Source organism: Pseudomonas sp. QL9 (assembly GCF_041409665.1).
Classification (GTDB): Bacteria; Pseudomonadota; Gammaproteobacteria; order Pseudomonadales; family Pseudomonadaceae; genus Pseudomonas; species Pseudomonas knackmussii.
Map to the genome: position 1 here is coordinate 1,405,760 of NZ_CP166971.1, position 56,608 is coordinate 1,462,367.

At 66.8% G+C, this 56,608-nt stretch carries 49 protein-coding genes (2 of these 49 cut by a window edge); 15 read left to right on the plus strand and 34 right to left on the minus strand.

Features of this window, described 5'->3' with window-relative positions; genetic code table 11:
• Positions 1–649: the 3' portion of a crotonase/enoyl-CoA hydratase family protein gene (locus ACA097_RS06675; protein ID WP_371369270.1), read on the plus strand. Its footprint begins 185 nt before the window's first position; only the last 649 of its 834 coding nucleotides appear in the window; the start codon falls outside the window, past its left edge; it ends in the stop codon at positions 647–649.
• 171 nt (positions 650–820) lie between these two features.
• Here the strand turns inward: ACA097_RS06675 and ACA097_RS06680 are convergent, their stop codons facing one another.
• Both ACA097_RS06680 and ACA097_RS06685 read right to left on the minus strand, forming a co-directional pair.
• Complete coding sequence (locus ACA097_RS06680; protein ID WP_371369272.1) at positions 821–3,895, minus strand: efflux RND transporter permease subunit; 3,075 nt, start codon at positions 3,893–3,895, stop codon at positions 821–823.
• 6 nt (positions 3,896–3,901) lie between these two features.
• Positions 3,902–5,005 carry an efflux RND transporter periplasmic adaptor subunit gene (locus ACA097_RS06685; RefSeq protein ID WP_371369274.1) on the minus strand — a complete coding sequence of 368 codons (1,104 nt, stop codon included), beginning with the start codon at positions 5,003–5,005 and terminating at the stop codon, positions 3,902–3,904.
• A gap of 95 nt (positions 5,006–5,100) precedes the next feature.
• Here ACA097_RS06685 and ACA097_RS06690 point away from each other — a divergent pair, with 95 nt between their 5' ends.
• On the plus strand, positions 5,101–5,733 hold the full coding sequence (locus ACA097_RS06690) for a TetR/AcrR family transcriptional regulator (protein ID WP_371369276.1): 633 nt from the start codon (positions 5,101–5,103) through the stop codon (positions 5,731–5,733).
• Between the two features lie 70 nt (positions 5,734–5,803).
• Here ACA097_RS06690 and ACA097_RS06695 read toward each other — a convergent pair whose 3' ends face one another.
• The 7 genes from ACA097_RS06695 to ppc all read right to left on the minus strand — a co-directional run bounded on the left by ACA097_RS06695 (position 5,804) and on the right by ppc (position 13,030).
• Positions 5,804–6,589: a class I SAM-dependent methyltransferase gene (locus tag ACA097_RS06695; protein WP_371369278.1), complete on the minus strand. Its 786-nt coding sequence runs from the start codon at positions 6,587–6,589 to the stop codon at positions 5,804–5,806.
• A 47-nt stretch (positions 6,590–6,636) separates the two neighbouring features.
• Complete coding sequence (locus tag ACA097_RS06700) at positions 6,637–7,464, minus strand: isocitrate lyase/phosphoenolpyruvate mutase family protein (protein ID WP_043249821.1); 828 nt, start codon at positions 7,462–7,464, stop codon at positions 6,637–6,639.
• Positions 7,465–7,524: 60 nt separating this feature from the next.
• Positions 7,525–8,382: a DUF72 domain-containing protein gene (locus ACA097_RS06705; RefSeq protein ID WP_371369280.1), complete on the minus strand. Its 858-nt coding sequence runs from the start codon at positions 8,380–8,382 to the stop codon at positions 7,525–7,527.
• 3 nt (positions 8,383–8,385) lie between these two features.
• Positions 8,386–8,736, minus strand: coding sequence for a hypothetical protein (locus tag ACA097_RS06710; RefSeq protein ID WP_043249816.1), 351 nt, complete (start codon positions 8,734–8,736; stop codon positions 8,386–8,388).
• A gap of 88 nt (positions 8,737–8,824) precedes the next feature.
• Complete coding sequence (gene tsaB, locus ACA097_RS06715) at positions 8,825–9,499, minus strand: tRNA (adenosine(37)-N6)-threonylcarbamoyltransferase complex dimerization subunit type 1 TsaB (protein WP_043249814.1); 675 nt, start codon at positions 9,497–9,499, stop codon at positions 8,825–8,827.
• A gap of 87 nt (positions 9,500–9,586) precedes the next feature.
• Positions 9,587–10,234, minus strand: a complete 648-nt coding sequence (adk, locus tag ACA097_RS06720) for an adenylate kinase (RefSeq protein ID WP_371369283.1) — start codon at positions 10,232–10,234, stop codon at positions 9,587–9,589.
• A 159-nt stretch (positions 10,235–10,393) separates the two neighbouring features.
• Positions 10,394–13,030, minus strand: a complete 2,637-nt coding sequence (ppc, locus tag ACA097_RS06725) for a phosphoenolpyruvate carboxylase (RefSeq protein WP_371369285.1) — start codon at positions 13,028–13,030, stop codon at positions 10,394–10,396.
• A 193-nt stretch (positions 13,031–13,223) separates the two neighbouring features.
• On the opposite strand from ppc, the gene ACA097_RS06730 reads away from it, so the two are divergent.
• The gene (locus tag ACA097_RS06730) at positions 13,224–13,571 is read left to right on the plus strand and encodes a hypothetical protein (protein ID WP_043249808.1); all 348 of its coding nucleotides are present in this window, start codon (positions 13,224–13,226) and stop codon (positions 13,569–13,571) included.
• 65 nt (positions 13,572–13,636) lie between these two features.
• Here ACA097_RS06730 and cadR read toward each other — a convergent pair whose 3' ends face one another.
• Entirely contained in the window at positions 13,637–14,104 is a 468-nt protein-coding gene (cadR, locus tag ACA097_RS06735; RefSeq protein WP_371369287.1) for a Cd(II)/Pb(II)-responsive transcriptional regulator, read from the minus strand.
• 86 nt (positions 14,105–14,190) lie between these two features.
• On the opposite strand from cadR, the gene ACA097_RS06740 reads away from it, so the two are divergent.
• On the plus strand, positions 14,191–16,482 hold the full coding sequence (locus ACA097_RS06740; RefSeq protein WP_371369289.1) for a heavy metal translocating P-type ATPase: 2,292 nt from the start codon (positions 14,191–14,193) through the stop codon (positions 16,480–16,482).
• 133 nt (positions 16,483–16,615) lie between these two features.
• On the opposite strand, the gene ACA097_RS06745 is transcribed toward ACA097_RS06740, so the two are convergent.
• The 7 genes from ACA097_RS06745 to ACA097_RS06775 are packed head-to-tail and all read right to left on the minus strand — an operon-like array spanning position 16,616 to position 21,844.
• Positions 16,616–17,119 (minus strand): O-acetyl-ADP-ribose deacetylase, encoded by a 504-nt coding sequence (locus tag ACA097_RS06745; RefSeq protein WP_160288883.1) that lies wholly within the window; start codon positions 17,117–17,119, stop codon positions 16,616–16,618.
• A gap of 55 nt (positions 17,120–17,174) precedes the next feature.
• Positions 17,175–17,507 (minus strand): hypothetical protein, encoded by a 333-nt coding sequence (locus ACA097_RS06750; RefSeq protein WP_043249802.1) that lies wholly within the window; start codon positions 17,505–17,507, stop codon positions 17,175–17,177.
• Positions 17,504–18,418 carry an alpha/beta hydrolase gene (locus ACA097_RS06755; protein WP_371369291.1) on the minus strand — a complete coding sequence of 305 codons (915 nt, stop codon included), beginning with the start codon at positions 18,416–18,418 and terminating at the stop codon, positions 17,504–17,506. Before ACA097_RS06755 ends, ACA097_RS06750 begins: the two co-directional genes overlap by 4 nt.
• Positions 18,415–19,161, minus strand: a complete 747-nt coding sequence (locus tag ACA097_RS06760; RefSeq protein WP_371369293.1) for a TIGR00266 family protein — start codon at positions 19,159–19,161, stop codon at positions 18,415–18,417. Before ACA097_RS06760 ends, ACA097_RS06755 begins: the two co-directional genes overlap by 4 nt.
• Positions 19,162–19,207: 46 nt before the next feature.
• A complete protein-coding gene (locus tag ACA097_RS06765; protein ID WP_160286006.1) occupies positions 19,208–20,512 on the minus strand; it encodes a flavohemoglobin expression-modulating QEGLA motif protein in 1,305 nt (434 codons plus the stop codon).
• Positions 20,509–21,072 carry a hypothetical protein gene (locus ACA097_RS06770; protein WP_371369295.1) on the minus strand — a complete coding sequence of 188 codons (564 nt, stop codon included), beginning with the start codon at positions 21,070–21,072 and terminating at the stop codon, positions 20,509–20,511. Before ACA097_RS06770 ends, ACA097_RS06765 begins: the two co-directional genes overlap by 4 nt.
• A 58-nt stretch (positions 21,073–21,130) precedes the next feature.
• Positions 21,131–21,844 (minus strand): TetR/AcrR family transcriptional regulator, encoded by a 714-nt coding sequence (locus tag ACA097_RS06775; RefSeq protein WP_043249794.1) that lies wholly within the window; start codon positions 21,842–21,844, stop codon positions 21,131–21,133.
• Between the two features lie 256 nt (positions 21,845–22,100).
• Between ACA097_RS06775 and ACA097_RS06780 the strand changes: the two genes are divergently transcribed.
• Positions 22,101–23,117: an IS110 family transposase gene (locus tag ACA097_RS06780; RefSeq protein WP_371367040.1), complete on the plus strand. Its 1,017-nt coding sequence runs from the start codon at positions 22,101–22,103 to the stop codon at positions 23,115–23,117.
• A 469-nt stretch (positions 23,118–23,586) separates the two neighbouring features.
• Here ACA097_RS06780 and lysS read toward each other — a convergent pair whose 3' ends face one another.
• From lysS to ACA097_RS06825, 9 genes are all read right to left on the minus strand, one after another.
• Positions 23,587–25,107, minus strand: a complete 1,521-nt coding sequence (lysS, locus tag ACA097_RS06785; RefSeq protein WP_043249791.1) for a lysine--tRNA ligase — start codon at positions 25,105–25,107, stop codon at positions 23,587–23,589.
• 117 nt (positions 25,108–25,224) lie between these two features.
• Positions 25,225–26,320 (minus strand): peptide chain release factor 2 gene (gene prfB / locus ACA097_RS06790; RefSeq protein WP_156957993.1). Its coding sequence is split into 2 segments (ribosomal slippage): positions 25,225–26,247 and positions 26,249–26,320, totalling 1,095 coding nucleotides; the frame shifts between segments, so codons are not numbered across the junction.
• A 93-nt stretch (positions 26,321–26,413) separates the two neighbouring features.
• Entirely contained in the window at positions 26,414–27,379 is a 966-nt protein-coding gene (locus ACA097_RS06795; RefSeq protein WP_371370488.1) for a diguanylate cyclase, read from the minus strand.
• A 77-nt stretch (positions 27,380–27,456) separates the two neighbouring features.
• A complete protein-coding gene (locus ACA097_RS06800) occupies positions 27,457–28,464 on the minus strand; it encodes a chemotaxis response regulator protein-glutamate methylesterase (protein ID WP_371369298.1) in 1,008 nt (335 codons plus the stop codon).
• Complete coding sequence (locus ACA097_RS06805) at positions 28,461–30,755, minus strand: hybrid sensor histidine kinase/response regulator (RefSeq protein WP_371369300.1); 2,295 nt, start codon at positions 30,753–30,755, stop codon at positions 28,461–28,463. The genes ACA097_RS06800 and ACA097_RS06805 overlap by 4 nt, the downstream gene beginning before the upstream one ends.
• A complete protein-coding gene (locus ACA097_RS06810; RefSeq protein ID WP_043249780.1) occupies positions 30,752–31,426 on the minus strand; it encodes a chemotaxis protein CheW in 675 nt (224 codons plus the stop codon). The genes ACA097_RS06805 and ACA097_RS06810 overlap by 4 nt, the downstream gene beginning before the upstream one ends.
• Positions 31,419–32,660 carry a CheR family methyltransferase gene (locus ACA097_RS06815; RefSeq protein WP_371369302.1) on the minus strand — a complete coding sequence of 414 codons (1,242 nt, stop codon included), beginning with the start codon at positions 32,658–32,660 and terminating at the stop codon, positions 31,419–31,421. The genes ACA097_RS06810 and ACA097_RS06815 overlap by 8 nt, the downstream gene beginning before the upstream one ends.
• Positions 32,657–33,172, minus strand: coding sequence for a chemotaxis protein CheW (locus ACA097_RS06820; RefSeq protein ID WP_371369304.1), 516 nt, complete (start codon positions 33,170–33,172; stop codon positions 32,657–32,659). The genes ACA097_RS06815 and ACA097_RS06820 overlap by 4 nt, the downstream gene beginning before the upstream one ends.
• Positions 33,147–34,766: a methyl-accepting chemotaxis protein gene (locus tag ACA097_RS06825; RefSeq protein WP_371369306.1), complete on the minus strand. Its 1,620-nt coding sequence runs from the start codon at positions 34,764–34,766 to the stop codon at positions 33,147–33,149. The genes ACA097_RS06820 and ACA097_RS06825 overlap by 26 nt, the downstream gene beginning before the upstream one ends.
• Positions 34,767–35,013: 247 nt before the next feature.
• On the opposite strand from ACA097_RS06825, the gene ACA097_RS06830 reads away from it, so the two are divergent.
• On the plus strand, positions 35,014–35,352 hold the full coding sequence (locus tag ACA097_RS06830; RefSeq protein WP_371369308.1) for an EF-hand domain-containing protein: 339 nt from the start codon (positions 35,014–35,016) through the stop codon (positions 35,350–35,352).
• 51 nt (positions 35,353–35,403) lie between these two features.
• Here ACA097_RS06830 and ACA097_RS06835 read toward each other — a convergent pair whose 3' ends face one another.
• Complete coding sequence (locus ACA097_RS06835) at positions 35,404–36,147, minus strand: YkgJ family cysteine cluster protein (RefSeq protein WP_371369310.1); 744 nt, start codon at positions 36,145–36,147, stop codon at positions 35,404–35,406.
• Between the two features lie 95 nt (positions 36,148–36,242).
• A complete protein-coding gene (locus ACA097_RS06840) occupies positions 36,243–37,184 on the minus strand; it encodes a class I SAM-dependent methyltransferase (RefSeq protein ID WP_371369312.1) in 942 nt (313 codons plus the stop codon).
• Between the two features lie 190 nt (positions 37,185–37,374).
• Between ACA097_RS06840 and ACA097_RS06845 the strand changes: the two genes are divergently transcribed.
• From ACA097_RS06845 to ACA097_RS06860, 4 genes are all read left to right on the plus strand, one after another.
• The gene (locus ACA097_RS06845; protein ID WP_371369315.1) at positions 37,375–38,997 is read left to right on the plus strand and encodes a methyl-accepting chemotaxis protein; all 1,623 of its coding nucleotides are present in this window, start codon (positions 37,375–37,377) and stop codon (positions 38,995–38,997) included.
• A 209-nt stretch (positions 38,998–39,206) separates the two neighbouring features.
• Entirely contained in the window at positions 39,207–41,570 is a 2,364-nt protein-coding gene (locus tag ACA097_RS06850) for a DNA polymerase II (RefSeq protein WP_371369317.1), read from the plus strand.
• 112 nt (positions 41,571–41,682) lie between these two features.
• Positions 41,683–43,134 carry an ArnT family glycosyltransferase gene (locus ACA097_RS06855; protein ID WP_371369319.1) on the plus strand — a complete coding sequence of 484 codons (1,452 nt, stop codon included), beginning with the start codon at positions 41,683–41,685 and terminating at the stop codon, positions 43,132–43,134.
• A gap of 159 nt (positions 43,135–43,293) precedes the next feature.
• Positions 43,294–44,310, plus strand: a complete 1,017-nt coding sequence (locus ACA097_RS06860; protein WP_371367040.1) for an IS110 family transposase — start codon at positions 43,294–43,296, stop codon at positions 44,308–44,310.
• Positions 44,311–44,775: 465 nt separating this feature from the next.
• Here the strand turns inward: ACA097_RS06860 and ACA097_RS06865 are convergent, their stop codons facing one another.
• Together ACA097_RS06865 and ACA097_RS06870 are read right to left on the minus strand one after the other, a co-directional pair.
• The gene (locus tag ACA097_RS06865; RefSeq protein WP_371369321.1) at positions 44,776–46,395 is read right to left on the minus strand and encodes an MFS transporter; all 1,620 of its coding nucleotides are present in this window, start codon (positions 46,393–46,395) and stop codon (positions 44,776–44,778) included.
• A gap of 115 nt (positions 46,396–46,510) precedes the next feature.
• Complete coding sequence (locus tag ACA097_RS06870) at positions 46,511–48,169, minus strand: GMC family oxidoreductase (protein ID WP_160285991.1); 1,659 nt, start codon at positions 48,167–48,169, stop codon at positions 46,511–46,513.
• Positions 48,170–48,279: 110 nt separating this feature from the next.
• Between ACA097_RS06870 and ACA097_RS06875 the strand changes: the two genes are divergently transcribed.
• From ACA097_RS06875 to ACA097_RS06885, 3 genes are all read left to right on the plus strand, one after another.
• Positions 48,280–49,191 carry a LysR family transcriptional regulator gene (locus tag ACA097_RS06875; protein ID WP_371369323.1) on the plus strand — a complete coding sequence of 304 codons (912 nt, stop codon included), beginning with the start codon at positions 48,280–48,282 and terminating at the stop codon, positions 49,189–49,191.
• A gap of 173 nt (positions 49,192–49,364) precedes the next feature.
• The gene (locus ACA097_RS06880) at positions 49,365–50,195 is read left to right on the plus strand and encodes a hypothetical protein (protein WP_371369325.1); all 831 of its coding nucleotides are present in this window, start codon (positions 49,365–49,367) and stop codon (positions 50,193–50,195) included.
• A 298-nt stretch (positions 50,196–50,493) separates the two neighbouring features.
• Complete coding sequence (locus tag ACA097_RS06885) at positions 50,494–50,979, plus strand: Bro-N domain-containing protein (RefSeq protein ID WP_371369327.1); 486 nt, start codon at positions 50,494–50,496, stop codon at positions 50,977–50,979.
• 136 nt (positions 50,980–51,115) lie between these two features.
• On the opposite strand, the gene ACA097_RS06890 is transcribed toward ACA097_RS06885, so the two are convergent.
• Entirely contained in the window at positions 51,116–52,294 is a 1,179-nt protein-coding gene (locus tag ACA097_RS06890; RefSeq protein WP_371369329.1) for a GGDEF domain-containing protein, read from the minus strand.
• A gap of 219 nt (positions 52,295–52,513) precedes the next feature.
• Here ACA097_RS06890 and ACA097_RS06895 point away from each other — a divergent pair, with 219 nt between their 5' ends.
• Positions 52,514–53,086 carry a DUF1003 domain-containing protein gene (locus ACA097_RS06895; protein ID WP_371369331.1) on the plus strand — a complete coding sequence of 191 codons (573 nt, stop codon included), beginning with the start codon at positions 52,514–52,516 and terminating at the stop codon, positions 53,084–53,086.
• 427 nt (positions 53,087–53,513) lie between these two features.
• Here ACA097_RS06895 and ACA097_RS06900 read toward each other — a convergent pair whose 3' ends face one another.
• From ACA097_RS06900 to ACA097_RS06910, 3 genes are all read right to left on the minus strand, one after another.
• Complete coding sequence (locus ACA097_RS06900; protein WP_371369333.1) at positions 53,514–54,119, minus strand: DUF2238 domain-containing protein; 606 nt, start codon at positions 54,117–54,119, stop codon at positions 53,514–53,516.
• 161 nt (positions 54,120–54,280) lie between these two features.
• Entirely contained in the window at positions 54,281–54,763 is a 483-nt protein-coding gene (gene eco / locus ACA097_RS06905) for a serine protease inhibitor ecotin (RefSeq protein WP_371369335.1), read from the minus strand.
• Between the two features lie 261 nt (positions 54,764–55,024).
• Positions 55,025–55,729: a hypothetical protein gene (locus ACA097_RS06910; protein WP_371369337.1), complete on the minus strand. Its 705-nt coding sequence runs from the start codon at positions 55,727–55,729 to the stop codon at positions 55,025–55,027.
• Positions 55,730–56,077: 348 nt separating this feature from the next.
• Here ACA097_RS06910 and ACA097_RS06915 point away from each other — a divergent pair, with 348 nt between their 5' ends.
• Positions 56,078–56,608 carry the 5' portion of a gamma-glutamylcyclotransferase gene (locus ACA097_RS06915; RefSeq protein ID WP_371369339.1) on the plus strand. The gene runs 150 nt beyond the window's last position, so 531 of the gene's 681 nt are visible here — the first part of the coding sequence; its start codon is at positions 56,078–56,080; its stop codon lies off the right edge, out of view.

Sequence of the window (56,608 nt, forward strand, 5' to 3'; positions counted from 1 at the left end):
CAGCGGCTACGACCTCAAGTTCTTCGCCGAGAACCCGCGCGGGGTCTACGGCAGCCAGGAAATGCCCTGGGACCCGATGGTCGATTACGCGCTGATGAAGCGGAACACCGAGCAGTTCATGAGCCTGTTCCGCAGCTACAAGCCGGTGATCGCCAAGATCAACGGCCCGGCGGTGGCCGGCGGCAGCGATATCGCGCTGTGCTGCGACCTGATCGTGATGGCCGAGGAAGCGCAGATTGGCTATCCGCCGGCGCGGGTCTGGGGCTGCCCGACCACCGCCATGTGGGTCTATCGCCTGGGCCCGGAAAAGGCCAAGCGCATGCTGCTCACCGGCGACCTCATCGACGGCCGCGAAGCGCAGCGCCTGGGCCTGGTCTACCAGAGCGTGCCGCTGGCCGACCTGGACGCCACGGTCGATGCGCTGGCCGCACGCATGCAGGGCATCCCTAAGAACCAGTTGATGATGCAGAAACTGATGATCAACCAGGCCTTCCACAACATGGGCCTGGAGAGCACGCAGATGTTCGCCACGCTGTTCGACGGCATCACCCGCCACAGCCCGGAGGGCGTGCGCTTCAAGGCGCGTTGCGAGGCCGTGGGCTTTGCCCAGGCGGTGCGCGAGCGGGATTCGGGGGCGCCGATTCCGTGAAGCCAAAGCTTCCGGTTCGTAGGGCGTATAACCCTCCGGGTTATACGCCGTTTGGCCGTGGTTGCCGGTCGGCTCGGAGCTGAACTGGGCTGCAATGAAAATGCCGAGCATCACAACGGAGTTGCCGTCAAGCGAGGTGTATCGGCACATAACCGCGAACGGTTATACGCCCTACGCCTGGCTCTCCTTCTTCACCCGGAACCAGGCGGCGTAGAGCGCCGGCAGGAACAGCAACGTCAGCGCGGTAGCCACGATCAGGCCGCCCATGATCGCCACCGCCATCGGCCCGAAGAACACGCTGCGCGACAGCGGGATCATCGCCAGCACCGCTGCCAGGGCGGTCAGCACGATCGGGCGGAAGCGCCGCACCGTGGCCTCGATGATCGCGTGCCAGCGGTCCAGGCCATGGGCGATGTCCTGCTCGATCTGGTCCACCAGGATCACCGAGTTGCGCATGATCATCCCCGACAGCGCGATGGTGCCCAGCATGGCGACGAAGCCAAAGGGCTTCTGGAACAGCAGCAGGAACACCGCCACGCCGATCAGCCCCAGGGGCGCGGTGAGGAACACCATGGCGGTGCGCGAGAAACTGCGCAGCTGGACCATCAGCAGGGTCATCACCACGACGATGAACAGCGGGACGCCGGCGTTCACCGAGTTCTGGCCCTTGGCCGAGTCCTCCACCGTGCCGCCGACCTGAAGCAGGTAGCCGTTGGGCAGGTTGGCGCGGATCGTATCGAGGGTCGGCGAGACCTGCTTGACCAGGGTCGCCGGCAGCGAGTCGTCGTAGATGTCGGCGCGCACCGTGACGGTCGGCAGGCGGTTGCGCCGCCAGATGATGCCTTCCTCGAAGCCATACTCCAGGGTCGCCACCTGCGACAGCGCCACGCTGCGGCCGCTGCTGGTCTGCAGCGCCAGGCTCGGCAGCTGCGACAGGTCGCGCCGCTCGCGCTCGTCGCCGCGCAGGAGGATCTCGATCAGCTCGTCATCCTCGCGGTAGTAGCTGACGGTCGCGCCGGTCAGCGAACTCTGCAGGAACTGCGAGATGTCCTGGGTGCTCACGCCCAGCGCGCGGGCGCGATCCTGGTCGACGTTGAGGTAGATCGCCTTGCTCGGTTCTTCCCAATCCAGGTGCACGTTCACCAGGTGCGGGTTCTCGCGCATCTTCGCCGCCACCTGACGGGCCAGCTCGCGGACCACCGGAATGTGCTCGCCGGAAACGCGGAACTGCACGGGGTAGCCCACCGGCGGGCCATTCTCCAGGCGGCTGATGCGGGTACGCACCGTGGGGAAGTCCTCGGCCATGCGCTGGATCAGCCACTGGCGGACTTGCTCGCGGCTCTTCAGGTCCTTGGTCAGCACCACGAACTGGGCGAAGCTGGCCGCCGGCAGTTGCTGGTCCAGCGGCAGGTAGAAGCGCGGCGAGCCGGTGCCGACGTAGGCCACGTAGTTCTCGATGCCCGGATGGCCGGAAAGCATCTTCTCCAGGCGCTTGGCCTGCTCGTCGGTGGCCGTGAGCGAATCGCCCTCGGCCAGCTTGAGGTCGACCAGCAGCTCCAGGCGCGCCGATGGCGGGAAGAACTGCTGCGGCACCAGGCGGAACAGGCCGATGGAGCCGATGAAGGCCAGCAGGGTGAGGACGATCACCGTCTTGCGGTGCACCACGCACCACTCCACCAGGCGCCGGAAGCGCTGGTAGAAGGCGGTCGAATAGGGATCGTGGCCCTTGTCGCTGCCGCCGTGCTTGGCGGCGTGAATCTTGGCCAGGTCCGGCAGCAGCTTGTCACCCAGGTAGGGCACGAACATCACCGCGGCAACCCAGGACACCAGCAAGGCGATGGTCACCACCTGGAACAGCGAGCGGGTGTACTCGCCGGTACCGGACTGCGCAGTGGCGATCGGCAGGAAGCCGGCGGCGGTGACCAGGGTGCCTGTGAGCATCGGGAAGGCCGTGCTGGTCCAGGCGAAACTGGCCGCCTTCAGGCGGTCGTAGCCCTGCTCCATCTTCACCGCCATCATCTCCACCGCGATGATCGCGTCGTCCACCAGCAGGCCGAGGGCAAGCACCAGCGCGCCCAGGGAAATCTTGTGCAGGCCGATGTTGAAGTAGCGCATGCAGACGAACGTCATCGCCAGCACCAGCGGGATCGACAGTGCCACCACCAGGCCGGTACGCAGGCCGAGGGAGAAGAAGCTCACCAGCAGCACGATGACCAGCGCCTCGGCCAGCACGCGGACGAACTCGCCAACGCCCTCGCGGACCGCCGCCGGCTGGTCGGACACCTTGCGCAGCTCCATGCCGGCCGGCAGGTTCTGCTGCAACGTGTGGAACTCGTCCTCCAGTGCCTTGCCCAGCACCAGGATGTCACCGCCGCTTTTCATCGACACGGCGATGCCGATGGCGTCGTCGCCCATGAAGCGCATGCGCGGCGCGGGCGGGTCGTTGAAGCCGCGATGCACGTCGGCCACGTCGCCGATGCGGAAAGTGCGGTCGCCTATGCGAATGGGGAACTGGCGGATGTCCTCCACCGAATCGAAGCGCCCCGACACGCGCAGCTGCACGCGGTCGCTGGCCGTCTCGAAGAAGCCCGTCGCGGTGACCGCGTTCTGTTCTTCCAGTGCCTTCTGCACCGCCGCCAGCGGCAGACCGAGGGTGGCCAGCTTTGTGTTCGACAGGTCGATCCAGATCTTCTCGTCCTGCAGGCCTTCCAGCTCGACCTTGCCGACATCCTTGATGCGCTGCAGCTGCAGCTGGATGCGGTCGGCGTAATCCTTGAGCACCGCGTAGTCGAAGCCCTTGCCGGACAGCGCGTAGATGTTGCCGAAGGTGGTGCCGAACTCATCGTTGAAGAAGGGCCCCTGGATGCCTTGCGGCAGCGTGTAACGGATGTCGCTGACCTTCTTGCGGATCTGGTACCAGAGCTCGGGAATGTCGGCGGAATGGAAGTCCTCGCGGGCGACGAAGGTCACCTGGGACTCGCCCGGCCGCGAGAAGGAGACGATGCGGTCGTAGTCGCCGGTCTCCATCAGCTTCTTCTCGATGCGCTCGGTGACCTGGCGCGAGACTTCCTCGGCCGTCGCACCGGGCCAGTTGGTCTTCACCACCATGGCCTTGAAGGTGAACGGCGGGTCTTCGCTCTGGCCGAGTTGGGTGTAGGAAAGCACCCCGGCGATACCCAGCAGGAGCATGAGATAGAGCACGATCTGGCGGTTCTGCAGAGCCCATGCAGAAAGGTTGAAGCGCATCCTGCGTTACTCCTTCGCCAGCAGCTTGACCGAACGATTGTCCCGGTCCACCGGGCGCACCTGCTGACCTTCGCGCAGCACCTGCACGCCGGCCGCCACCACCCAGTCGTCGGCCTTGAGGCCTTCGAGCACGGGCACGCGGTCCTCGGCGAAGGGTCCTATGCGGATCGGCTGGCGGTGCAGGGTCGAGGTAGCCGGATCGACCACCCAGACGAACGCCTGGCCGCCTTCGGCGCTGACCGCCGCGAGCGGTACGGACAGCGGCACCTGGCCATCGGTCGAGACATAGACACGGGCGCTCTGGCCGATTTCGGCGGACACCTTGGCGTCGTCGAAGGCGACCCGCGCGGCGAAGGTGCGCGACTGCGGGTCGGCGGCCGGCGAAAGCTCGCGGATATGCCCGCTGAAGCGTTTGTCCGGCTGCGACCAGAGCTCGACGCTGACGTTCTCGCCGATGCGGAAGCGCTCGATGGCGTGCTCGGGGAAGCTGATCGCCACTTCGCGGTCGCCATCGGCGGCCAGGGTGAAGACCGTCTGCCCCGCCGCTACAACCTGGCCGACCTCGACGCGACGCGTGGCGATGACGCCGTCCTGCGGGGCGCGCAGCACCGCGTATTCGGCCTGGTTGCGCGCCACGTCGTATTCCGCGCGAATCTGCTTAAGGCGCGCCTCGCCGGCGCGGTAGGTGTTCTCGATGTTGTCGAACTGCGACTGGCTGACCAGCTTGCGCTCCAGCAGCGTCTTGTAGCGCTGGTACTCGGTGCGCACGGTCTGCAGGTTGGCCTCGGCGGCAGCGACCTGGGCGCGGGTGGCCTCCAGTTGCAGGCGTACGTCTTCCGGGTCGAGCTCCGCCAGCGGCTGGTCGCGACGCACCCTTGCACCGCTGTCCACCAGGCGCTTGCTCACCTTGCCGCCGATGCGGAACGCCAGGTCCGGCTCGTAGCGCGCATGCACCTCGCCCGGGTACGCCTCGGTAGCGGCGCGCGCCGGCTGCGGCTGCACGACCATGGCCGGGCGCGCCAGGGGCTTGGGCGGCTCGCTCTGGCTGCAGGCGCTGAGGATGACGGAAAGACTCAGGGGAACGGCGACGGACAGTACATGGCGAAGCATGGTGGTGACCTTTCGCAAAGCAGGTTGGAATTCTTATACTCAGCGGTATAGTAAGAATACAAAACTAACCAGTCCAGTATTTGAATTGTAAAGACATGTCCCAGACCTCTACTCCGAACGGCCCGGGCCGCCCGAAGGACCTGGCCAAGCGCCAGGCGATCCTCGACGCCGCCAAGGAACTGTTCATCAGCAAGGGCTACGACGGCAGCAGCATGGAAGCCATCGCCGCCGAGGCCGGGGTATCCAAGCTCACCGTCTACAACCACTTCACCGACAAGGAGACGCTGTTCTGCGAGGCGGTGCAGGCCAAGTGCGCCGAAACCATGCCCGAGCTGTTCCACGAGCCGCCGGCCAACGCGTCGGTGGGCGTCCTGCTGCTCAGCATCGCTCGTGGTTTCAATCGCCTGATCAACAGCGCCGAAGCCATTGCCCTGTGCCGCCTGATGGTCGCCCAGGGCGGACAGAACCCGCAGTTGTCGCAGCTGTTCTTCGAGGCCGGCCCCTCGCGCGTGCTCGACCAGCTGGAGCGGCTTATCGTCCAGGCGCAGCTCAAGGGCGAAATGCGCGAGGGCGACCCGCGCAACGCCGCCGAGCATTTCCTCATGCTGGCGCAGGGCTGCCTGCACTTCCGCCTGCTGATCGGCTCCGCGGAAAGGCCGGATGCCGAGGAAGCCGAAAAGCACGTGCGCGAGGTGGTGGATATCTTCCTGCGCGCCTATCGGCCCTGAGCGGCCGACGGAGATGGCCATCCCCTGCTGGAGCGAGCTTGCTCGCGAATGACGATGCGCCGGGGCGCGCTCAGGCCTTGAGCGACTTCAGCGGGTAGATGTCGTAGCGGCTCGACTTGCCTTCCAGGCTGTAGCTGGGCTTCGCGCCCTCGATGATCGGCGCCTTGCGCGGGCGCTTGACCACTACGCGGTGGGTAGCGAGCTTGAGGGCCGCCTGGAGCAGCGCCGGGGCATCCATGTCATCGCCCACCAGCGGGCGGAACAGGCGCATTTCCTTCTTCACCAGGGCGCTTTTTTCGCGGTGCGGGAACATCGGGTCGAGGTAGATCACCTGCGGCGCTTCGCCTTCCCAGGCGCTCATCAGCTCGATGGCGTTACCCTGGTGCAATTGCATGCGCGCCGCGATGGGCGCCACTTCCAGATCACGCGCGGCGCGGGCCAAGCCGTCCTCCAGCAGCGCTGCGATCAGCGGCTGGCGCTCGATCAGCTGCATCTCGCAACCCAGCGTGGCGAGCACAAAGGCATCGCGGCCCAAGCCAGCAGTGGCATCGAGGATGTGCGGCCGCACGCCTGGCTGCACGCCTACCGCCTTGGCGATCATCTGCCCGCTGCCGCCGCCGAACTGGCGGCGATGGGCGGCGGCGCCCTCGACGAAATCAACGCGCACCGGCCCGGGCGAATCCGGCCCCAACTGCAGCAGCTGCACCCCGTCGTCACCGACCTGCACGGCGAAGTCCGCGTCGTCCCCTTCGGCGCACGCCAACCCGAGGCGCTGCGCCCACTGTTCGGCAGCTTCGCGCCAGTGCGGCGCGAGGGCCTGGACGATGATGCGGGGGGCGGTGGCGATGTCGCTCATGCGGGTCGATCCGGTGCAAAAGCGCGGATTCTACCGCAGGCCGCCGGCTAGCGCCGGAACAGCTGGTTGATCTGCGCGAAGGGCATGCCCTCCTGCGTGGCCTGCAGACGGCCAGCCGCCAACTCCCGGGCGGCATGGAAGAAGGCGCCGAAGGCCACGCGCGCCAATCCCGAGCCCAGGCTGACACGCCGTACGCCCAGCTCGGCCAACTCATCCAGCGTAAGGCGCAGCGCCGGCGACCCGACCAGCACGTTGACCGGGCGTGGCGCGACGGCACTGACCACCGCGGCAATCTGCTCCCGCGTGGTCAGACCCGGGGCGTAGAGCACATCGGCTCCGGCCTCGGCGAAGGCGACCAGGCGGCGCAGGGTATCGTCGAGATCGTTGCGGCCGTGCAGGTGGTTTTCCGCGCGGGCCGCCAGGGTGAAGGGAAAGCCCAGCGAACGCGCGGCCTGCACGGCGGCTTGCACGCGCTCTACCGCCAGTTCGAAGGGGTAGATGGGCTCGTCCGGGCGCCCCGAGGCATCCTCGATGGAGCCGCCAACCAGACCGATGCTGGCCGCCAGGCGGATGGTCTCGACGCAATCCTGCGGATCATCGCCGTAGCCGTTCTCCAGGTCGGCGGCCACCGGCAGCGGCGTCGCCTCGACGATGTCGCGGGCATTGGCCAGGGCCTCCGCGCGGCTCACCTCGCCTTCGGCGTCACAGCGCCCGAGGCTGAAGGCCAGCCCGGCACTGGTGGTGGCCAGGGCCTCGAAGCCAAGCCCGGCGAGCATCTTCGCCGAGCCGGCGTCCCAGGGATTGGGCAGCACGAGCAGGCTTTCGCGCTGGTGCAGCGCCTGGAACGCCTTGCCGCGTTCGTATTGGCTGGTCATGGCAACGTCCTCGCACGATGTGGACTCAGCAGGTTAGCCCTGTCGCCCACCGCGCGCGAGCTAGAGCAAGCCCAGTTGCTCGACTTCCGGCTTCGGCTCGGCGAGCGGCGGCAGGCCCGGCAGGCGCTCGCCCAGCAGGCGGTGGAAGCGTTGCGCCTGTTCCGCCGCGCGCTGGTTGTCCGGGGTGTGCAGGAAGATGTGCGGGGTCAGGCCCTGCTCGATCCAGGCGGCGACCTTGTCGACCCAGGGCAGCAGCCAGACCTGGTTGGCGTCCAGGTCGGGGCCGCCGATGAAACGCACTTGCGGGCTGTCGCTGAATGCAGCCGGGCGCACCGGAACGCGCGGCTTCTTGGATTGCGCGTGGCGCACGGCCGGGTCGTCCGATTGGCAGGCGAAGAGCGCGCGCGAGTCCAGGCAGATGCGCTCGACGCCACGCTCGTGAAGCAAACGGTTGAGCACCCTCTCCTCCTCGCCCTTGGCGAAGAAGGCCGCATTGCGCACCTCGACGGCGATGCGCCGGCCCGAGAATTGGTCCAGCCAGGCCGCCAGTTCGCCCAGGCGCGTCGGCCCGAAGCTGGCGGGCAGTTGCAGCCACAACGGGCTCAGGCGCGGCCCCAAGGGCGCCAGCAGGTCGAGAAAAGCTTGCGTGGCGTCGAACTGCTCGCGCAGGTCGCCCTCGTGGCTGATGTCGCGCGGGAGCTTGGCGCAGAAGTGGAAGTCTTCGGGCATGGTCTGCGCCCAGCGCGCCAGGGTCTCGGCGCCTGGCCGGGCGTAGAAGGTGGTGTTGCCTTCGACCGCATTGAACGCCTGGCAGTAGAAGCCCAGGGTGTCGTTCGGCGAGGTGTCGGCGGGATAGAAACTGCCGCGCCAGGCCGGCTCGTTCCAGGACGGACAGCCCAGGTAGTACGGCAAGCTCATGGATCAGGCGTAGAGGTCGATGCCCAGGACTTCCGGGCCGTCGTTGGCGGCCAGCGGCAGGCTTGCGGTGCTGCTGTAGCTGGCCAGCGCCTGGGCGGCGCGGCTGTTCAGCGGCATCTGGTAGGTCAGGTTGGCGCCGAAACTGACCGGCAGGCTGTCGCTGCTGGCGTTGCCGGCCTCGACCTTGCGCGCCTGCGCCTGCTGCTCGAAACCCTGGCTGGCGGAAACCGGCTGCGGTTGCTCACGGCGCGCCTCGGCCTCACGCATCACATCGCGATAAGGCGTGACCGCGGTGCCGGGGCGGCTACCGGAGTCAGGCGTTACGGAGTAACTGGAGAGGCCGTCGATACGCATGTTCAGGGCTCAGCGGGTAAGGCTTTCACTCTAGCGAGCAGGCCTTTTCTTGGCAATTGCGGGAAATTCCTTATTGTCGACCCAGGAATCAACTGGCCTTCGGGGTGGCCACATTGTCGCGCAGGTAGACCGGCTGCGCCTGGTCGGCCGGCAGCGCATCGCCGCGCTCCCAGGCGAACAGCGCCAGGTCGAGCAGGTCGTCGGCGTGCGGCAGGAGGCTGGCGTCCTCGCCCTGCACCTGCACTGCCAGGCGCTCGCGATAACCCCAGCCGGTGCCGGCGCCGAACCAGTCGCCAGCGGCGTCGCGCGGCAGCGCCACCTTCTCCGGCGGCAGCACGGCTTCGGCCCCGGCCAGGCGCATCTCGCCCTGCTCCAGGCGGAAGCAGCCCCAGTAGACCTCGTCCATGCGCGCATCGATGGCCGCCGCGACCTGGCCGACGCCATGTTCGCGGTAGGCGCGCTGGGCCAGCACTGCCAGGTCGGAGATCGGCAGCACCGGCTTGTCCAGGGCGAAGGCCAGGCCCTGGACCACGCCGATGGCGATGCGCACGCCGGTGAAGGCGCCCGGACCGCGACCGAAGGCGATGGCGTCGACCTCGGCCAGGGCAATGCCGGCCTCGTCGAGCAGCTCCTGCACCATCGGCAGCAGGCGCTTGGCGTGCAGCCGCGGAATCACCTCGTGGCGGCTGAAACGCCGGCCGGCGTGCAGCAGCGCCACGGAACAGGCTTCGGTGGAGGTATCCAGGGCCAGCAGGGTCGGCATCGGGGTCTTCCGGCAGGAGGAAAAAGGGCGGGCATTATAAACGCCAAAGGCCCGCAAGCGGGCCTTTGGTGCAGATCCGGCGGCGACTCAGCTGAGCGCGGCCAGGACCTTGGAAGTGATCTGCTCCACCGAACCCACGCCTTCGACGCGGCTGTATTTCGGGGTGCCTTGGGCAGCAGCCAGCTTCTGGTAGAAGTCGACCAGCGGCTTGGTCTGGGTGTGGTAGACCGACAGGCGGTGACGCACGGTTTCTTCCTTGTCGTCTTCGCGCTGGATCAGGTCTTCGCCGGTGACGTCGTCCTTGCCGGCAACCTTCGGCGGGTTGTGCTCGACGTGGTAGACACGGCCGGAAGCCGCGTGCACGCGACGGCCAGCGATACGGCTGACGATCTCTTCGTCGTCGACGGCGATCTCGACCACGTGGTCGATGCTCACGCCGGCTTCCTTCATGGCCTCGGCCTGCGGAATGGTGCGCGGGAAGCCGTCGAACAGGAAGCCGTTGGCGCAATCGGACTGGGCGATGCGCTCCTTGACCAGGTTGATGATCAGGTCATCCGAAACCAGGCCGCCGGCATCCATCACGCTCTTGGCCTTCAGGCCCAGCTCGGTGCCGGCCTTGACTGCAGCGCGCAGCATGTCCCCGGTGGAGATCTGCGGAATGCTGAACTTCTCGGTGATGAAACGGGCCTGAGTACCTTTGCCGGCACCGGGCGCCCCGAGCAGAATCACACGCATCGATATGCTCCTTAGTCTTGTTGAAAGCGAAATCCCGGATCTGCCGCTGAGGCCAATCTGAACATGCTTGAAATGGCGCAGGAATGCGCCGAAAGGATGCCCAAGATACACAGCGCGTCCTACACGCACAAGCCACCGCAGAGCGGTGGCGACAGGCCTTCAGCCGGTGTTCCGAAGGCCCGCGGCGATGCCCGCGACTGTCACCAGCATGGCCTGTTCCAGACCGCCGCAGACATCGCCCTGACAGCGTCTGGAGCGGGCCAGAAGCTCGGCCTGAAGCAGGTGCAGCGGATCCAGGTAGATATTGCGCACGGCAATGGATTCGCGGGTCTCGGTAGCCTGTGCGAGCAGGCGTTGTTGACCGGTCAGTCCAAGCACCACGCGCACCGCCTGCGACAATAGGTCGCGTAAATGCGTACCTAAAGGTCGCAGTTCCGATTGCACTAGACGATCGTCGTAGAGTTTGGCGATCTCGCCATCGGCCTTGGCCAGCACCATCTCCAGCATGTCGATGCGCGCGCGGAAGAACGGCCACTGGCTGCGCATGCGCTCCAGCAGCCCGCCCTCGCCGCGCTCGATGGCGTTGAGCAGCGCGCTTTCCCAGCCCAGCCAGGCCGGCAGCATCAGCCGCGTCTGGGTCCAGGCGAAGATCCACGGAATCGCCCGCAGGCTCTCGATGCCGCCTTCGCGACGCTTGGCCGGACGGCTGCCCAGCGGCAGGCGGCCGAGCTCCTGCTCCGGCGTGGCCTCGCGGAAGTAGTCGACGAACTGCGGGGTCTCCCGCACCACCTTGCGATAGGCCGCCAGGGAGTCCTTGGCCAGGCGCTGAATCTCCTCGCGCCAGGCCGGTTCCGGCGCCGGTGGCGGCAGCAGCGTGGCCTCCAGCACGGCGGCCAGGTAGAGGTTGAGGTTCTGCCGGGCGATGCCAGGCAGGCCGAACTTGAAGCGGATCATCTCGCCCTGCTCGGTGGTGCGGAAACGCCCGGCAACCGAGCCCGGCGGCTGCGACAGGATGGCCGCATGGGCCGGGCCGCCGCCGCGCCCGACGGTGCCACCGCGGCCATGGAACAGCAGCAGTTCGACACCATGGCGACGACAGATTTCCACCAGCGACTCCTGCGCGCGGTACTGCGCCCAGGCCGCAGCCAGGGTGCCGGCGTCCTTGGCCGAGTCGGAGTAACCGATCATCACTTCCTGCGGTCCGGCCAGGCCTTCGCGGTAGGCGTCGAGGCCGAGCAGACGGTCGATGCACGGACCCGCGTTGTCCAGGTCGTCGAGGGTTTCGAAGAGTGGCACCACGCGCAGCGGCCGGCGCAACCCGCACTCCTTGAGCAACAGTTGCACCGCCAGCACGTCGGAAGGATGCCCCGCCATCGAGATGACGTAGGAACCCAGCGAAGCCTCTGGCGCAGCGGCCGCCACCCGGCAGGTGGCGAGGACCTCGGCGGTTTCCGCGCTGGCCTGGTAGTCCGCCGGCAGCAGCGGTCGGCGGCTGTTCAGTTCTTCCAGGAGGAATTCCTGGCGCACCGCCTCGTCCCACTCCTCATAGCGTCCCAGGCCGAGGTAGTCGGTGATCTCGCTTAGCGCACGGGCATGCCGCGTGGAGTCCTGGCGAATGTCCAGGCGGGTCAGGAACAGGCCGAAGGTGGCGGCGCGGCGCAGGCTGTCGAGCAGCGCACCGTCGGCGATCACGCCCATGCCGCAGGCGTGCAGCGAGCGATGGCAGAGCTGCAACGGCTCCAGCAGTTCGCGGTTGTCCTGCAGCACCTCTGCCGGTGGCTCCTCGTCGACCGTCAGGGCGCGCTCGGCCCAGGCGCGGGTCGCACGCAGGCGCTCGCGCAGTTGCTTGAGCAGCGCGCGATAGGGTTCGGCGACCTCCCCCACTTCGGCGCGCAACTCCTCGCTCGCCTGCTGCATCGACAGGTCGGCGGCCAGGCTGTCCACATCGCGCAGGTAAAGGTCGGCGGCCATCCAGCGCGCCAACAGCAGCACTTCGCGGGTGATAGCTGCAGTGACATTGGGGTTGCCGTCTCGGTCGCCGCCCATCCAGGAAGCGAAACGCACCGGCGCGGCTTCGAGCGGTAGATGCTGGCCGGTGCAAGCGAAGAGGGTCTCGTCGACCTGACGGAGGAAGTCCGGCACGGCCTGCCACAGTGAATGCTCGATCACCGCGAAGCCCCACTTGGCCTCGTCCACCGGCGTGGGCCGGGTGCGACGGATTTCCTCGGTGTGCCAGGCCTCGGCGACCAGTCGACGCAGGCGCGCATGCACCTGCTGGCGCTCCTCGGGGAGCAGGTCGGCGTGATCCTGGGCGGCCAGTTGCGCGGCGATGGCGTCGTATTTCTGGATCAGCGTGCGCCGCGCCACTTCGGTGGGGTGCGCGGTCAGCACCAACTCGATGTCGAGGTTCGCCAGTTGCGTCGCCAGGGTCGCCGGTTCGATGCCGGACTTGCGCAGCCGCCCCAGCAGCTCGCCGAGCACACGGTCCTCGAAGGCCTCCGGCTCTTTCGCCTGGCGTCGGCGGATACGCTGGTACTGCTCGGCGATGTTGGCCAGGTTGAGGAACTGGTTGAAGGCCCGCGCCACCGGCAGCAGTTCGTCTTCGCCGAGGCCGTCGAGGGTCGCGGTGAGCTGCCGCGCGCCCTCCGCCGAGCCTCGCCGCGCCGACTTGGCGCCCTGGCGGATCAGTTCAATCTTGTCGAGGAAGGCCTGGCCGTACTGCTGGCGGATGGTCTGGCCGAGCAGTTCGCCGAGCAGGTGCACGTCCTCGCGCAGGCGCGCGTCGATCTCCGGCATGGCGGATCTCCTTTAGCGAATCTTCTTACAGTGCCGTCTGGCGACACCGGCTGACAAGCGTGCGACGAACGCCCGCGATCCTCCTCGGACAACGGCTAGGCTGAAACTGATCCCGAACGATTCGGTCGATCTCCCCGGCAGCCCCAGAAGGGCTGTCTTCCACGCCCGCCACGAGCGGGCCCACGAGGTGAACATGAAGATCCGCGATCTGGTACGCCATTGGGAACAAAGCGCCAGGGGGCGCCTCACCAGCCACCGCTACAGTATCCCGCTGGACGTGGAAACCGCCGCGCGCCTGGCCGCGCTGCACGACCTGTATCCCAAGCGCAGCGTCGAGGAACTGCTTGGCGAGCTGGTCGGCTCGGCCCTCGAAGAGCTGGAAGCGAGCTTCCCCTATGTGAAGGGCAACAAGGTGGTCGCCACCGATGAGCAGGGCGACCCGATCTACGAAGACGTCGGCGTGACGCCGCGCTTCCTGCAGCTATCGCGCAAATACCTGCACGAACTGACCGAGCGGGACGAGCAGCCGAGCCATTCCTGAAACGGCTGTTCACTGGGTCCCCGCGTCCGCGGGGATGACGTCCAACGGATGGCGCGGGGGCCCAATCAATGTCGGCCGTGAACCCCGGGCACATGCAGGTGCCCGGCCTCGGCGCAGGACTCCGAAACGACCGAAGGCTCGGCGGGCTGCTCCAGTTCACGGAGGATGCCGCAGGCCTCGCTGCTCCCGGTGCCGCTGCAGCGGGCGCGCAGGTCCTGCAGTTGCTGGCGCAGCGACTGCAGTTCGGCGATGCGCACCTCGACGTGGTGCAGGTGTTCGTCGATCAGCTGGTTGGCGGTGCCGCAGTCGGCCTCCGGGCGGTCGCGCAGGCCGAGGAGGATGCGGATTTCCTCCTGGGTCATGTCCAGCGAGCGGCAATGACGGATGAACGACAGCCGATCGACATGGCTGCTGTCGTAATGGCGGTAATTGCCGCCCGTGCGCGCCGGCTCCGGCAGCAGGCCCTCGCGCTCGTAATAGCGGATGGTCTCCACCGGGCAGCCGGTCAGTTTCGCCAGTTCACCGATCTTCATCGGGCACTCCTGCGGATAGCCGCTTGACTCTGTAGTTGCTACAGGGTGTGCAATCGCCGGCACATCGTCAAATGGGAAGCGACCTGATGACCGACGCCAACAGCCGCCAGAGCGGATGCGGCAGCTGCTGCGGGCACGACCACGAGCCCGTCCACCGCCCCGCCCACACGCATGAGCATGGACACGCTCACAGTCACGATCATGACCACGGTCATGACCATGAACACGCCCGCCACGCGGCGCCCGCGCCGAGCGCTGCCGCGCTCGCGGCCAGCGGCGAACTGCGCTGGAGCAGCCTGCGCATCGAAGCCATGGACTGCCCCACCGAAGAACGCCTGCTGCGCGATGCGCTCGGCAAGGTGCCGGCCGTGGAGCAGCTGGAGTTCAACCTGATGCAGCGCCTGCTCAAGGTGCAGCACCGCTTCGACAGCCTGGAGCCGCTGCAACAGCTGATCGCCTCGCTGGGCATGGAGGCCGAGGCGCTGCAGGAGGGCCAACCGCTCTCCCCCGCCGCTACCCGCCGCAAACCCTGGTGGCCGCTGGCCCTGGCCGGCGCCCTGGCGTTGCTGGCGGAAGTCCTCGAATGGTTCGCCATCGGGCCGCACTGGCTGGTCGCCGTGCCGGCCATCGCGGCCATCTTCGGCGCCGGCCTGCCGACCTATCGCAAGGGCTGGATCGCCCTGAAGAACCGTGACCTGAACATCAACGCCCTGATGAGCATTGCCGTCACCGGCGCCATGCTCATCGGCCAATGGCCGGAAGCGGCGATGGTCGCGGTGCTCTTCGCCATCGCCGAACTGATCGAGGCGCGCTCCCTGGAACGTGCGCGCAACGCCATCCGCGGCCTGCTGCAACTCGCGCCGGAGCAAGCCACCGTGTTGCAAGACGGCGAATGGCGCGAGGTCGCGGTGAAGTCGGTCGCCATCGATGTCCGCGTTCGCGTACGGCCCGGCGAGCGCATCGCCCTGGACGGCGAAGTGCTCGAAGGCCGCTCCAGCGTCAACCAGGCGCCGATCACCGGCGAGAGCCTGCCGGTGGAAAAACAGGCCGGCGACACCCTCTTCGCCGGCAGCATCAACGGCGAAGGCGCCCTGGAATACCGCGTCACGCGCGGCGCCGACGACAGCACCCTGGCGCGGATCATCCATGCGGTGGAAGAAGCCCAGGGCTCGCGCGCCCCTACCCAGCGCTTCGTCGACCAGTTCGCCCGCGTCTATACCCCGGTGGTGATCCTCATCGCCATCGCCACGGCGCTGATCCCGCCGCTGGCCGTCGGCGCCGCCTGGCTCGACTGGGTCTACCGCGCCCTGGTGTTGCTGGTCATCGCCTGCCCGTGTGCCCTGGTGATTTCCACGCCGGTAACCATCGTCAGCGGCCTGTCGGCGGCGGCGCGCAGCGGCATCCTGATCAAGGGCGGGGTCTTCCTCGAACTCGGCCGCAAGCTGCAATGGCTGGCCCTGGACAAGACCGGCACCCTCACCGAGGGTCGTCCGCGGCAGACCGACTTCCAGGCCCTGCGCGGTGACGCCGAGCGCGGCCGCGTGCTGGCTGCCAGCCTGGCGGCGCGCTCCGACCACCCGGTCTCTCAGGCAGTCGCCCGTGCGGCCGAAACCGACAACCTCTCGTTGTACGCGGTGAGCGCCCTGGAAGCCATCGCCGGGCGCGGCGTGAAAGGCGAGATCGACGGCCGCCTCTACCACCTGGGCAACCATCGCCTGGTGGAGGAACTGGGCCTGTGCTCGACGGAGCTGGAAGCCCGCCTCGACGCCCTCGAACAGCAAGGCAAGACCGTCATCGTCCTGCTCGACAGCGAAGGCCCGCTGGCGCTGTTCGCCGTCGCCGATGCGGTGAAGGAAACCAGCCGCGAAGCCATCGGCGAGCTGCATCGCCTGGGCGTGAAGACGCTGATGCTGACCGGCGACAACCCGCACACCGCCGCAGCCATCGCCAACCAGGTAGGTATCGACCAGGCGCGCGGCAACCTGCTGCCGGAGGACAAGCTGGCCGAAGTGACGCTGCACCAGGCCGATGGTGCTCGCGTGGGCATGGTCGGCGACGGCATCAACGACGCTCCTGCCCTGGCCCGCGCCGACATCGGCTTCGCCATGGGCGCGGCCGGCACCGACACGGCCATCGAAACCGCCGGCGTGGCGCTGATGGACGACGACCTGCGCAAGCTGCCGCAGTTCATCCGCCTGTCGCACCGCACCCATGCCGTGCTGGTGCAGAACATCGCCCTGGCGCTGGGTATCAAAGCGGTCTTCCTGGTCCTCACCCTGGCCGGCATGGGCACCCTGTGGATGGCGGTGTTCGCCGACATGGGCGCCAGCCTGCTGGTGGTGTTCAACGGGCTGCGGTTGTTGCGGCAGAAGGTCTGAGCGCCTTTCGGCGCATAACCGCCTCGCGGTTATGCGCCTTACTCCGCTTCTCTCCGTCGTTCCCGCGAACGCGGGAATCCAGCTAATAGCGTCTTTTGGGCCCCCGCGTTCGCGGGGGTGACGTGTCTGAGCCCTACGCCAGCAATCGGCGGTAAAGGTCGGCCATATCGCGGGCAAAGGGCACCAGCAGCAGGCGCTCCAGGCTGCTGCCGGCTGCGCGCGGGCGGCGCATCTCGAGGATGGCGATGGTCGCCGCCGCATCATGGGGATATCCGTAGATGCCGCAACTGATCGCCGGGAAGGCGACGCTGCGCAGGCCATGCTGCTCGGCCAACGCCAGGCTGTTGCGGTAGCAGGCGGCCAGGAGTTCCGCTTCGCCGTAGTCACCACCGCGCCAGACCGGCCCGACGGTGTGGATAACGTGCGTAGCCGGCAGGCGGAAGCCGGGGGTGATGCGCGCTTCGCCGGTCGGGCAGCCGCCCAGCGGGCGGCAATGGGCTACCAGTTCGGGCCCGGCGGCGCGGTGGATGGCGCCATCGACGCCGCCGCCACCGAGCAGCGAGCTGTTCGCCGCGTTGACGATGGCATCGACCCGCAGCGTGGTGATGTCGCCCTGCCAGACCTCGATTTCGGGAATGTTCATACCGATGCCCTCCGCGAGGTATTCATCCTACCCCCGGACGGCTCGGGCTTCAGCGCACCTGCTGCGGGGTTTCCTGGCCGGCGCAGCGCACCGCGTGCTTCTTGTTGTCCACCAGCACGCCGGAGAGGCCTTTCTGGGTCATGTCGAACAGCACCAGCACGCCGTCGATGCACTGCGCGACCTGGTTGGCCGGCTCCAGCGACAGCTTCACGTCTTCCCCGGGAACGCTCTTGAGCATGGTGAAGTCGGCCAGCAGCAGGGCGTCCTCTTCCTTGGCGAAGTGCAGGTAGCCATAGGCCCAGAGCACGCCGACGCTGACGATGATGGTGCCGATCGAGGTGAGGATGTACGGGATCATGTTGCGGTCGGTGCTGGTAGTCATTTTTCGCCCTGGGACTTGGCCGGCTGCGCCGGCGTATCGGTATTGGGGACTTCGGCCAGGCGGCGCAGGCCGCTGAGGTGCTGCGGGTCGTCGAGGAAGCGCAGCATCACTTCGCGGAAGGTCGGTTCGCCGAAGGTTTCCACGTGGCGGCCACGGGTCAGTTGGAAGACTTTCGGCGGCCGCGCTGCCTTGTACAGGCTCAGGCCGTTGTCGAGGGGCACGATGGTATCGTCGATGCTGTGAAAGAACAGCACGGGTGCGCCAGTTAGTCGCGGCATGGCGCGGACCGCGCTGTCGCCGTCGGGCACCGCCCAGGACAGCGGCACCTGCAGCGGCCAGGTCAGCCAGGCGCCGGCGAGCATGTACCGGGCCACGTCGCGGTAGCTGGCCGGCACGCCGTCGAGGACTATCGCCTTGAGTTGGGCGACGCGCTGCGGATGCTCGGCCAGGTAGTGCACGCCCATGGCCCCGCCCAGGCTCTGGCCGAGCAGGATCAGCGGCTTGCCCTGTGCTTCCGGGGCCTTGTCCAGCCAGGCGAAGGCGGCATCGATGTCCTTGTAGACCTCAGGCAGGCTCGGTGCGCCGGTGGAGTGGCCATAGCCGCGGTAATCGAGCATCAGCACCTGGTAGCCCTGCTCCGGCAGCCAGAAGGTGCCGCCCAGGTGCCAGGCCATGTTGCCGCCGTTGCCGTGCAGGTGCAGCACCGTTCCCTTGACCGGCACCCCGGGCTTGGCCGGCAGCCACCAGCCGGCGAGCTTCTCGCCGTCGGCGGTGGTGATGGTGACGTCGCGGTATTCCAGCTTGGCTTTCGCCGGGGTGATGGCGACGTCCGGGCTGGGATAGAACAGCAGCGAGCTGCAACCGGCCAGGCTGGCCAGCAGGGCGAAGAGAGCGAGACGCAGGCGCTTCATTCGTTGTCGGTCCCCGCCTCGCCCCGAGCATGCTGGGTGGCCTCGCAAATGCGCTGGGCCATGCGCGAGAACGGCAGGCTCTGCAGCCACACGGTGCCGCTGCCGCTCAGGGTGGTCAGCAACAGCCCCTCGCCACCGAACAGCATGCTGCGCAGGCCGCCCGCCAGCTGCACGTCGTAGTCGATGCCCTCGGTGAAGGCCACCAGGCAGCCCGTATCGACGCGCAGCGTCTCGTTGTGCAGCTCGCGGCGGATCAAGGTGCCGCCGGCATGCACGAAAACCAGGCCGTCTCCTTCCAGTTTCTGCAGGATGAAACCCTCTCCCCCGAAGAAGCCGGCGCCCATGCGCTTGGTGAAAGCGATGCCGATCCGCGTGCCGTAGGCCGCGCAGAGGAAGGAGTCCTTCTGGCAGATCAGCCGGCCGCCGATCTCGCCCAGTTGCACCGGCACCACGCTGCCCGGATAGGGTGCGGCGAAGGCCACCTGCTGCTTGCCCTCGCCTTCGTTGGTGAAGTGGGTCATGAACACCGATTCGCCGGTCAGCTTGCGCTTGCCGGCACTCCACAGCTTGCCCAGCAGGCTGCCGTCGGAGCCGTCGCCCATGCGCACGGCGAAGCGGATGCCGCCGGTCATGTAGTTCAGCGTGCCGGCTTCGGCGATCACGGTCTCCCCGGGGTCCAGTTCGATCTCCACGGTCTGCATGAAGTCGCCGAGGATGCGGTAGTCGATGGCATGGCTGGTCATGGCGCGCTCCTTGCCGCCCGGGCAGGTGCCACGCGGGCGGCGCGGCTCAGAGGATGTTTGCGTAGTCCGCTTCGATGCGGTCCAGGCTCAGGTGGTTGAGGAAGTTGGAGAAGCACATCCAGGCCGAGAGCGCGTTGAGGTCGCGGAACTGCGGCGGCAGGTACTTCGGCGGCACCACCAGGCCTTCGTCCACCAGCTGGCGCAGGGTGCGCATGTCTTCCAGGGTGGCCTTGCCGCAGAACAGCAGCGGGATCTGCTCGAGCTTGCCCTGGCGCACGGCGAGCTGGATGTAGTTGTAGATGAGGATGAAACCCTTCAGGTACGACAGGTCCTTGGTGAACGGCAGCCCATTCGGCGTCGAGCCGCGGAACACCCGGCTGGCGTTCTGGTAGCTGCTTTCCGCCTCGTAGCCCTGCTCGCGGTAGAAGTGGTAGACCTCGAGGAAGTCGGCGCCGTCCTCGGCCATGTGGATGGCGCGGGTGCGGTTGGTCAGCTTGCGCAGGCGCGTCGGGTAGGAGGCGAAGGCGATCACTTCCATGAGGATCGCCAGGCCTTCCTGGGTCACCGTGGACGACGGCGGGCCCTTGGAGAGGAAGGTGCAGATCGGCTGGTTGAGGCCGTTGAGCGTGGTACCGACGTGCACCAGGCCCTCGTGGACTTCCAGGGCGCGCACATCACGCTCGTTGAACAGCGCGTCGGCGCGCACCTTGATGTAGTCGGCGCCGGCCGCGGCGTCCGCCACTATGCCGTCCGACTCGAACACGCGGATGGTGTTCTCCGCCTCGCCGAACACCGCGTTCAGGCGCTGCTGGAGCATCTCCACCACCTGGCCGGCGTTGAGCGTCTTGGGCTCGTCCTTGAGGTCGCCGCGATGGGCGATGTTGTTCAGGTAGTCCGAGAGCATCAGGCCGAGGTCGGCCAGGGTCGGGTCACCGGCGTGGAAGGCATCGGAGGCCGAGCCGTAGAGCTCCTGGGAGATCAGGCCGAAGTCCTGGGTGCCGCGCGCTTCGAGCATTCGGATGACCATGCGGTACTCGCGGCACATGCGCCGCATGATCTGGCCCACCGGGTTGAACTGGCCGAGCTGGCGCGTGATGTCGCGCTCCAGCACCTGGAACTCCTGCTTCTTGGCCGCGGAATCGAAAGCCAGCGGGCGGCTGTCGTAGTAGCTGCGATCGATCTTGGGCGCATGCTTGCCGCGGCCCTTGAGGAAGTCCTGACGGATCGAGTCGTCCCACTTGATCGCGTCGAGCACGCGGATCGGCGTCTGCGCCTCCACCAGGCGGTCGGAGAGGCCGCGGATGATCTGCTGGTACTCGCTGGGTGTGCTCTTCTTGCGCCGCGTATTCATTGGCGTTCTCCCTGGGGGACTCGCTGGAAGCGTAGCGCTTCGCCGAAGGCATCGGCGTTGGCCGGGTCGTCGAGGAAGGCGTAGACGTTCTCCAGGGGGCTTGCGATCAATGCGCCGGCGCCTTGCTGGCTGTCCACCTTCTGGCCCTGCAGCTGGCCCTTGTCGATGGCTTGCAGCACGGCCTCGACGTCCACCGAATAGACCACCAGCTCGTCCTTGTCGGTGATCTCGAAGCCGCCCAGCACGTAGTTGCCGCCTTCGCTCTTGGGCAGGCTGGCCGAGAAGTACCAGCGCTGGCCATGGTGGGCGACGGTGAAGGGCAGGTCCTCGGCGCTGTCGGTGTTGCCGTTGTTGCCGTAGTAGCTGAAGGCGCGGTAGAGGCCGTCGCTGGTGCGGCTGACCTCGAGGATCTGCTCCTCGCCGTATTCGTCGATCCGCGACCACTGGCCGAGCAGCGAGGCTGGCGCGGCGTCCTTCGCCGGTATCGGGTCCTTGAAGGTCACCAGGCAGCCACTGAGCAGAACAACGCTCAACAGCAGCAGGGCGCGCCAGGCTTTCATCGGAATCTCCTCAGGGGCCGCGGGCGGCACGCCGGATGGTGTGGGACGCGGGCGGGCCTCAGAGGCCCAGCACCAGGTACAGGTATCGGGTCAGGATGGCGCGCATTTCCACCGTATCCAGGTGCTCCACGCCGTCGAGAAGGCCCTGATACTCCATCTGCAGAATGATGGCCGTCAACACCTTGGCGTCCTGCTCCGGCTCCCGCGAACCGAGCACCTGGAAGAAGTGCACGACACCCAGGGAAAGGATGCGCCTGTGGCTCTGCGCCAGCTCTTCCAGGCGCGGATTGAGCAGCGCTTCCTGGCGGAACGCGTGCTCGGCGAGCAGGTGCTCGCGGCGCTCGGTGAGCTGCACGCGTACGTACTGGATGGCCAGCTCGGCGATGGTGTCGGCGAGTTCGCGGCGCGAATCCGGGCTGCCCGACAGGCGCGCCACCATGGACTGCAGGTCGCCTTCGACGCTGGCCCAGAAGTCCGACATCGCCTCGGCGCTGCGTTCGACGAAGAGCGCGAAGGTGTCGGTGAGCAGGTCCTGGATGTCCTTGAAGTAGTAGGTGGTGGCCGACAGCGGCACGCCGGCCTCGGCCGCCACGGCGCGGTGGCGCACGGCGCGCACGCCGTCGCGGATGATGATGCGCATGGCGGCGTCGAGAATCGCCTGGCGGCGCTGCTCGCTGCCCTGCCGACTGGCCTTGCGACCCTGGTACTGGACACTCTCGGCCACCGCGCTGGCGGCCTGGGCGGCACTGTCACTCTGGGACACTGGGGACACGGGTTTTCCTCCGCTCGCGGGCGATGGCGCATTGTTCGGGCTTTTCCCCGGCGAATCAATCGGCGGCGTCTGCCGCCGGGTGGGCATCTTTGGGCCGCGCATCGCGGATAAGGTTCGCCGGGGCCAGGAGCGAGCTTGCTCGCGAACCGCACGGCACGAATGCCGACCCTGTAGGGCAATGAAATGGACTCCTCCCTCCTACGGCGTCAAGCGCCAGACTGATGGTGTAGCCACAAGTCCCGGAGGGGGAGTCAGCATGAACATTAGTCGCGTTGGTCTGGATCTGGCAAAGCAGGTATTCCAGGTACATGGCGTCGATAGCCACGAGCGCGTGGTGTGCCGCCGGCAGCTCAAGCGGGCGCAGATGCTGGATTTCTTTCGCCAGCTGGCACCCTGCCTGGTAGCGATGGAGGCCTGCGGCAGTGCGCACTATTGGGCGCGAGAGCTGCAGGGGCTGGGGCATGAGGTTCGCTTGATCGCACCGCAGTTCGTCAAACCTTACGTCAAGGGTGACAAACACGATGCCCACGATGCCGAAGCGATCTGCGAGGCGGCCAGCCGTCCGAGCATGCGCTTTGTGCCGGTGAAGAGTGCGCAGCAGCAGGCCGGGCAGTCCGTGCATCGCATTCGCAGCCGTCTGGTCCGGGCCCGTACGGCACTGTGCAACGAAATTCGCGGCTTGCTCGGCGAATTTGGCCTGATCGCCAGCCGACGCGGGCGCGCGGCGACCGTCGAACTGCTCGAGACGGTCACCGCTGCCGAGCCGGTGCCCTTGCCGGCGCCAATGGGCGAGTTGTTGAGCGATTTGAAAGAGGAGTTGCAGGCGCTGGATGCCCGCATCGAACGACTGGAGCGAGTGATCAAGCGCAGTGCGCGCGAGGATGCGCGCATCCAGCGCCTGCTGGCCGTGGAAGGCATCGGCCCGCTCACCGCCAGCGCGGTGGTGGCAGCGGTCGGCGATGCCCGGCAATTCCGCACGGCGCGTCAGTTCGCCGCCTGGCTGGGCCTGGTGCCACGGCAACACTCCACGGGCGGGCAACAGCGCCTGGGCGGGATCACCAAGCGTGGCGATACCTACCTGCGCACCTTGTTCACCCATGGCTCCCGCTCGGTCGTACGCTGTTGCGCCAACAAGACCGATGCTCGCAGTCGCTGGCTGCAAGGCCTGTTGCAACGATGCAATGCCAACGCCGTCGCCGTTGCCCTGGCCAACAAGAATGCCCGGATCGTCTGGGCCCTGCTCAGTCGGGAAACCACCTACCAACCCGCCTGAGCGTTACCGGCAACACCGCTGTAGAAACGCTCCACCACGATTGCACAGTGAATGGCATTGATGACGAACCGGTCGAACCGGCCTGTATGAAACCTGGGTTATCCGCGGGCTCCCTGCTGCCGTGAAGCAAAGCCGTTAGGGCGATCAGACATACAGGCGCGCATTTCATCAGGGCTCGGGAGCTGCCACACCGCTCCATGAAGCCGGATATACGGACGCAGTCGTACCTAGGTTCGAAATCCCCGCCAAACACTGGCAAACCGGGAGGAGTCCATATACGAATAACCCCGAAGGGGTTATCCGCCATTCTCGTACCGGGCTGCGGCGCATAACCGCGAACGCGGTTATGCGCCCGGGTGGAAATGGCGCGGGGATTCTCGCGGATGAATCCGCTCCTACAGGGTATTGGCTGCTTCTCGCGGGCATGAAAAAGCCGCCCGAAGGCGGCTTCTTGAACAGCTTCCGGCGCTTACGCCTGCGGGCGCATGTGCGGGAAGAGGATCACGTCGCGGATCGACGGCGAGTTGGTCAGCAGCATCACCAGGCGGTCGATGCCGATGCCTTCGCCGGCGGTCGGCGGCATGCCGTATTCCAGCGCATTGACGAAGTCGGCGTCGTAGTGCATCGCCTCGTCGTCACCGGCGTCCTTCTCCTTGACCTGCAGCATGAAGCGCTCGGCCTGGTCTTCGGCGTCGTTCAGCTCGGAGTAGGCGTTGGCGATCTCGCGGCCACCGATGAACAGCTCGAAGCGGTCGGTGACGCTCGGGTCGTTGTCGTTGCGGCGGGCCAGCGGGGAGACTTCGAACGGGTACTGGGTGATGAAGTGCGGCTGTTCCAGCTTGCTCTCCACCAGCTCCTCGAAAATCATCACCTGCAGCTTGCCCAGGCCTTCGTGGCCGAGGACCTTGGCGCCGGCCTTCTTGGCGATGGCGCGGGCCTTCTCGACGTCGTTCAGGTCAGCCGCGGTGATGTCCGGGTTGTACTTGAGGATGGCGTCGAACACCGACAGGCGGGCGAACGGCTCGCCAAAGTGGAAGACCTTGTCGCCGTAGGGCACGTCGGTGCTGCCGAGCACAGCCTGGGCCAGCTCGCGGAACAGCTCCTCGGTCAGGTCCATGTTGTCTTCGTAGTCGGCGTAGGCCTGGTAGAACTCGAGCATGGTGAACTCGGGGTTGTGCCGGGTCGAAACGCCTTCGTTACGGAAGTTGCGGTTGATCTCGAAGACCTTCTCGAAACCGCCGACCACCAGGCGCTTGAGGTACAGCTCCGGCGCGATGCGCAGGAACATGGCCATGTCCAGCGCGTTGTGGTGGGTTTCGAAGGGCTTGGCCGCGGCGCCGCCGGGGATGGTCTGCAGCATCGGGGTTTCCACTTCGAGGAAACCGCGGTCGCTGAGGAAGCGGCGGATGTGCGCGATGACCTGGGAGCGCACGCGGAAGGTGTTGCGGGTTTCCTCGTTGACGATCAGGTCGACGTAGCGCTGGCGGTAGCGCTGCTCTGTGTCGGTCAGGCCATGGTGCTTGTCCGGCAGCGGGCGCAGCGACTTGGTCAGCAGACGCACGTTGGTCATGTCGACGTACAGGTCGCCCTTGCCCGAGCGGGCCAGCACGCCTTCGGCGCCGATGATGTCGCCCAGGTCCCAGGTCTTGATCTCGGCCAGGGTCTCTTCCGGCAGGGTCTTGCGGTTGACGTAGACCTGCAGGCGGTCGCTGCTGTCCTGCAGGACGATGAAGGAACCGCGGTTGAGCATGATGCGACCGGCGACCTTGACCGGGATGGCTGCGGCTTCCAGCTCTTCCTTGGTCTTGTCGGCGTACTGTTTCTGCAGGTCCGCGAAATAGGCGTCGCGGCGGAAGTCATTGGGGAAGGCGATGGCCTTGGCCTCGCGCACGGCGGCAAGCTTTTCCTTGCGCTGCGCGATCAGCTTGTTTTCTTCCTGTTGCCCATCGTCTTGAACAGAAGCGTGCTGGTCGAGTTGTTGGTCGCTCATGGTCGTTCTATCTGCCTGGCGTCAAATCAAATGAAGGGATACGTGTAGGAGCGAGCTTGCTCGCGAAGCTCTTCGACAGGTTCGCGAGCAAGCTCGCTCCTACAATGGGGCTCCGCGTCAGAGCCCTTGTTTCAGGCTGGCTTCCAGATATTCATCCAGATCGCCGTCGAGCACCTTGTCGCAGTCGCTGCGCTCGACGCCGGTGCGCAGATCCTTGATCCGCGACTGGTCGAGTACGTAGGAGCGGATCTGGTGACCCCAGCCGATGTCGGACTTGGAGTCCTCCAGGGCCTGCGAGGCGGCGTTGCGCTTCTGCATTTCCAGTTCGTACAACTTGGCCCGCAGCATCTTCATGGCGGTGTCCTTGTTGGCGTGCTGGGAGCGTTCGTTCTGGCAGGCCACCACGGTGTTGGTCGGCACGTGGGTGATACGCACCGCGGAGTCGGTGGTGTTCACGTGCTGACCGCCCGCACCGGAGGAGCGGTAGGTGTCGATGCGCAGGTCGGCCGGGTTGATCTCGATCTCGATGTTGTCGTCGATTTCCGGCGAGGCGAACACCGCGGTGAACGAGGTGTGGCGACGGTTGCCGGAGTCGAACGGACTCTTGCGCACCAGGCGGTGCACGCCGATCTCGGTGCGCAGCCAGCCGAAGGCGTACTCGCCCTTGATGTGCACGGTGGCGCCCTTGATGCCGGCGACTTCGCCCTCGGAGAGCTCGACGATCTCGGCGTCGAAGCCGTGCTTGTCGGCCCAGCGCAGGTACATGCGCAGCAGCATGTTGGCCCAGTCCTGGGCCTCGGTGCCGCCGGAGCCGGCCTGGATGTCCAGGTAGGCGTTGTTGGGGTCCATCTCGCCGCTGAACATGCGGCGGAATTCCAGCTTCTCGAGGATCTCGCGCAGGCGCTCGACTTCGGTGGCGACGTCGTTCACGGCGCCTTCGTCGTTCTCTTCGACAGCCATGTCCAGCAGGTCGCGGGAATCGGCCAGACCGCCGGTGAGCTCGTCGAGGGTCTCGACGATCTGCGCCAGGCTGGCGCGCTCGCGGCCCAGGTTCTGGGCGTATTCCGGGTTGTTCCAGACGTTCGGGTCTTCGAGCTCGCGGTTTACTTCGACCAGGCGATCATGTTTCAGATCGTAGTCAAAGATACCCCCGAATAGACTGGGTGCGTTCGGAGAGGTCCTTGATGCTGTTGACGATCGGGTTGATTTCCATGGCGGGCAGCACTCACGGTTCTATAGGCGTGGAAAAACCCGGAAGTATACCCGAGAACGCCTACCGTGAGCTGCCCTGTGTCAGACGGATGGCCTAGCCCGCCGCCTGCACCACCCCGACCTGGTTACGCCCGCCGTGCTTGGCGTTGTAGAGCGCGCGGTCGGCCTGCTCGATCAGGTCCAGGCAGCTCTGCCCGGGCTGTGGCGTCAGGGTCGCGACGCCCAGGCTGATGGTCAGCGAGGCGCCCGGCGCCGGCACTTCGTGGGCGATTCCTATGGCCTGTACTGTCAGGCGCAGCTTTTCCGCCAGCAGGCGCGCGCCGCCCGGCGAGGTGCCCGGCAGGATGATGGCGAACTCCTCGCCGCCGTAGCGCGCCGGCAGATCGGAGGAGCGGCTGCAGCTCTCGCGCAGCGCGCCGGCCACCTGGCGCAGCGCCTCGTCGCCGGCGACGTGGCCGAAGGTGTCGTTGTAGTCCTTGAAGTGATCGACATCGATCAGCAGCAGCGACAACTGGCTCTGCTCCCGAAGCGCGCGGCGCCATTCCATTTCCAGGTATTCGTCGAAGTGCCGGCGGTTGGACAGCCCGGTGAGGCCGTCGGAGTTCATCAGGCGCTGCAGCACCAGGTTGGTTTCCAGCAGCTTCTGCTGGCTCTCGCGCAGAGCGCGGTAGGCCTCGTCGCGCTGTTGCAGGGCGAGGAACGAGCGCGAGTGGTAGCGTACCCGCGCCACCAGCTCGATGGCGTCGGGCAGCTTGACCAGGTAGTCGTTGGCGCCGACGGCGAAGGCCGCGCTCTTCACCTGGGCCTCTTCCTTGGTCGACAGGACGATGATCGGGATGTCGCGGGTGGCCGGGTGCTCGCGATAGCGGCGCACCAGCTCGAGGCCGTCGCAGTCGGGCATCACCAGGTCCTGCAAGATCACCGTCGGGCGGATCTGCAGGGCCAGCTCGACAGCCTGGGCGGGGTCGGAGCAGAAGTGGAAGTCGATGCTCGGGTCCTCGGCCAGCGCGCGGCGCACCGCCTCGCCGATCATGGCCTGGTCATCGACCAGCAACACCATGGCCTTCGAATCGTCGGGATTGTTCACGGGGTATTCGCTCTCGCTTGAATTCGTCACTGATACGGGCTCCGAAGGGTTCAACCGAACAACTGGCCCAACCGCCTGGCGATTTCGTCCAGGGAGCGGATTTCCGTTGCCGCGCCAATCGCCGCGGCGGCCTTGGGCATACCGTAGACGGCGCTGCTGGCCTGGTCCTGGGCGAGGGTCAGGAAGCCGCGCTCGCGCAGGTGCTTGAGGCCCTCGGCACCGTCGCGGCCCATGCCGGTGAGCAGCACGCCCACCGCCGAGCCGACCCAGTTGTCGGCCACGCTGTCGAAGAACACGTCGATCGATGGCCGGTAGATATGCCCGCCCGGCTCGGCGGAGTACGCCAGCTCGCCGCTGCGCAGCAGGCGGATGTGGTCGTTGCTGCCGGCCAGCAGGATGCAGCCGGGCTGCGGGGTTTCGCCGTGGCGCGCCAGGCGCACCGGGATCGGCGACTGGCTGGCCAGCCACTCGGCCATGCCGGCGGCGAAGCTTTCGTCCACGTGCTGTACCACCACCATCGCCGCGGAAAAGCTCGCCGGCAGCTGTGCGACCAGCTCGGCCAGGGCTGCCGGACCACCGGCCGAGGCCCCTACCGCCACCAGGCGTCGCGCTGCCGTCGAGGTCACTTCGCGGCTGTCGGCCTGGGCCCGCGGCCGGCTGTTCGGCGGCGCGCTCAACCAGGCCAGGTTCTGCAGCTTGCGCAGCAGCGGCCGTGCCGCCTCGCGCAGATCGCCCTCCAGGGCCGGAGTGGTCACCGCATCCACCGCGCCGCAGCCCATGGCGTCGAACACCCGCGACAGGTTCTTCTCCAGATCGACGGTGACCACGATGATCGGGCACGGGCACTCGACCATGATCCGCCGCGTCGCCTCGACGCCATCCATCACCGGCATCAGCAGGTCCATCAGCACCACGTCGGGCGCATGCGCGGCGCACATCTGCACCGCCTCGGCGCCGTTGTTGGCGACCCAGACCACGCGATGCGCGGGGTCCAGCGCCAGCGCGCGGCGCAAGGCCTCCACCGCCAACGGCATGTCGTTGACGATCCCGATTTTCATCCCTGTGCTCCTCCGATGAGGTCCGCTACCGCATCCAGCAAGGCTTCGTCATGGAAACTGGCCTTCGCCAGATAGTAGTCGGCGCCGGCGTCGAGCCCGCGGCGACGGTCTTCCTCGCGGTCCTTGTACGACACCACCATGACCGGCAGCCCCTGCAGCCGTGCGTCGCGGCGGACCAGTTCGACCAGTTCTATACCGTCCATGCGCGGCATGTCGATATCGGTGATGAGCAGATCGAAGGGCTCCGAGCGCAGCGCGTTCCAGCCGTCCATACCGTCCACCGCCACCGCCACCTCGTAGCCGCGGCCGAGCAGCAACTTGCGCTGCAGTTCGCGCACGGTGAGCGAGTCGTCCACCACCAGCACCCGCTTGCGCTGCCCGGCGCTCTGCCGGCCCTGGCCGTCGATGCGTTCCAGGCGGCCGCTGGCGAGCAGTTTGTCGACCGAACGCAGCATGTCCTCGACATCGAGGATCAGCACCGGCGTGCCGTCGTCCAGCAGGGCGCCGGCGGAAACGTCGCGGACCTTGCCCAGGCGCGCGTCCAGCGGCATCACCACCAGGGTGCGCTCGCCGATGAAGCGTTCCACCGCCACGCCGTAGATGTTGTCGCGTTCACGCAGCAGCACCAGCGGGATGTCGCCCTTGGGCGTAGAGCCCTCCGGTCGCTGCAGCAACTGATGCGCCGCCACCAGGCCGACATGCCGGTCCTCGTGCCAGAACTGCTGGCGACCCTCGACCTGGACGATCTCCTCGCGCGCCAGGCTGCGCATGCGTTCAATGTGCGCCAGCGGGAAGGCATAGGCCTCGCCGCCGATCTCCACCACCAGGCTGCGTACCACCGACAGCGTCAGCGGCACTTCGATGTGGAAGTGCGTCCCCTGCCCCGCCCGCTGCTCCATGCGCACGCCACCGCGCAGCTGGCGGACCATATGCTGCACGGCATCCAGGCCGACGCCGCGGCCGGACACCTCGGTGACCTGCTCGCGCAGGCTGAAACCGGGCAGGAAGAGGAACGCCAGCAGCTCGTCCTCGGACAGCCGCGCGGCGGTCTCTTCGGTTGCCAGCCCGCGCCGGACGACGCCTTGGCGCAGGCGCTCCAGATCGACACCCGCACCGTCGTCACGCAGATCGAGCACCAGCATGCCGGCATGATGCCGCGCCAGCAGGCGGATCGTGCCCTGCTCCGGTTTGCCGGCCAGGCGACGTGCCTCGGGGCTTTCGATGCCGTGGTCGACGGCGTTGCGCAGCAGGTGGGTGAGCGGTGCTTCGAGCTTCTCCAGCACCTCGCGGTCGACCTGGGTGGACACCCCGTCCACCTCCAGGCGCACCGACTTGCCCAACTCGCGGCCGAGGTCGCGGACCATCCGCGCCTGGCCACCGAGCACATCGGCGAACGGCCGCATGCGGCAAGCCAGGGCGCTGTCGTAGAGGTTCTGTGCACGCTGCCCGGCGTTCCAGGCGAAGGCGTCCAGTTCGGCAATCTGCTCGCCGAGCACCTGCTGGCATTCGCCGACCAGCCGCCGCGCATCGGCGAGGAAGGCCTGGGCCTGCGGGTCGAGGCTGTTGCCGGCGACGTCGCGGGTGCCGTCGAGCAGGCGACTGGCGCTCGCCTGCAAGCGCTTGAGACGTTGCAGCGCGGCCAGTTGCGGCTGCAGGCGCTGGGAATCGACCAGCGCCTTGCTGGACAGGTCGAGCAATTGGTTCAGGCGCTCGGCGGTGACCCGCAGGACCCGCTCGCTGCCCTCCTCGCTGGCCCGGCGCCGGGGCGCATCGGCGACGGGCTTCGGCTCGCTGGAGGGCTGCGCTTCAGCGACCGGCTGGGCCTCGGGCGCAACCTGGGGCTCAGGCTCGACCGGCAATGCGACTGAAGGTTTGGGGGCCGGCTTGGACGCCGGCGTCCCCAGGAGCTCTTGCAGGCGCTGCACCATTCCCGGCACGGCCTGGCTGGCCTGTTCAGCGCGCGCGGCGTCGGTTGCGGCGACATGCAGCAGGATGTCGGTGCCTGCCAGCAGCGCGTCGATGTGTTCGGGAGTGAGCAGCAGGCGCCCCTCCTGGGCGGCCACCAGGCATTCCTCCATGACGTGCGCGACCTGCACGGCGCTGTCCAGGCCGACGATGCGCGCCGCGCCCTTGAGCGAGTGCGCCGCACGCATGCACGCCTCCAGCTCATCGGCACGGCGCGGTTCGCGTTCGAGCACCAGCAGGCCACGGCCGAGCGCCTGGGTCTGCGCCTCGGCCTCCAGGCGGAACAGCTCCAGCAGCGAGGCGTCCTTCATCTGCTCCGGGGTCATGCCAGGCTCCGTGCGGCGGCGGCGAGCAACGCCGGGTGATCGAGAACGCGCACGCTGCGCGAACGCCATTGCAGCAGGTCGCGGGTCAGGCTCGTCGGATTGGCGGCCGCAGGCTCGGCGGACAGCGCCAGCGGGAAGATGCCCTCCACCTCGTCCACCGGCGTCAGGATCGGCCCGCCTTTGGCGGCGAGGATCAGCATGCGCGGCTGGCGTCGGCCCTCGGCCTCCAGCGCCGGAGCTGAATCCAGGCCGAGCAGCTCGGCCAGCGATAGGCAGGCCACCAGGGTGCCACGCACGTTGGCGACCCCAAGCAGCACCGGCGAGCGCTGGTGCGGCAGCGAATGAACGCTCACCGCCGGCGCCACCTCGACCAATGCCAGGGTGCGCAAGGCCAGCCACTCTTCGCCGATGCGGAAGATCAGGTGCGCTTCGCCGACGGCTTCCTCGGCACCATCCGGGTTATCCACAGCAGGCGCGCTCTCGTTGCCTTCCAGCGCGTAGCGGTCCAGCAGGCGGATGGCGGCGCCGGCGTACACCGGGCAATTGCGGCAATGCACGTGTTCGGCCAGGCGTTCGCAGCTGCGGTCGCCGCGGATGCCGATGCGGTTCCAGCAGTCGTCGATGACCATGTCGCCGTGCGCCAGGCGCAGGCTGTAGTCCTGTTCACGCATCGCGCTTCACTCCTCGCGCCGCCCGCTCCTGCAGGCGCCGCGCGCCCTCCTCGTCGCCGCGCGCGGCAAGCAGCGCGGCCAGGTGCAGCAGGCTTTCCTGATGGTCGGGTTGCAGGTACAGCGCCTTGCGGTAGAACGCCTGGGCCTGTTCGGCATTGCCCTCGGCGTCGGCCAGCAGGCCGAGCCAGTAGTAGGCCTGGGCGGCCGGGCCATGGGCGGCCAGGTAGCGCTCGCAATGCTGGCGGGCTTCTTCGCTGCGGCCCTGGTTGGCCAGGCGGGCGATTTCCGCGAGTTCGTCGGCAGCGCCAGTGACCACCGGAGACGGGCGCGGCGCCGGACGCTCGATCGCCTGGCGAACCGGCTGTGGCCGTGGCGCGTGGGTATGACGCACCTGCGGGACCCAGGGTTTTGCCACGGGCGCCGGGCGCTCAGGCGCTTGCGGCGCCTTGCGCAGGAAGGCGAACGACTGCGCCACGCCGAGCGGGCGCAGGCCCTGGCTGGACAGCAGACTGGCCTCGGCCGGGCCAATGAACAGCGCGCCGTCGTCGCGCACCAGGCGCAGCAGCACCTGCACCGCGCGGTCCTGGGTGGCGCGGTCGAAATAGATCAGCAGGTTGCGGCAGAACAGGTAGTCGTAGGGCTGCTCGCCGGCCAGCAGGCCCGGCGCCAGCAGGTTGCCCTGGCGCAGGCGCACGCGGCGGCGCACCCGCTCGTCGAGCCGGTAGTCCTGGCCTTCGGCGGTGAAGTAGCGGTCGCGGAAAGCCAGGTCGCTGCCGCGGAACGAATTGCGCCCGTAGCGCCCGTGGGCCGCACGCTCCAGCACCACCGGGCTGACATCCAGCGCGTCGATCTGGAAGGCCGTCTCGGCAAGCCCGGCATCGAGCAGCGCCATGGCGATCGAATAGGGTTCCTCGCCGCTCGAACACGGCAGGCTGAGTACGCGCAAGGGACGCGCGCCGGCAAGCTCGAGCCCCCGGCGCACGGCCAGTTGGGCGAGCGCGGCGAAGGATTCGGGGTAGCGGAAGAACCAGGTTTCCGGCACCACCACCGCCTCGATCAGTGCCTGCAGCTCCTCGGCCGAGCCTTGCAGGTGCTGCCAGTAGACGTCCAGGTCACCGTTGGCGAAACGGTTGGCGCACTGGCGCACCGCGCGGGCGATCAGCGCCTCGCCGATGGAATCGGCGTCCAGCCCAATGCGCTCCTTCAGCAACTGGAAAAAGCGCGTGTCGCTCATGGCTGCTCGGCCTCGGCATTCCGCAGCAACAACTCGCGCACGTGATCGGGCAGCAGCTCATCGACCTGCACGCGCTGCAGCAGCCCTTCCGAGTCCACCATCACCGGTCCCAAGTAGCGCGCTTCACCGCGCTCCAGGCCGTACTCGCGGAAAGCCGCGGGGTCGCGGCGCAGGGTCTGGCTGGCCTGTTCCAGGATCAATCCGAGGCGGCGCGGCGGGCCATTGCCGGCAAAGCGGTAGTCGACCAGCACCAGGCGCGTGCTGGTCAGGCGCGGCGACGGGCGACCGCAGGCGACCACGCTGAGGTCGAGCACCGGCAGCAGCTCGCCACGGTGGCTGTACAGCCCGGCGACCCAGGCCGGCGCCTCCGGCACCTGCTTGAAGCGCGTCAGCGGCAGCACCTCGGCGATCTCGTGCACGTCGAGCGCGTAGCGGTCCGCCCCGAGGCGGAACTGCAGGTACAGACGGCCGCCGTTGGCCACGCCCTCAGACCTTGAAGCGGGAGACGCCATTGCGCAGTCCGTTGGCCACCAGGTTGAGCTCGTCGATGGCGAAACTGGCCTGGCGCAGCGACTCCACGGTCTGCCCGGTGGCCTCGCCCAGCTGCACCAGCGCCTGGTTGATCTGCTCGGCGCCGGTGGCCTGCGCCTGCATGCCCTCGTTGACCATCTGCACGCGCGGCGCCAGCGCCTGCACCTGGTGGATGATCTGCGACAGCTGCTCGCCGACCTGGCCGACCTCGGCGATGCCGCGGCGCACTTCCTCGGAAAACTTGTCCATGCCCATGACCCCGGCCGACACCGCCGACTGGATCTCGCGGACCATCTGCTCGATGTCGTAGGTGGCCACGGCGGTCTGGTCGGCCAGGCGGCGCACCTCGGTCGCCACCACGGCGAAACCGCGGCCGTACTCGCCGGCCTTCTCCGCCTCGATGGCGGCGTTGAGCGAAAGCAGGTTGGTCTGGTCGGCGACCTTGACGATGGTGGTCACCACCTGGGTGATGTTGCCGGCGCGCTCGTTGAGGATCGCCAGCTTGGCGTTGACCAGCTCGGCGGCGCCCATCACCTGGTGCATGGTCTCCTCCATGCGCGCCAGGCCCAGCTGGCCGGAGCCGGCCAGGGTGGAAGTCTGCTCGGCGGCGGCGGACACCTCGTTCATGGTGCGCACCAGGTCGCGCGAGGTGGCGACGATCTCCCGCGAGGTCGCGCCGATCTCGGTGGTGGTCGCGGCGGTCTCGGTGGCGGTGGCCTGCTGCTGCTTGGAAGTCGCGGCGATCTCGGTAACCGAGGTGGTGACCTGGATAGCCGAACGCTGCGCTTGCGACACCAGGCCCTTGAGCTCCTCGGCCATGCCGTTGAAGCCGGTCTCGATAACGCCGAGCTCGTCGTTGCGGTCCAGCGTCAGGCGGGTGGTCAGGTCGCCGCCGCTCATGGCTGCCAGACCTTTCACCACATAGCCCACCGGCGCGGTGATGGCGCGCGTCAGCAGAAGGCCGCAGACGCCAGCCGCGATAACCGCGAACAGCAGCGATACGAGCATGGTCAGCTTGGCCAGCTGCACTTCACGGACGATGGTTTCGGTGGCGCCGTCGGCGATCCGCTTGTTCAGCGTGATCAGATCGTTGAGGGTCTTTCGCCCTGCGTTCCAGCTCGGCGCGAGCTGTTCAGCCAGCTGCTTGCGGGCAGCTTCGTGGTCCTTGCCATTGAGCTCCAGCAGCTGCATGAGCTGGCGCTGGAAGTCCTCGGCCTGTTGGCTGAACTGCGCCAGCATGCGTCGGTCCTCGTCCTCGTGCACCGTGGTCCGGTAGCTGGCGATCCGCTCGAGCAGCAACTCGTGGTTGTCGTCGAATTCCTTGCGAACCTTGGCGTCCAGGGGCTTGCCGTCGCCCAGGCCGACCAGCGTCTGGGTGTCGAGCATCATGTCGGTCCAGGCCGAGCGCACCAGGGCCAGCGCGTAGATCCCCGGCATGGCGTCCTCGCTCACCCGGCGGGCGTCGCGCTCGACCGCCAGCAGGCGGAGGTAGGAGAACACCACCATCAGCAGCATGATTGCGATGACCACGGCGAAGCTGCCGAGGATGCGTTGGCGGAGAGTCCAATTCTTCACAGCGTTCCCCCGGTCAAGGTTCGATGATCCGCCGACGCCCCCCGGGCATCGGGACCAGTACGCGGTTTCGTACAGGTCTAGCGGAAATGACTGCCTATAGTATCTGCAGCCTCACGTGTCGACGACTGATTCCCGAGCAATTTGCTGCTCACCGCACGGGTGAAAGAACGTAGGCACGCGTCGCGCGCCCGTGCATTCATCGAGAAGGGCGACGCCACTCTTCCAACCGCTGACCCGGAGCCACGCCATGCCCACCTTCGCCCGATCCCTGACCACCACTCTCCTGTTCGGCCTGCTCTGCGCAAGCCAGGCCCACGCCGCCGACACCGGAGCCGGAGCCGGAGCCGGAGCCGGAATCGACGGTAGCCGCCGCGAGATGATGCAGCAACGCGTGCAGCAGTTCTTCAAGCAGATGGATACCAACGGCGACGGCAAGATTACCCACGACGAGTACATGGCCAACGCCGAGCGCCAGTTCAAGCGCCTGGATACCAACCACGACGGCGTGATCGACCAGAACGAACTGCACAACCTGCGCAACATGATGCCGCGCGCCGGCCAGGGCGGCGGAATGCCGCTCCCCTGAGCGGTCGCCCGCGTCGATACGCAGGCGCTGAAGAGCTCGCCCGGGTAAGCCTCAGGCCACGCGCAGGGAGATGAAGGCGCAGTTCTCGTTGAGCAGCGCGGCGATCATCGCGCCGGTTTCTTCCAGCTGCTTGGCCAGCGCATCGTTGGAGACATGCAGCGACCAGTCGGCTTGCGGTGCGACCTCGCCGGCGGCCAGCACTTCGTCCAGCGCGGCGAGGAAGGCCTCGCGCTGCGGCAGGTAGGCGGTGAAGCCGTCGCCCTTGAGCGCCGATGTGTGGATGCCCAGGCGCTCGCAGATGGCCGCCTTGGCGGCGATCTCGTCGCGGTCGGCCTGGCGCGAACGCTCGATCAGCTCGGCCAGCTCGGCATCGACCAGTTGGTTGCCGACGATCAGTTCCGGGCCGGCCTGCCAGACTTCCGGCGGGCAGTCCTTGTTCTCCGCGCGCAGCGGGATGTGCGGGTTGATCTCCATCGGGTAGATGCGGCAAACCAGCGGCCGGCGCTCGTAGATGCCGCAGCGCATGTCGCTTTGCAGGTTGCGGCAGGCGCCCTGGTTGAAAGCAGCGAAGGTGATGGCCAGGTGCGCGCGGGTCTGCCCGCAACGGACCGCCAGCGAGCGCTTGAACACGTGCTCCTGCTGGCCGGCGGGCAGGCCCGAACCGTCTTCCAGCACGGCCTCGATCAGCACGATCAGGGTGCCGCCGTCCGCCGCCCAGTCGCGGGCCTCGCTCAGGGTCAGGGGCACATGGTGGTCATGGCAGCACTTGCCGCAGCCATTGCAGGAAAAGCGCATGAGGGGTCGCTCCCGAAACAGTCTAGTTGACGGAAAACCGGCGTTTTCCGCGTCATGGCCTGTCAGGAGCAGATTGTGTGCCAGGTGTTACGGCGTCAGTCCCGAAGGGCGAACAACAACACCTTCAACGCCGCATCCGCATCGATATCGGCGAATTCCGGCGGGTTCTCCAGGCGCTCGACGAAGCTCAGTTGCGGGGCTTCGGCGGCCATCGAGTCGATGAGGAAGGCCGGCGCCACGGACGGGTCGTTGACGCAAGCCAGCACGCGGCCGCCCGGTGCCAGCAGTTCCGGCAGGCGGCGGAGGATGCGCGGGTAGTCCTTGCCGAGGGCGAAGCTGCCCTTCTGGAACGACGGCGGATCGATCACCACCAGGTCGTAGGGGCCGGACTTCTTCACCTTGCCCCAGGACTTGAACAGCTCGTGGCCGAGGAACTCCACGCGCGTCAGGTCGTGGCCGTTCAGGCGGTGGTTGTCGCGCCCGCGGCTGAGCGCGGCGCGCGCCATGTCGAGGTTGACCACGTGTTCGGCGCCGCCGGCGATGGCCGCCACCGAGAAGCCGCAGGTGTAGGCGAACAGGTTGAGCACGCGCAGGCCCTGGGCGCGCTCCTGCAGCCACTGGCGGCCGTAGCGCATGTCGAGGAACAGGCCGTTGTTCTGCTTGCGCCCGAGGTCGAGCAGGTAGCGCAGGCTGTTCTCCTCGATCACCCGCTCCTCCGGCACCACGCCGATCAACGCCTGCATGGTGCTTTCCGGCAGGTAGCGATGCTGCAGCAGCAGCGCTTCGGCGCCGCTCGTCCGCCACTCGGGGGTTTCACCGATGGCCAGCAGCAGGGCCTCCAGCGCAGCCAACTCGTCTGGTTCGGGTTCGCGGAACAGCGACACCAGCAGCACGCCCTGCAGCCAGTCGGCGGTGACGTGTTCCAGCCCCGGATAGCGCCGGCCACGGCCGTGGAACACGCGGCGCACCTCGGCGGGCGGCGTCTCCAACGCGGCGAGCAAGTGCAGGCGAAGGGTTTCCAGGGCTTGGGCATTCATGGCGACGGACGACAGTGGAAAAAGAAGGGGCGCCATTCTGGCGAGATTCGACCGGAAAAAGAACCCGCTGGTCAGCTCCTCGTTTCGGGTGATTGATTTTGCCGAGTCAGCCAATAGCATCACCTGGCCACTATTGCGGAGTGGACTTCCGGACACACCCGCATTCATCAGGGAAAATAAGGACATTGAGATGTTGAGAGCCATCAGTATCGGTCGCCGCGCGACCCTGGGTTTCGCTGCCATGGGCCTGCTCCTGGTCCTGCTCGGGGTCTTCTCCCTGGCCAAGCTGTCGGACCTGCGCGCCGTCTCGCAGGACCTGGAAGGCAACTGGCTGCCGAGCCTCAACCAGATGAACGAGCTGTCCACGCAGATCGGTCATATCCGCCTGGAGTCCATGCGCCTGCTGGTGAGCGACGACAGCGCCATCCGCCAGCGCAGCCTGGATCGCATCGAACAGGCCCGGAAAATCCAGGCGCAGGCCTTCCAGACCTACACCCCGCTCATCGCCAGCCCTGAAGAGCAGACCCGCGCCGACGCGCTCAAGCAGGCCATGGACGGTTACGAAGCGCTGGTCGACGAGCTGATCCGCGACGTGCGAGGCAACGACAGCCAGGCCGCCCACGCCCTGATGACCGGCCCCATCGCCCAGCAGGGCGGCAAGCTGAACCAGAGCCTGCAGGACCTGATCCAGCTGAACCGCGCCGGCGCCCAGGCCGCCGCCGACCGCGCCGATCGCCAGTACCAGAACGACCGCATCGTGGTGATCGGCGTGCTGCTGTTCGCCGTGGTGATGACCTTCGCCCTGGCCATCCTGCTCACCCGCAGCATCGTCCAGCCGCTCAGCCACGCCGTGCAGGTGGCTCGCACCATCGCCGGGGGCGACCTCAGCCAACGTTTCAGTATCGAAGGCAAGGACGAAGCGGCGCAGCTGCTGCACGCCCTGGGCGAGATGCGCGAAAGCCTGCGCGGGACCATTCGCGGCATCGGCCAGTCCGCCACCCAGCTCGCTTCGGCGGCGGAAGAAATGAGCAGCGTGATGGAACAGAGCACCCGCGCGCTGCAAGCGCAGAGCGACCAGATCGAACAGGCCGCCACGGCGGTCAACCAGATGACCAGCGCGGTGGAAGAAGTGGCGCAGAACGCCTCCTCCACCTCGGCCGCCTCCAAGGAAGCCATAGCCGCAGCCGAGGCCGGGCAGGCGCGGGTCGGCGAGACCAGCGACGCCATCGGCACCCTCGCCGGCGAGGTCGGCCAGGCCTCGCAACAGGCCGAACGCCTGGCCAGCCAGGCCCAGGACATCGGCAAGGTGCTGGAGGTGATCCGCAGCGTCGCCGAGCAGACCAACCTGCTGGCGCTCAACGCCGCCATCGAAGCGGCCCGCGCCGGCGATGCCGGGCGCGGCTTCGCAGTGGTGGCCGACGAAGTGCGCTCGCTGGCCCAGCGCACGCAGAGCTCGACCCGCGAGATCGAGGAACTGGTGGCAGCCATCCAGTCCGGCAGCAGCCGGACCGTCGAAGCCCTGGCCAGCAGCGGCGCCCACGCCGAGCGCACGGTCGGCCGCACCGGCGAGGCCAGCGCCTCGCTGGAAGCCATCCTCGCCCGCATGTCGCTGATCAACGAACGCAACCTGGTGATCGCCAGCGCCACCGAGGAACAAGCGCAGGTAGCCCGCGAGGTGGACCGCAACCTGACGACCATCCGCGACCTGGCCCTGCAGACCTCGGCCGGCGCGACCCAGACCAGCGCCGCCAGCCACGAGCTGTCGCGCCTGGCGGTGGACCTCAATGCGATGGTGACCCGGTTCGTGGTGTGACCGAGGCGGAGCGCTGCATTTCATAGGAGCGAGCTTGCTCGCGAACCGCACGGCACCGTGTTCCCCTGTAGGAGCGGCCCATGGCCGCGATTCGCGCGCATGGCGCGCTCCTACAGGATTCGCTTCGGCGCGGGATCTTCGCGGATAAGATCCGCACCTACAGCTCCGGTAGAATGACCGCCTGATCGACTCTTCCCCGAGGTCCCCCGGTGGCTGCACAACAAGGCTTCGTCCTCACCCGGCACTGGCGCGATACGCCCGCCGGCACCGAGGTGGAGTTCTGGCTGGCCACCGATGCCGGGCCGCGTCGCCTGCGTTTGCCGCCGCAAACTTCGGTCGCTTTCATTCCCGCCGAACAGCGCGCCCGCGCCGAGCATCAGCTCAAGGGCGAAAGCAACGTCGAGATGCGCCCGCTTGGCCTGCGCGACTTCGAGCAGCGGCCGGTGCTCGGCCTCTACTGCCAGCAGCATCGCCAGCTGATGGACCTCGACAAGCGCCTGCGCTCCGCCGGCATCGAAGTGCTGGAGGCGGACGTCCGCCCGCCCGAGCGCTACCTGATGGAGCGCTTCATCACCGCGCCGGTCAGTTTCAGCGGCACTGCCGATGCCGAGGGCGTGCTGATCGATGCGCAGCTCAAGCCGGCGCCCGACTACCGACCCACGCTGAAGCTGGTGTCCCTCGACATCGAGACCGACATCCGCGGCAACCTCTACTCCATCGCCCTCGAAGGCTGCGGCCAGCGCCAGGTGTACATGCTCGGCCCGGCCAACGGCGACGCCTCCTGGCTGGACTTCGACCTCGCCTTCTGCGACAGCCGGGGCGAGATGCTCGAACGCCTCAACCAGTGGCTGGCCGAGCACGATCCCGACGCGATCATCGGCTGGAACCTCGTGCAGTTCGACCTGCGCGTGCTGCGCGATCACGCCGAGCGTCTGAAGATTCCCCTGCGCCTGGGCCGCGACGGCGAGCCCATGGGCTGGCGGCAGCACGGCAGCGGCAACAACCACTACTTCGCCTCGGCCGCCGGGCGGCTGATCATCGACGGCATCGAGGCGCTGCGCTCGGCGACCTGGAGCTTCCCCTCCTTCAGCCTGGAAAGCGTGGCGCAAACCCTGCTCGGCGAAGGCAAGGCGATCGACAACCCCTACGACCGCATGGCCGAGATCGACCGCAAGTTCGCCCAGGACAAGCCCGCGCTCGCCCACTACAACCTCAAGGACTGCGAGCTGGTCACGCGCATCTTCGAGAAGACCGGCATCCTCCACTTCCTCCTCGAGCGCGCCAGCGTCACCGGCCTGCCCGCCGACCGCAGCGGCGGCTCGGTGGCGGCCTTCACCCACCTGTACCTGCCAGCCATGCACCGCCTGGGCTTCGTCGCGCCGAACCTCGGCGGCAAGGCCCCGGAAGCGAGCCCCGGCGGCTTCGTCATGGACTCGCGGCCCGGCCTCTACGAGTCGGTGCTGGTGCTCGACTACAAGAGCCTGTACCCCTCGATCATCCGCAGCTTCCTGATCGACCCGGTGGGCCTGGTCGAGGGCCTGCGCCAGCCGGACGACGAGCACTCGGTGGAAGGCTTCCGCGGCGCCCGCTTCTCGCGCAGCACGCACTGCCTGCCGGCGATGGTCGAGCGCGTGTGGCAGAGCCGCGACGCCGCCAAGCGCGAGGGCAACAAACCGCTGTCCCAGGCGCTGAAGATCATCATGAACTCCTTCTATGGCGTGCTCGGCTCCAGCGGCTGCCGCTTCTTCGATCCGCGCCTGGCCTCGTCCATCACCATGCGCGGGCACCAGATCATGCGCCGCACCCGCGAGCTGATCGAAGCCGAAGGGCACCAGGTGATCTACGGCGACACCGACTCCACCTTCGTCTGGCTCGGCCGTGCCCACGCGGAGGAGGACGCCGAGCGCATCGGCCGCGCGCTGGTGCAGCGAGTCAACGGCTGGTGGAAGCAGCACCTGCGCGACGAATACGGCCTGGAAAGCGCCCTGGAGCTGCAGTACGAAACCCACTACCGGCGCTTCCTCATGCCGACCATTCGCGGCGCCGAGGAAGGCAGCAAGAAGCGCTACGCGGGCCTGGTGCAGCGCAGCGACGGCAGCACGGAGATGGTTTTCAAGGGCCTGGAGACGGTGCGCACCGACTGGTCGCCGCTGGCCCAGCGCTTCCAGCAGGAACTCTACGAGCGCATCTTCAAGCGCCAGCCCTACCAGGACTATGTGCGCGAGTACGTGCGCCAGACCCTGGCCGGCGAGCTGGACGAGCTGCTCGTCTACCGCAAGCGCCTGCGCCGGCGCCTGGACGACTACGAACGCAACGTCCCGCCGCACGTGCGCGCGGCCCGCGCCGCCGACGAGTACAACCGCAGCCTGGGGCGGCCGATGCAGTACCAGCACGGCGGCTGGATCAGCTACCTGATCACCACCGCCGGCCCCGAGCCGCTGGAAAACCTGCGCTCGCCCATCGACTACGAGCACTACCTGAGCCGCCAGCTGCAGCCGGTGGCCGACGCCATCCTGCCCTTCGTCGACGACGACTTCACCCGCCTGATCAATCGCCAGCTGGCGTTGTTCTGAGCGCCATCGCGAATCTTCACACCGCTTTCACGCCGCCCGTGTACCCTAGCCGCCGGACGCCGGCGGCTATGTGCGCCGGCCAGGGATTCGGTCAACGAAAAGAGGTCGCTACATGCAGGTCAAGGTCGAACTGGAGCGTCGGGTCTGGCTGCTCGTCACGCTCGCATTGCTGGTGCTGCTGTGCTTCTGGGGCATCGGCGACCTCGCCCTGCTGAGCACCAACGAAGCCCGCCGCGCGGTGACCGTGCGCGAGATGTTCGTCGCCCACGACTGGCTGCTGCCGCGCATGAATGGCGAGCTCTACCTGGCCAAGCCGCCGCTGTTCTACTGGCTGGCGCTGATCCCCACGCACCTGTTCGGGGCCGTCTCGGAACTGACCGTGCGCCTGCCCTCGGCGATCTTCGGCCTGGCCTCCATCGCCGGCGCCTTCTACTGCGGTAACCGCATCGGCGGCCGCGCGCTGGGCCTGTACAGCGCGATCATCCTCGGCGCCAATGCCACCTTCAGCCTGTTCGCCCGCAGCGCCGAGATCGAAAGCTCGCTGACCGGCTTCTGCTTCCTCTCGCTGCTCTGCGCCTGGATCTACCTGTTCGTCGACGGCCGCCGGCGCTGGTCGCTGCTCAGCTACCTGCTGCTGGGCGGCGCGCTGCTCAGCAAGGGCCCGGTGGCGCTGCTGCTGGTGACCCTGCCGGTGCTGGTGTTCACCCTCATCCGCCGCCCGGAGCGTGGCCGCCAGTACCTGTGCGACGTGCCCGGCTGGCTGATCGCGCTGTTCCTCGGCATCGTCTGGTACGCCGCCGTCACCGCCCACGAAGGCTTCGACGTGTGGAAGGCGATCTTCAAGCAGGACATCGTCGACAAGATCGGCGGCCAGGGCGCGGACCACTGGTACGCCTACCTGCTGTACATCGCCGGCGACTTCGCGCCCTTCTGCCTGCTGCTGTTCTTCCGCCCGCTGCAGTTGTGGCGGCAGATCCGCCAGGACCCGCGCCTGCTGCTGCTCGCCTGCGCCGTGCTGGTGCCGCTGCTGGTGTTCTCGCTGTTCAGCGACAAGCACGCCAAGTACCTGCTGCCGACCTACCCGGCGCTGGCCGTCCTGATCGCCTGGCACTGGACCCAGGTGCTGGAGCCGCTGGCCGGCTGGAAGCGCAAGCTGATGACCTGGTTCCCGCTGGTGCTGCTGGCTGGCTTCGTCGCCTTCTACGGCCTGGCCATGAAGAAGGTCTACGGCTACCGCCTGCACGCCATGCCGCAGATCACCCGCGCCGCCGAGGCTTATCCCCAGCTGCAGATCTACAGCCTGGAGCTGCCGGACATGCGCCTCGTCTACTACGCCGGCCGCCAGGTGAAGATCATCACCCCCGCCGACCTGCTGGGCATCGACGAAGGCCTGCTGTTCATCCGTGGCGACCTGCCGCCGGAGCTGAACATCGACCCGCGCTGCGTCAGCGCGCAGATTCCCAAGTACTTGAGCAAGCACAAGGGCCTGCAAGCGGTACTGCTCGGCAAGTCGTGCACGGCGGGCAATAACGTCGCCCAGGTCCCGGCCGCGCCCGCCTCCTGATCGCTGCTCACACAAGCCAAAACGCCGTTTCCTCCGCGAGGGGGAAACGGCGTTTTTCGTTGGGGCGGCTCTTGTAGGGCAATGAAATGGACTCCTCCCTCCTACGGCGTCAAGCGCCAGACTGATGGTGTAGCCACAAGTCCCGGAGGGGGAGTCAGCATGAACATTAGTCGCGTTGGTCTGGATCTGGCAAAGCAGGTATTCCAGGTACATGGCGTCGATAGCCACGAGCGCGTGGTGTGCCGCCGGCAGCTCAAGCGGGCGCAGATGCTGGATTTCTTTCGCCAGCTGGCACCCTGCCTGGTAGCGATGGAGGCCTGCGGCAGTGCGCACTATTGGGCGCGAGAGCTGCAGGGGCTGGGGCATGAGGTTCGCTTGATCGCACCGCAGTTCGTCAAACCTTACGTCAAGGGTGACAAACACGATGCCCACGATGCCGAAGCGATCTGCGAGGCGGCCAGCCGTCCGAGCATGCGCTTTGTGCCGGTGAAGAGTGCGCAGCAGCAGGCCGGGCAGTCCGTGCATCGCATTCGCAGCCGTCTGGTCCGGGCCCGTACGGCACTGTGCAACGAAATTCGCGGCTTGCTCGGCGAATTTGGCCTGATCGCCAGCCGACGCGGGCGCGCGGCGACCGTCGAACTGCTCGAGACGGTCACCGCTGCCGAGCCGGTGCCCTTGCCGGCGCCAATGGGCGAGTTGTTGAGCGATTTGAAAGAGGAGTTGCAGGCGCTGGATGCCCGCATCGAACGACTGGAGCGAGTGATCAAGCGCAGTGCGCGCGAGGATGCGCGCATCCAGCGCCTGCTGGCCGTGGAAGGCATCGGCCCGCTCACCGCCAGCGCGGTGGTGGCAGCGGTCGGCGATGCCCGGCAATTCCGCACGGCGCGTCAGTTCGCCGCCTGGCTGGGCCTGGTGCCACGGCAACACTCCACGGGCGGGCAACAGCGCCTGGGCGGGATCACCAAGCGTGGCGATACCTACCTGCGCACCTTGTTCACCCATGGCTCCCGCTCGGTCGTACGCTGTTGCGCCAACAAGACCGATGCTCGCAGTCGCTGGCTGCAAGGCCTGTTGCAACGATGCAATGCCAACGCCGTCGCCGTTGCCCTGGCCAACAAGAATGCCCGGATCGTCTGGGCCCTGCTCAGTCGGGAAACCACCTACCAACCCGCCTGAGCGTTACCGGCAACACCGCTGTAGAAACGCTCCACCACGATTGCACAGTGAATGGCATTGATGACGAACCGGTCGAACCGGCCTGTATGAAACCTGGGTTATCCGCGGGCTCCCTGCTGCCGTGAAGCAAAGCCGTTAGGGCGATCAGACATACAGGCGCGCATTTCATCAGGGCTCGGGAGCTGCCACACCGCTCCATGAAGCCGGATATACGGACGCAGTCGTACCTAGGTTCGAAATCCCCGCCAAACACTGGCAAACCGGGAGGAGTCCATATACGAATAACCCCGAAGGGGTTATCCGCCGTCTTGTGCCGGGTGGCGGCGCATAACCGCGAACGCGGTTATGCGCCCTACGGTTGGATCGGCGCGGGGATGTTCGTGGATGGCGCCAATCTCCCCACTCGCGCCGAACAGCCCCCTCTCCCGCTTGCGGGAGAGGGTTGGGGAGAGGGTTCTTTTCGTCTCAAGCGTGGATATCGTTATGCCGCGTCTCACGCAGGAACAGCAGCGCGCAGACCAGGCTGAAAGCGGTGACCAGCACCGGGTACCAGAGCCCGTAGAAGATGTCGCCGGTGTACACCACCAGGGCGAACGACAGCGTCGGCAGCAGCCCGCCGAACCAGCCGTTGCCGATGTGGTACGGCAGCGACAGCGAGGTGTAGCGGATGCGCGTCGGGAACAGCTCGACCATCAGCGCCGCCAGCGGGCCGTAGCAGCAGGTAGCGATGAAGATCAGCGCGACGATGATGGCGACCACCATCGGCCGGTTCACCAGCGCCGGGTCGGCCTGGGTCGGGTAGCCGGCCTCTTTCACCGCGGCGCCGAGGGCGGCGGCGTCGAAGCCCTCGATGCGCTTCTCGCCCACGCTCACCACCAGTGCGCTGCCGGCCGGCGCGGCCTGGGTGCTGTAGGGCACGCCGCCTTTCACCAGCAGGGTCTTGGCCTTGTCGCAGGGGCTGTCGAATTTGGCCTTGCCCACCGGATCGAACTGGAAGGTGCAGGTCGCCGGGTCCGCCATCACCACCACCGGCGCCTGGCGTGAAGCCTGGTCGATCTGCGGGTTGGCGTAGTGGGTCAGGGCCTTGAACAGCGGGAAATAGAACAGCGTGGCCAGCAGCAGCCCGGTGACCAGCACCGGCTTGCGGCCGACCTTGTCGGATATCCAGCCGGCGAACACGAACATCGGCGCGCCAATCACCAGCGAGATGATCAGCAGCACGTTGGACAGCGCCGGGTCGACCTTGAGCACCTGGGTGAGGAAGAACATCACGTAGAACTGCGCGGCGTAGAAGGTCACCGCCTGCCCAGCGTTGATGCTGAACAGCGCGGTCAGCACGATCTTCAGGTTGCTCCAGTTGGTGAACGACTCGGTCAGCGGCGCCTTGCTCACCTTGCCCTCGGCTTTCATCTTCAGGAACGCCGGCGACTCCTGCATCGACAGGCGAATCCAGGTGGAGATCGCCAGCAGCACGATCGACAGCAGGAAGGGCACGCGCCAGCCCCAGGTCTCGAACTCCGCGCCGGTGAACTGCCGGCAGGCCCAGATCACCAGCAGCGACAGCAGCAGGCCACCGGTGGCGGTGCATTGAATCCACGCGGTGTAGGCGCCGCGCTTGCCGGCCGGGGCGTGCTCAGCGACATAGATCGCCGCGCCGCCGTACTCCCCGCCCAGCGCCAGGCCCTGCAGCAGACGCAGAACGATGAGCATGATGGGCGCGGCCACGCCGATGGTCGCGTAGGACGGCAGCAGGCCGACGCCGAAGGTCGACAGGCCCATCAGCAATATGGTCACGAGGAAGGTGTACTTGCGCCCGATCATGTCGCCCAGGCGGCCGAACACCAGCGCACCGAAGGGCCGCACCAGGAAGCCGGCGGCGAAGGCCAGCAGGGCGAAGATGAACGCGGTGGTGTCGTTGACCCCGGCGAAGAACTGCTTGCTGATGACCGCCGCCAGCGATCCGTAGAGGAAGAAGTCGTACCACTCGAAGACGGTGCCCAGCGACGAGGCGAAGATCACCTTGCGCTCGTCGCGGCTGCTGGATTTCCCCCGCTCGAACGACTGGGGCTGTGCGAAATCGGTCATTGCGGCCCTCCTGCCCCTGTGGGGGCTGTTCTTGTTGTTGTCTCAGCCTCGACCGCCACGGCCCGTGGGCCGCGCGACGCTGGTTTTCCGTGCAACCGTCCCGGCGGGATCGCCGTCAGGACGGGACCTTTACCTCCCGACCAGCGATGGGAATGACTTCGGCGCGCCGCGCCGCATCGGCCAGGATCATCCGCGCGGCCTTCTCGGCGATCACCAGCACCGGCGAGCAGCTGTTGCCGGAAGTGAGCGTGGGCATGATCGACGCGTCGGCGATGCGCAGGCCGGGAATGCCGTGCACGCGCAGCTGGCTGTCGACCACCGCGCTCGCGCCCTGCCCCATCCGGCAGGTGCCGGCCGGGTGGAAGATGGTGGTGCCGATGTCCGCCGCCGCGCGGTACAGGTCCTCTTCGCTGGCGAACGCCGGGCCGGGCTTGAACTCCTCCGGGCGATATCGCGCCAGGGCCGGTGCGGCGGCGATGCGGCGGGTCAGGCGGATGGCGTCGGCGGCGACCTTCAGGTCCTGTGGATGACTCAGGTAGTTCGGCTGGATCAGCGGCTTGTCGCGCGCATCGGCGCTGCGAATCTGCACGCTGCCCCGGCTCAGCGGGCGCAGGTCGCAGACCGACGCGGTGAACGCCGGGAAGGCGTGCAGCGGCTCGCCGAAGCGCTCCAGCGACAGCGGCTGCACGTGGTATTCGAGGTTCGCCGAAGCCTGCGACGGATCGGACTTGGCAAAGGCGCCCAGCTGGCTCGGCGCCATGGACAGCGGGCCGCTGCGCTTGAACAGGTACTCCAGGCCCATGCCCACTTTTCCCCAGGGCGTGGCGGCGATGCGGTTGAGCGTGCGCGCACCTTCGATGCGGTAGATCAGGCGCAATTGCAGGTGGTCCTGCAGGTTCTCGCCGACGCCGGCCAGTTCGTGGCGCACGCCGATGCCGAGCTTCTCCAACAGCCCGCGCGGGCCGATGCCGGAGCGTTGCAGGAGGGTCGGCGAGCCGATGGCGCCGGCGCAGAGGATCACTTCGCGGCGAGCGCGCAGTTCGCGGCGGGCGCCCTGCCAGTCCACTTCCAATCCACAAGCGCGGCCGTTTTCGAGGATCAGCCGCTGCGCTTCCACGTGGGTCAGCACCATCAGGTTCGGGCGGTCCATGATCGGCCGCAGGAAGGCCTTGGACGCATTCCAGCGCACGCCGGCGCGCTGGTTGACCTGGAAGTATCCACAGCCCTCGTTGTCGCCGCCGTTGAAGTCGTCCACCGAAGCGATGCCGGTCTGCGCCGCCGCGTCGCGGAAGGCGTCGAGGATTTCCCAGGACAGCCGCTGCTGCTCCACCCGCCATTCGCCGCCGCCGTGATGCAGGGCGCTGTCGCCAGCGAAGTGGTCCTCCATGCCGAGGAACAGCGGCAGCAGGTCGTTCCAGCCCCAGCCGGCGTTGCCCTCGGCCACCCAACCGTCGTAGTCGCGGGCCTGGCCGCGCATGTAGATCATCCCGTTGATCGAAGAGCAGCCGCCGAGCACGCGCCCGCGTGGGTACTTGATGGCGCGGCCGTTGAGGCCGGGGACGGATTCGGTGTCGAAGCACCAGTCGGTGCGCGGGTTGCCGATGCAGTAGAGGTAGCCGACCGGGATGTGGATCCACGGGTAGTTGTCCGGCCCGCCGGCTTCGATGAGCAGCACACGGTTGGCCGGGTCGGCGGACAGGCGGTTGGCCAAGAGGCAACCGGCGGGGCCGGCGCCGACGATCAGGTAGTCGAACGATTCCAGTGCCTGGGGCATGGCGATCTCTTGTTGTTGTTCTGCGCCGCTTGAGGCTAGTCGCTCATTCGCGATAAAAAAACGAACATTTCGGGGCAGCTGCTGCTCGTTTTCGCACAACGGGATCAGACATGTTCGATTGGAACGACCTGCGCTATCTGCTTGAGCTGCACCGCAGCGGCCGCCTGCTGACCGCCGCCAAGCGCCTCAACACCACCCACGCCACCGTGGCCCGGCACATCGAGAACATCGAGCGCGATCTCGGCACCCAGCTGTTCGCCCAGCACACCGGCGGCTACCAGCTCACCCCGGCGGGCCTGGCCCTGCTCAAGCACGCCGAAGCGATGGAAAACACCGCCCTCCTCGCCCAGGAGGAAATGAGCCAGAGCATCAGCCCGCTCGGCCAGGTTCGCCTCGGCGTGACCGAAGGCCTGGGCACCCTGTTCCTCGCCCCGCGCCTGGGCGAACTCATGCGCCAATACCCCGGCCTGGAGCTGGAACTGGTCTCGGTGCCGCGCTTCGTCAGCATCACCAACCGCGAGGCGGACATCGCGATCACCCTGGAAAAACCCAACGCCGACCAGTTGATCAGCCGCCGCCTGACCCGCTACCGCCTGAGCCTGTTCGCCAGCCCCGGCTACCTGGAAAAAGCCCCGCCGCTGCGCAACCGCGAAGACCTCAACCAGCACCAGTGGATCGGCTACGTTGACGACCTGCTATTCAGCCAGGAACTGATGTTCCACCACAGCTTCTGCCGCCACCCGCAAGTGGTGTTCCGCAGCACCAGCGTGGTCGCCCAGCAACAAGTGGCCCAAGCCGGCGTAGGCATAGCGATCCTCCCCCAATACATGGGCCTGCACGACCCAAGGCTGGTGCCGGTGCTGCCGGAGGAATTCATCGAGCGGGAGTATTGGATGTGTACGCGGCGGGAATTGCACCGGTCGGTACGGTTGCGGTTGGTTTGGGATTTTTTGGTGGGGTTGTGTGAGCGAGAGCGGGGGGTTTTGCTGGGGGGAGAGAAGGCGGAGTTGGAGCGACAGTAGTAGGGTGGAATAAAGCGGGTGATTTTATCTGCCGAATTAGCAATCTCGGCAGCCACATGCAATCCTTTTCAGACAGCTAGATTGCTCTAAAACATGAAGCCTTCTCTTATATCTCTAGAACCATCCGCACCAATTGACTCTATGCCCTACAAAAATCAGCGAGATTACCTGAGATGAACAGCAGCCATCAAAGCAAGAGTGGGCTAAGCAAGATTGAACAAGAGGCAGTAGTTTTGTTGGCAGCTGTAGAGTTAATCCGTTCAATGGTCAACCGCGAGATGTTCGACGTTGGAGACAGTGATGACACAAACATCCTATTCAGAACGCAAACCCATCATCGCTTCTTTTCGATCGCCCTAGTGGACTTCCTTTCCGCGACAGATGAAAGAGGGCCTATTCCAAAATCCCCATACCTTCGAAAAATTACGCAGATATCGACACAACCAAGCTTCGATTCCGAAGGGTCAGTTTCGGAGCTAAGGTTGGCGACAGAACGGTTTAAGCACTGGCTTGAAGAGGAAATTACGGTAGATGTTTGGCTCCCACTGCTTAACCAACAGTTTTCACTTAGACCGACAAGGCATTGCATACATAAAATTTCAGGAAATCTCTCCAAACATAACTTCCTACGATCTATTGGTGTCCTAGAAGAAATAAAATCTCTATTTTCGAGCGCAGGCCACACCATAGAAACCTCCGAAATAATCCCCTCTCTTGAGCAAATCTACGAACAGTTTCATGAAAATATTGGCCTCTATCACACAAGCATAATCGCCGAATTTCTGAACGATATTCTATGGGGCATCCAAATCTACCTAGAACCCGAGTTCCAACGTAGCTGGACGCCCGACCTGATCGAGCCGCTGCGTTATTCATATCAGTATCCAACTGAATTGAAAGACCCGCTAGCTCGAGCTTGCTATTGGGAGTTGATGAACAGGGTTCGCTCAGGCCCAATCTTTCATCGTTTTAAAATCTCCAACTCCTTTAAGCAGCGATACTAATTTTCAGCTTATCTCTGCATGCGACCGAACTGTCCGGCCCACCCATGGCGCATTTAGTTATCATGAAGCGGGACGAAAAAAAGTAGCGCTAAGGTCTATAACTATGCCCGCCCTCTGCGGAGAAATTACCTCCGTCATTTTCTGTCGTTTATCATTTCTTACGGAGCCGACTGGTCAAATACAGGTGCCAGTTGACCCATTATTCTCAAGCGTCCAAAATCGCCGCCGGTGCTGAACACACCCTCACGGCGGAACACATGCCCGTCAGCATGGAGCGTATCTACAAGGACGCACATCCATGTCCCTTTCCACTTTCACCGCTCCTACTCAAACCCTTCATTTCCCCACCCACTTCTACCGCCACAAACGCCGCCTGCGCGCCCTGTTGATCGAGGGCGAGGCCTGGTTCGTCGTGCGCGATCTCGGCAAATTGATGAATGCCTGGCTGGAGGAGCGCGCCGCGCGCAATCTCGATGCAGACCAGGTGCGCCGCGCCGTGATTCGCGATGACAACGGCCTGGCCGACGAGGTCGAGCTGATGAGCGAGTCGGGCGTGTACGCCACGCTGATCCACTTCCACCATCCAGAGAACCGCTGCATTCGCCAGTGGATAAGTCATTCGGTGCTGCCGAGCCTGCGCGATGCGGCGCAAGCGACGCCAAGTGAAGTGCCGCGCCGGCGCCTGCTGCGCTGGGAACAGCAGCAGCTGAGCGTGCTCGACTGGCAGGGACAGATGTGGGTGCCGGTGGGCGACTTGCCGCAGGTGATGCGGATCGGTTCGTAGCCCCGGCAATTGGCGGCGCATGACCGCGCCTTACTGGGTTCCCGCGTTCGCGGGAATGACGCTGGTGGGAGTTGGTGCTTCACATCGTCTCCCCCGCGAACGCGGGGGCCCAGAAGCTCGCCTGTACCGCACGGCGTCACCGCGCCGGCAGCGCCTCGCCGCCAGCCTGGGTGCGGTCGACCACGCGGAGGCTGTCGCGGCCGCCGCGTTTGGAGGCGTAGAGGGCTGCGTCACTTTGCTCGATCAGTGCGGCGAGGCTTGCCGGCGGCTGGTCGAACAGGTGGGCGCCGATGCTCAGGGTCACCGGTTCCGGCGTGGCGAAGCCTTCTGTGGCCGTTTGCTGGAACTGCTCGCGCAGGGTGCTACCCAGCGCCACTACCCGCTCGCTCGCGGCATCGCCGAGCAGGATGACGAACTCGTCGCCACCGAGCCGCGCCGCCAGTGCGCCTTCGGGCAGGGCCGCGCGGATCATCTCGCTCAGCGCCACCAGCAGGCGGTCGCCGGCGATGTGGCCGTGGAGGTCGTTGACCAGCTTGAAGTTGTCGATGTCGATCAGCAGCAGCGCGCCCGGGCGGGCGCTGGAGACTTCTTCCAGCAGGCGCGGGGCGCGCACTTCGAGGGCGCGGCGGTTGTACAGGGCGGTCAGCGGGTCGCGCGCGGCGAGGCGGGCGATGCGTTTTTCCCGGCGATAGCGCTCGGTGCCGGTCATCGACAGGGCGATCAGCATGATCGCCATCGCGCCTTCGACCAGGGAGATCTGGATGATCACGCCGCCCAGGGAGGCAAGATCGATCAGCGTGCCCGGCACTATCGCCGTGAGCACCTTGGCCACATAGAACAGGCCGTGGACCAGCAGCACGTAGCGCAGCTGCACCGCGCCCACGCTCAACGACTTGCCGTGCGGCCTGAGCAGGAAGCTGGCCCGGATCGACAGCAAGGCCACCAGCGAGGAGTTGAGCACGAACACCGCCTTCGACCACGGCGGCTCGCCCGGCAGCAGGAGCAAGGCGCCCCAGGCGACGAAAATCAAATACCAGGCCTTCGACAGCCGCGCTTCGGTGAAGCGCGCGACGCCCAGCAGGAACAGCCAGTGGGCGACCACCAGCAGGCCGTTGGCGAACCACACGCCGATCAGCAGCAGGCCGCTCATGCGCAGCAGGGCGAGGGTCGAGCCGACGGTGATGGTGGCAAACCCGGCGCTCCAGAACAGCAGCGAGCGCTCGCGGACAGTGCCCCATTCGACCGCCAGGTACAGCGCGGCGGCCGCGGCAAGGGCGACCGAGATTGTCAGCATCGTGGGCGGATCGAGCGTCATTTTCCGTCGGGACTGCGTTGGCGGAGGGAGTCGTGATTGTATGCGTTCGAGGCGCTTTTCGCAGGAGCCGCCGAGTGGCATCGGCAGGGACAAGAGCCGCGCTTGCATATCGGTTTCCTGACGCTACGGCCAAGCGTGCCGCGCTCTGACGCGGACATCGGCAAAACAAGAACCCGCTCTATGATTTCCACAGGCCCGTCGTACCCCGTGGAGTTCGCCATGAAACAGACCGCCGACGCCTTGACCGAGCCAGCCAGCCCCAAAGTCCAGCGCGATCATCTGCGCTACCAGCGGCGCCACGCACACCTCTCCCCCACCTTCGGCAGCGACCGCTTCGGCCTGCAGGCCGAGGCCTTTGCGCGTTTCTTCGGCACGCCGCTGTTCCTTGGCGCGCAGACGCTGGTGGTGGCGGTCTGGATCACCGCGAACGTGGTGGGCTGGAGCCACTTCGACGCCTATCCCTTCATCCTCCTGAACCTGGCATTCAGCCTGCAGGCGGCCTACGCCGCGCCGCTCATCCTGCTGGCACAGACCCGCCAGGCGGCGCGCGACAAGGCGCTGGCCGAGGCCGATGCGGAACACCGCGAGGCCCTGGCGCACGCCAGCGAGGAACGCCAGGCGCTGGCCGAGCAGAACGCCGCGCGCCTGATCGAGTTGCTGCAACAGAACACCGAGCTGACCGAGCTCACCCGGCAGTTGGCCGCACGCATCGAGCAGCTAACGGTGGAGGTGCATGGGCGGGTGGTACCGCGGCGCTCCGAGGACGGGGCGAGTGAAGCGGAACGCCCGTAGGAGCGGGCTTGCTCGCGAACAGCCGCCGGTGCCGGACGGTTCGCGAGTCGAGTACGCATGTTGCATCAGCCTCCGGGACGGCCGACGAGTAGCGACGGCCAGGGCCAGAGCGCCCTGGGCGAGCCGCTGCTCCCGCCCTTGTGGCACACAAGCACTCGTTCGGCTGGGACACCGGCCTGCACCGGATGAGCATCGCGGCAGCCTTCATCACGGCCAACATGCCGCCGGGCACGCCCGACTCGTCGAGCGCCCAGGAGGCCTGGGGCGTTGCGGCGTTCATATGGACAGCCGCGAGCGACCACAGGCCCCGCGACGGGTCGGTGTCTCGATCAAGAAGATCCGGGGTACGCATCACGCCAGGCGGGCGGTGGCGCGGGCGCCTGTCCTCGCGACATCACCGTCGATGCGGCTGTCGTATGACCTTGCCCTAGGCGCGGCGAGCCTTTGCCAGGCGAATGATCGCCAGCGCGATGAGCGCGCCAAGTATCGCCAGTCCCGCGTCCTTCTGGGCGTCCCATGGGTCACCCTGGGTTCCCAGGTAGGCCGCGCCCAACTCGGGCGCAACGATCATCGCCGTCAGCATCTCGATCTGCTCGTAGAGACTGCTCAGCGCCATGACCCAGGTCAGCGCGCACAGTTCCAGCCAACCGCCACTGGGCCGGGCGAGCCGTTCCAGCAATTCGCGCAATGGGTAGACCAGCAACAGGCCGAAGGCGAAATGGACGATACGGTCGAAGTGGTTGCGGCTCGCCCCGGTGACTTCCTGCAGCCAGTAGCCGAAAGGCGTTTCCGAATAGGTGTAGTGCGAGCCGTACAGGTGAAGGGTCAGGAATACCGCGAACAGCCAATAGGATGGGGTAGAGAAGCGGAAGCGCGGATAGGTACCCAGCAGCACGGCTGCGATGGCGAACACCAGCAGGTTCTCCAGCAGCCAGTCTTGCCGGCTCGAGGGCGCGATGGCGGCCCAGGTCCAGACCATCAGAAGGAGAATGCAGATCGGCAGGTGACGGCGGCTGTCGCTCTTTTGCAGCATGGGCAGCGGCGCTCCTCGAACGCGCGGAAGGTGTCGAAGCCCCCATTCACGGGCTGGGTTGAACACAGCGAACCCCATCACGGCCTGCGGCTCGAAGCCTGGTGCTGCATGGGGTCCGCAGGTTCAATCCATTCTAGGCTGACGCCCCGGCGGAGCGCCGATCACTCGGCGCGGGCGTGCTGGACGGTCTCCGAGGCCGACCAGATGCGGTAGCGCACTTCGACGTCCTTGGGCGCGTAGATCACGATCGGCAGCTTGCTGTTGTAGCGCAGCACGAAGCCATCACCGATCACCGGCACGAAAGCGCTCTGCTTCTTGCCGTCCGGGCAGGCCATCATCGTGCTCGCCGGGCCGCTGACCTTCTCGATGCGGTAGTACGGGTAGCCCCAGCCCTCCAGGGTCTTCTCGTCCAGGCTGCCGCCCAGGCGCTGGCGGTTGCAGTCGACGTTCAGCGTCTTGCCGGCCAGCACTTCGACCTTGAAGTTCTCTTCATGGGTTTTCTGCGGCAGGTGGATGACCTGGCGCGTGAAACCGTCCTCGGCCTTCGGGTAAGGCGCCACGTCTTCGAGCTTGGCGGCGTTGGCCAGGGTGCTGGCGCCCGCGAGCAACAGGGCGGTGGTGAGGGTGAAACGACTGAAGGGCATAAAGCCTCCTTGCAGGTTGAACGGCGGACGCACCCGCGCAGGAGGCGTCCGTGCAGCGTAGTGGAACGGTGCAATTCACGGAGCGCTACTGCTAGCGGCAGGTGGCATGCAGCGGATGGGACCGCAAAGACCCTACTTTCGTTCCGCCTTTAGCCGCTGGGCTGCTCCGAATTCTCCAATGCCGCGCCTTGGCTCGAAAGGAGAAATAGGCTCGCCTGCTGCGCGCAGGTTCGCGAGCAAGCTCGCTCCTGCAGGGGCTGGCTATTCGGGGCCGGCGAGCGGTCCGGCGTCGCCCGCCTGCATGTCGGCGCCGGCGGTTTCGCGCCAGATACCTTCGACAAAACCCTTGTGCTGCCGGTAGAAGGGCTGGCTGACCACCAGGTAGACGTCGCGCTCCAGCACCACTTGCGGAAGGATCTGCACGCGCTCGCTGGCGCCTGCTGCTTCGAGGGTCCGGCGCAAGCGCGGCTCGACATCCACGACCAGGTTGGTGCGCCCGGCGAGCAGCATGCGTACCATGTCCACCGAGGTTCGCGTACTGGCAGCGGCGACGCCGGCATGGGTGAACTGCTCGCTCAGCGCCTGCATCCCCTGCAGGTAGATCACCGGGCCCTGCACACCGCTGAACTGCTGGCCATCCCAGTTGGCGCCGCTGCCGACCTGGCGCGCCGCCACGGCGCGCACTGCTCCCAGCGCGCGGGACGGGTCGAGTTTGCCGTCGCGCATGGGGAAGACGAAGGCTTGCAGGTTGTGTTCGGCGGGGGCGATGGGGATCAGCGCATCGAACTTGCCGGCGCTCAGCTCCACCTGGCAGCGCAGCCAGGGGCGCACGCGGTAGTCCACCTGCCAGCCGTGACGGCGGGCGGCCGCGCGCAGTGCCTGCTGCACCTGGCTTTCGGAATGGGCGTAGCTGAAGGGAGGGACATCCTGGTCGGCGATGCAGACGCGCAGGACGGGGCTCGGCACATTTTTCGCCGAGACGGCGGACGGGAAAACGAATAGCAAACCGGCCAGCAGAAGCAGGTTCTGCTGCCATGTAGAACGCGCGGAAATCAGAGTGAAACCCTTGTACAACTTTAAGGACAACCTCGCCGGAGACGGGAGCTTCGAGCGAGTACGACAGTTCTAAATCGCTGAAATAGTGAACAGCCGCTAGCGTTTGGTTTTTTCATTGGACGACAACGGCTTTTCATTTCATGACAGCGCGCATGCCACTCGGCGGAAGCCCGCACGCGGCCACACATCGGCCGGCGGAGATGGCAACGGCGGTAGTGGCTAAGGTTTCCCGAGTCCACGCGCGCGCAGGGGAACACCATGGAATTGACCGCCGACCTCGTCGCCCTGGTCGAACGCACGGAGCCCGACCCAGGCCCCGAACCGGGCACCAGCGAGCACTCCGATGCGGAGTTCGAGCAGATGGCGACGGCGGTGCTCGCCGAGCACTCCCCGGAGCAGTTGTGGGTGTTCGCCTATGGCTCGCTGATCTGGAACCCGGAGTTCTCGATAGCTGAACAACGCCGCGCCGTGGCCAAGGGTTGGCATCGTTCCTTCTGCCTGAAGCTGACGCGCTGGCGCGGCACCCGCGAGCTGCCGGCGCTGATGCTGGCGCTCGACCGCGGCGGCACCTGCGTGGGCCTCGCTTTCCGCCTGCCGTCGGGCGATCACCACGGGCAGATCGTGCAGCTGCTCAAGCGCGAGATCGACGCCAACCCACCCACCAACGTCCCGCGCTGGCTCAGCGTCGAGACGGCGGAAGGCAAGCTGAAGGCCCTCGCCTTCGTGGCGCTCCCGCAAGGCAACGCCTACGCCGGCCGCCTGCCGTTGCCGGAGGTGGCCAACGTGCTG

Coding starts and splice junctions, on each gene's coding strand:
- ACA097_RS06680 (WP_371369272.1), bottom strand. CDS start 3,895: ATGCGCTTCAACCTTTCTGCATGGGCTCTGCAGAACCGCCAGATCGTG.
- ACA097_RS06685 (WP_371369274.1), bottom strand. CDS start 5,005: ATGCTTCGCCATGTACTGTCCGTCGCCGTTCCCCTGAGTCTTTCCGTC.
- ACA097_RS06690 (WP_371369276.1), top strand. CDS start 5,101: ATGTCCCAGACCTCTACTCCGAACGGCCCGGGCCGCCCGAAGGACCTG.
- ACA097_RS06695 (WP_371369278.1), bottom strand. CDS start 6,589: ATGAGCGACATCGCCACCGCCCCCCGCATCATCGTCCAGGCCCTCGCG.
- ACA097_RS06700 (WP_043249821.1), bottom strand. CDS start 7,464: ATGACCAGCCAATACGAACGCGGCAAGGCGTTCCAGGCGCTGCACCAG.
- ACA097_RS06705 (WP_371369280.1), bottom strand. CDS start 8,382: ATGAGCTTGCCGTACTACCTGGGCTGTCCGTCCTGGAACGAGCCGGCC.
- ACA097_RS06710 (WP_043249816.1), bottom strand. CDS start 8,736: ATGCGTATCGACGGCCTCTCCAGTTACTCCGTAACGCCTGACTCCGGT.
- tsaB (WP_043249814.1), bottom strand. CDS start 9,499: ATGCCGACCCTGCTGGCCCTGGATACCTCCACCGAAGCCTGTTCCGTG.
- adk (WP_371369283.1), bottom strand. CDS start 10,234: ATGCGTGTGATTCTGCTCGGGGCGCCCGGTGCCGGCAAAGGTACTCAG.
- ppc (WP_371369285.1), bottom strand. CDS start 13,030: ATGCCGGAGATCGACGCGCGCCTGCGCGAGGACGTGCACCTGCTCGGC.
- ACA097_RS06730 (WP_043249808.1), top strand. CDS start 13,224: ATGAAGATCCGCGATCTGGTACGCCATTGGGAACAAAGCGCCAGGGGG.
- cadR (WP_371369287.1), bottom strand. CDS start 14,104: ATGAAGATCGGTGAACTGGCGAAACTGACCGGCTGCCCGGTGGAGACC.
- ACA097_RS06740 (WP_371369289.1), top strand. CDS start 14,191: ATGACCGACGCCAACAGCCGCCAGAGCGGATGCGGCAGCTGCTGCGGG.
- ACA097_RS06750 (WP_043249802.1), bottom strand. CDS start 17,507: ATGACTACCAGCACCGACCGCAACATGATCCCGTACATCCTCACCTCG.
- ACA097_RS06755 (WP_371369291.1), bottom strand. CDS start 18,418: ATGAAGCGCCTGCGTCTCGCTCTCTTCGCCCTGCTGGCCAGCCTGGCC.
- ACA097_RS06760 (WP_371369293.1), bottom strand. CDS start 19,161: ATGACCAGCCATGCCATCGACTACCGCATCCTCGGCGACTTCATGCAG.
- ACA097_RS06765 (WP_160286006.1), bottom strand. CDS start 20,512: ATGAATACGCGGCGCAAGAAGAGCACACCCAGCGAGTACCAGCAGATC.
- ACA097_RS06770 (WP_371369295.1), bottom strand. CDS start 21,072: ATGAAAGCCTGGCGCGCCCTGCTGCTGTTGAGCGTTGTTCTGCTCAGT.
- ACA097_RS06780 (WP_371367040.1), top strand. CDS start 22,101: ATGAACATTAGTCGCGTTGGTCTGGATCTGGCAAAGCAGGTATTCCAG.
- lysS (WP_043249791.1), bottom strand. CDS start 25,107: ATGAGCGACCAACAACTCGACCAGCACGCTTCTGTTCAAGACGATGGG.
- ACA097_RS06795 (WP_371370488.1), bottom strand. CDS start 27,379: ATGGTGTTGCTGGTCGATGACCAGGCCATGATCGGCGAGGCGGTGCGC.
- ACA097_RS06800 (WP_371369298.1), bottom strand. CDS start 28,464: ATGAAAATCGGGATCGTCAACGACATGCCGTTGGCGGTGGAGGCCTTG.
- ACA097_RS06805 (WP_371369300.1), bottom strand. CDS start 30,755: ATGACCCCGGAGCAGATGAAGGACGCCTCGCTGCTGGAGCTGTTCCGC.
- ACA097_RS06810 (WP_043249780.1), bottom strand. CDS start 31,426: ATGCGTGAACAGGACTACAGCCTGCGCCTGGCGCACGGCGACATGGTC.
- ACA097_RS06815 (WP_371369302.1), bottom strand. CDS start 32,660: ATGAGCGACACGCGCTTTTTCCAGTTGCTGAAGGAGCGCATTGGGCTG.
- ACA097_RS06820 (WP_371369304.1), bottom strand. CDS start 33,172: ATGGCGTCTCCCGCTTCAAGGTCTGAGGGCGTGGCCAACGGCGGCCGT.
- ACA097_RS06830 (WP_371369308.1), top strand. CDS start 35,014: ATGCCCACCTTCGCCCGATCCCTGACCACCACTCTCCTGTTCGGCCTG.
- ACA097_RS06835 (WP_371369310.1), bottom strand. CDS start 36,147: ATGCGCTTTTCCTGCAATGGCTGCGGCAAGTGCTGCCATGACCACCAT.
- ACA097_RS06840 (WP_371369312.1), bottom strand. CDS start 37,184: ATGAATGCCCAAGCCCTGGAAACCCTTCGCCTGCACTTGCTCGCCGCG.
- ACA097_RS06845 (WP_371369315.1), top strand. CDS start 37,375: ATGTTGAGAGCCATCAGTATCGGTCGCCGCGCGACCCTGGGTTTCGCT.
- ACA097_RS06855 (WP_371369319.1), top strand. CDS start 41,683: ATGCAGGTCAAGGTCGAACTGGAGCGTCGGGTCTGGCTGCTCGTCACG.
- ACA097_RS06860 (WP_371367040.1), top strand. CDS start 43,294: ATGAACATTAGTCGCGTTGGTCTGGATCTGGCAAAGCAGGTATTCCAG.
- ACA097_RS06865 (WP_371369321.1), bottom strand. CDS start 46,395: ATGACCGATTTCGCACAGCCCCAGTCGTTCGAGCGGGGGAAATCCAGC.
- ACA097_RS06870 (WP_160285991.1), bottom strand. CDS start 48,169: ATGCCCCAGGCACTGGAATCGTTCGACTACCTGATCGTCGGCGCCGGC.
- ACA097_RS06875 (WP_371369323.1), top strand. CDS start 48,280: ATGTTCGATTGGAACGACCTGCGCTATCTGCTTGAGCTGCACCGCAGC.
- ACA097_RS06880 (WP_371369325.1), top strand. CDS start 49,365: ATGAACAGCAGCCATCAAAGCAAGAGTGGGCTAAGCAAGATTGAACAA.
- ACA097_RS06885 (WP_371369327.1), top strand. CDS start 50,494: ATGTCCCTTTCCACTTTCACCGCTCCTACTCAAACCCTTCATTTCCCC.
- ACA097_RS06890 (WP_371369329.1), bottom strand. CDS start 52,294: ATGACGCTCGATCCGCCCACGATGCTGACAATCTCGGTCGCCCTTGCC.
- ACA097_RS06895 (WP_371369331.1), top strand. CDS start 52,514: ATGAAACAGACCGCCGACGCCTTGACCGAGCCAGCCAGCCCCAAAGTC.
- ACA097_RS06900 (WP_371369333.1), bottom strand. CDS start 54,119: ATGCTGCAAAAGAGCGACAGCCGCCGTCACCTGCCGATCTGCATTCTC.
- eco (WP_371369335.1), bottom strand. CDS start 54,763: ATGCCCTTCAGTCGTTTCACCCTCACCACCGCCCTGTTGCTCGCGGGC.